46 protein-coding genes, 12 tRNA genes and 1 pseudogene (2 of these 59 cut by a window edge) are annotated in these 57671 nt (G+C 38.5%); 9 read left to right on the top strand and 50 right to left on the bottom strand.

Annotated elements, in window-relative coordinates; all coding sequences use genetic code 11:
* The 18 genes from LMF89_RS05955 to LMF89_RS05870 all read right to left on the bottom strand — a co-directional run.
* Positions 1-1207, bottom strand: the 5' portion of a protein-coding gene (locus LMF89_RS05955; protein ID WP_229534312.1) for a type I glutamate--ammonia ligase. Its footprint begins 695 nt before the window's first position; only the first 1207 of its 1902 coding nucleotides appear in the window; the start codon lies at positions 1205-1207; its stop codon lies off the left edge, out of view.
* A 248-nt stretch (positions 1208-1455) separates the two neighbouring features.
* Positions 1456-3549 (bottom strand): glutamine synthetase III family protein, encoded by a 2094-nt coding sequence (locus LMF89_RS05950; RefSeq protein WP_229534311.1) that lies wholly within the window; start codon positions 3547-3549, stop codon positions 1456-1458.
* A 231-nt stretch (positions 3550-3780) separates the two neighbouring features.
* The gene (locus tag LMF89_RS05945) at positions 3781-4440 is read right to left on the bottom strand and encodes a 3-oxoacid CoA-transferase subunit B (RefSeq protein ID WP_304622596.1); all 660 of its coding nucleotides are present in this window, start codon (positions 4438-4440) and stop codon (positions 3781-3783) included.
* 4 nt (positions 4441-4444) lie between these two features.
* Positions 4445-5095, bottom strand: coding sequence for a 3-oxoacid CoA-transferase subunit A (locus LMF89_RS05940; RefSeq protein ID WP_229534309.1), 651 nt, complete (start codon positions 5093-5095; stop codon positions 4445-4447).
* Positions 5096-5126: 31 nt separating this feature from the next.
* Positions 5127-6407 (bottom strand): lysine 2,3-aminomutase, encoded by a 1281-nt coding sequence (gene kamA, locus LMF89_RS05935; protein WP_229534308.1) that lies wholly within the window; start codon positions 6405-6407, stop codon positions 5127-5129.
* A gap of 72 nt (positions 6408-6479) precedes the next feature.
* Entirely contained in the window at positions 6480-7979 is a 1500-nt protein-coding gene (locus tag LMF89_RS05930; RefSeq protein ID WP_229534307.1) for an amino acid permease, read from the bottom strand.
* 366 nt (positions 7980-8345) lie between these two features.
* Positions 8346-9167: a 3-keto-5-aminohexanoate cleavage enzyme gene (gene kce / locus LMF89_RS05925; protein WP_229534306.1), complete on the bottom strand. Its 822-nt coding sequence runs from the start codon at positions 9165-9167 to the stop codon at positions 8346-8348.
* Position 9168: 1 nt separating this feature from the next.
* Positions 9169-9558, bottom strand: a complete 390-nt coding sequence (gene kal / locus LMF89_RS05920) for a 3-aminobutyryl-CoA ammonia lyase (RefSeq protein ID WP_229534305.1) — start codon at positions 9556-9558, stop codon at positions 9169-9171.
* Positions 9559-9593: 35 nt separating this feature from the next.
* Positions 9594-10358: a lysine 5,6-aminomutase subunit beta gene (gene kamE / locus LMF89_RS05915; protein WP_229534304.1), complete on the bottom strand. Its 765-nt coding sequence runs from the start codon at positions 10356-10358 to the stop codon at positions 9594-9596.
* The gene (kamD, locus tag LMF89_RS05910) at positions 10351-11913 is read right to left on the bottom strand and encodes a lysine 5,6-aminomutase subunit alpha (protein WP_229534303.1); all 1563 of its coding nucleotides are present in this window, start codon (positions 11911-11913) and stop codon (positions 10351-10353) included. The genes kamE and kamD overlap by 8 nt, the downstream gene beginning before the upstream one ends.
* Positions 11900-13375, bottom strand: coding sequence for a sigma-54 interaction domain-containing protein (locus tag LMF89_RS05905; RefSeq protein WP_229534302.1), 1476 nt, complete (start codon positions 13373-13375; stop codon positions 11900-11902). The genes kamD and LMF89_RS05905 overlap by 14 nt, the downstream gene beginning before the upstream one ends.
* A 23-nt stretch (positions 13376-13398) precedes the next feature.
* A complete protein-coding gene (gene kamB / locus LMF89_RS05900) occupies positions 13399-14418 on the bottom strand; it encodes a lysine 5,6-aminomutase reactivase subunit KamB (RefSeq protein ID WP_229534341.1) in 1020 nt (339 codons plus the stop codon).
* 2 nt (positions 14419-14420) lie between these two features.
* The gene (kdd, locus tag LMF89_RS05895; RefSeq protein ID WP_229534301.1) at positions 14421-15461 is read right to left on the bottom strand and encodes an L-erythro-3,5-diaminohexanoate dehydrogenase; all 1041 of its coding nucleotides are present in this window, start codon (positions 15459-15461) and stop codon (positions 14421-14423) included.
* A 346-nt stretch (positions 15462-15807) separates the two neighbouring features.
* Complete coding sequence (locus tag LMF89_RS05890) at positions 15808-17145, bottom strand: DNA recombination protein RmuC (RefSeq protein ID WP_229534340.1); 1338 nt, start codon at positions 17143-17145, stop codon at positions 15808-15810.
* Positions 17146-17480: 335 nt separating this feature from the next.
* Positions 17481-20405, bottom strand: a complete 2925-nt coding sequence (locus tag LMF89_RS05885; protein ID WP_229534300.1) for an insulinase family protein — start codon at positions 20403-20405, stop codon at positions 17481-17483.
* A 398-nt stretch (positions 20406-20803) separates the two neighbouring features.
* Entirely contained in the window at positions 20804-21142 is a 339-nt protein-coding gene (locus LMF89_RS05880) for a metal-dependent hydrolase (RefSeq protein WP_369412563.1), read from the bottom strand.
* A gap of 274 nt (positions 21143-21416) precedes the next feature.
* Positions 21417-21851, bottom strand: a complete 435-nt coding sequence (locus LMF89_RS05875; protein WP_229534298.1) for a PaaI family thioesterase — start codon at positions 21849-21851, stop codon at positions 21417-21419.
* A 127-nt stretch (positions 21852-21978) separates the two neighbouring features.
* Entirely contained in the window at positions 21979-23256 is a 1278-nt protein-coding gene (locus LMF89_RS05870) for an amino acid permease (protein WP_229534297.1), read from the bottom strand.
* A gap of 166 nt (positions 23257-23422) precedes the next feature.
* On the opposite strand from LMF89_RS05870, the gene LMF89_RS05865 reads away from it, so the two are divergent.
* Positions 23423-24328, top strand: coding sequence for a LysR family transcriptional regulator (locus tag LMF89_RS05865; protein ID WP_229534296.1), 906 nt, complete (start codon positions 23423-23425; stop codon positions 24326-24328).
* 19 nt (positions 24329-24347) lie between these two features.
* Here LMF89_RS05865 and LMF89_RS05860 read toward each other — a convergent pair whose 3' ends face one another.
* The 8 genes from LMF89_RS05860 to LMF89_RS05825 form a co-directional block, all read right to left on the bottom strand.
* Complete coding sequence (locus LMF89_RS05860; RefSeq protein ID WP_255711019.1) at positions 24348-25646, bottom strand: hemolysin family protein; 1299 nt, start codon at positions 25644-25646, stop codon at positions 24348-24350.
* 289 nt (positions 25647-25935) lie between these two features.
* Positions 25936-26024, bottom strand: a tRNA-Leu gene (locus LMF89_RS05855).
* 48 nt (positions 26025-26072) lie between these two features.
* Positions 26073-26146 (bottom strand) — tRNA-Cys (locus LMF89_RS05850).
* A 5-nt stretch (positions 26147-26151) separates the two neighbouring features.
* Positions 26152-26226, bottom strand: a tRNA-Gly gene (locus LMF89_RS05845).
* Positions 26227-26233: 7 nt separating this feature from the next.
* Positions 26234-26309: transfer RNA gene (locus tag LMF89_RS05840), tRNA-Phe, on the bottom strand.
* A gap of 13 nt (positions 26310-26322) precedes the next feature.
* A tRNA-Asp gene (locus tag LMF89_RS05835) sits at positions 26323-26398 on the bottom strand.
* 162 nt (positions 26399-26560) lie between these two features.
* On the bottom strand, positions 26561-26923 hold the full coding sequence (locus LMF89_RS05830) for a response regulator (RefSeq protein WP_007955459.1): 363 nt from the start codon (positions 26921-26923) through the stop codon (positions 26561-26563).
* Positions 26924-26987: 64 nt separating this feature from the next.
* Complete coding sequence (locus tag LMF89_RS05825; protein ID WP_229534294.1) at positions 26988-27650, bottom strand: hypothetical protein; 663 nt, start codon at positions 27648-27650, stop codon at positions 26988-26990.
* Between the two features lie 136 nt (positions 27651-27786).
* Here LMF89_RS05825 and LMF89_RS05820 point away from each other — a divergent pair, with 136 nt between their 5' ends.
* The 3 genes from LMF89_RS05820 to LMF89_RS05810 are packed head-to-tail and all read left to right on the top strand — an operon-like array spanning position 27787 to position 30472.
* Positions 27787-28857 (top strand): ABC transporter substrate-binding protein, encoded by a 1071-nt coding sequence (locus LMF89_RS05820; RefSeq protein ID WP_229534293.1) that lies wholly within the window; start codon positions 27787-27789, stop codon positions 28855-28857.
* Between the two features lie 29 nt (positions 28858-28886).
* Entirely contained in the window at positions 28887-29660 is a 774-nt protein-coding gene (locus LMF89_RS05815; protein WP_229534292.1) for an ABC transporter permease, read from the top strand.
* 17 nt (positions 29661-29677) lie between these two features.
* On the top strand, positions 29678-30472 hold the full coding sequence (locus LMF89_RS05810) for an ABC transporter ATP-binding protein (RefSeq protein ID WP_229534291.1): 795 nt from the start codon (positions 29678-29680) through the stop codon (positions 30470-30472).
* Between the two features lie 106 nt (positions 30473-30578).
* Here LMF89_RS05810 and LMF89_RS05805 read toward each other — a convergent pair.
* The 11 genes from LMF89_RS05805 to LMF89_RS05755 form a co-directional block, all read right to left on the bottom strand.
* A tRNA-Trp gene (locus LMF89_RS05805) sits at positions 30579-30654 on the bottom strand.
* A gap of 1 nt (position 30655) precedes the next feature.
* Positions 30656-30730, bottom strand: a tRNA-Gly gene (locus LMF89_RS05800).
* A 7-nt stretch (positions 30731-30737) separates the two neighbouring features.
* A tRNA-Asp gene (locus tag LMF89_RS05795) sits at positions 30738-30813 on the bottom strand.
* Between the two features lie 120 nt (positions 30814-30933).
* On the bottom strand, positions 30934-31506 hold the full coding sequence (pyrE, locus tag LMF89_RS05790) for an orotate phosphoribosyltransferase (protein ID WP_007955468.1): 573 nt from the start codon (positions 31504-31506) through the stop codon (positions 30934-30936).
* Positions 31503-32222: an orotidine-5'-phosphate decarboxylase gene (pyrF, locus tag LMF89_RS05785; protein ID WP_229534290.1), complete on the bottom strand. Its 720-nt coding sequence runs from the start codon at positions 32220-32222 to the stop codon at positions 31503-31505. Before pyrF ends, pyrE begins: the two co-directional genes overlap by 4 nt.
* A 17-nt stretch (positions 32223-32239) precedes the next feature.
* Entirely contained in the window at positions 32240-33163 is a 924-nt protein-coding gene (locus tag LMF89_RS05780) for a dihydroorotate dehydrogenase (RefSeq protein ID WP_229534289.1), read from the bottom strand.
* Positions 33160-33927 carry a dihydroorotate dehydrogenase electron transfer subunit gene (locus LMF89_RS05775; protein ID WP_229534288.1) on the bottom strand — a complete coding sequence of 256 codons (768 nt, stop codon included), beginning with the start codon at positions 33925-33927 and terminating at the stop codon, positions 33160-33162. Before LMF89_RS05775 ends, LMF89_RS05780 begins: the two co-directional genes overlap by 4 nt.
* Positions 33920-37141, bottom strand: coding sequence for a carbamoyl-phosphate synthase large subunit (carB, locus tag LMF89_RS05770; RefSeq protein WP_229534287.1), 3222 nt, complete (start codon positions 37139-37141; stop codon positions 33920-33922). Before carB ends, LMF89_RS05775 begins: the two co-directional genes overlap by 8 nt.
* Positions 37142-37143: 2 nt before the next feature.
* A complete protein-coding gene (gene carA / locus LMF89_RS05765) occupies positions 37144-38208 on the bottom strand; it encodes a glutamine-hydrolyzing carbamoyl-phosphate synthase small subunit (protein WP_229534286.1) in 1065 nt (354 codons plus the stop codon).
* On the bottom strand, positions 38205-39494 hold the full coding sequence (locus LMF89_RS05760; protein WP_229534285.1) for a dihydroorotase: 1290 nt from the start codon (positions 39492-39494) through the stop codon (positions 38205-38207). The genes carA and LMF89_RS05760 overlap by 4 nt, the downstream gene beginning before the upstream one ends.
* On the bottom strand, positions 39478-40434 hold the full coding sequence (locus tag LMF89_RS05755; RefSeq protein ID WP_229534284.1) for an aspartate carbamoyltransferase catalytic subunit: 957 nt from the start codon (positions 40432-40434) through the stop codon (positions 39478-39480). Before LMF89_RS05755 ends, LMF89_RS05760 begins: the two co-directional genes overlap by 17 nt.
* A gap of 678 nt (positions 40435-41112) precedes the next feature.
* Between LMF89_RS05755 and mmdA the strand changes: the two genes are divergently transcribed.
* Together mmdA and LMF89_RS05745 are read left to right on the top strand one after the other, a co-directional pair.
* Complete coding sequence (gene mmdA, locus LMF89_RS05750) at positions 41113-42642, top strand: methylmalonyl-CoA decarboxylase subunit alpha (RefSeq protein ID WP_229534283.1); 1530 nt, start codon at positions 41113-41115, stop codon at positions 42640-42642.
* Between the two features lie 179 nt (positions 42643-42821).
* Positions 42822-44071 (top strand): annotated as a pseudogene (locus LMF89_RS05745) (ATP-binding protein).
* A gap of 72 nt (positions 44072-44143) precedes the next feature.
* Here LMF89_RS05745 and LMF89_RS05735 read toward each other — a convergent pair.
* The 11 genes from LMF89_RS05735 to LMF89_RS05685 form a co-directional block, all read right to left on the bottom strand.
* Complete coding sequence (locus LMF89_RS05735; RefSeq protein ID WP_229534280.1) at positions 44144-44818, bottom strand: uracil-DNA glycosylase; 675 nt, start codon at positions 44816-44818, stop codon at positions 44144-44146.
* A 659-nt stretch (positions 44819-45477) separates the two neighbouring features.
* Positions 45478-45563: transfer RNA gene (locus tag LMF89_RS05730), tRNA-Leu, on the bottom strand.
* 49 nt (positions 45564-45612) lie between these two features.
* A tRNA-Leu gene (locus tag LMF89_RS05725) sits at positions 45613-45698 on the bottom strand.
* A gap of 124 nt (positions 45699-45822) precedes the next feature.
* Entirely contained in the window at positions 45823-47454 is a 1632-nt protein-coding gene (locus tag LMF89_RS05720) for a peptide ABC transporter substrate-binding protein (RefSeq protein ID WP_229534279.1), read from the bottom strand.
* Positions 47455-47536: 82 nt separating this feature from the next.
* Complete coding sequence (locus LMF89_RS05715; protein ID WP_229534278.1) at positions 47537-48076, bottom strand: lytic transglycosylase domain-containing protein; 540 nt, start codon at positions 48074-48076, stop codon at positions 47537-47539.
* Positions 48077-48189: 113 nt separating this feature from the next.
* Entirely contained in the window at positions 48190-48804 is a 615-nt protein-coding gene (coaE, locus tag LMF89_RS05710; RefSeq protein WP_229534277.1) for a dephospho-CoA kinase, read from the bottom strand.
* Between the two features lie 27 nt (positions 48805-48831).
* Entirely contained in the window at positions 48832-49656 is an 825-nt protein-coding gene (gene mutM / locus LMF89_RS05705; RefSeq protein ID WP_229534276.1) for a DNA-formamidopyrimidine glycosylase, read from the bottom strand.
* 29 nt (positions 49657-49685) lie between these two features.
* A complete protein-coding gene (polA, locus tag LMF89_RS05700) occupies positions 49686-52310 on the bottom strand; it encodes a DNA polymerase I (RefSeq protein WP_229534275.1) in 2625 nt (874 codons plus the stop codon).
* Positions 52311-52536: 226 nt separating this feature from the next.
* Complete coding sequence (locus LMF89_RS05695; protein ID WP_229534274.1) at positions 52537-53475, bottom strand: L,D-transpeptidase; 939 nt, start codon at positions 53473-53475, stop codon at positions 52537-52539.
* Between the two features lie 106 nt (positions 53476-53581).
* Positions 53582-54721: a two-component system sensor histidine kinase NtrB gene (locus tag LMF89_RS05690; RefSeq protein WP_229534273.1), complete on the bottom strand. Its 1140-nt coding sequence runs from the start codon at positions 54719-54721 to the stop codon at positions 53582-53584.
* A 408-nt stretch (positions 54722-55129) separates the two neighbouring features.
* The gene (locus tag LMF89_RS05685; RefSeq protein ID WP_007953902.1) at positions 55130-55492 is read right to left on the bottom strand and encodes a hypothetical protein; all 363 of its coding nucleotides are present in this window, start codon (positions 55490-55492) and stop codon (positions 55130-55132) included.
* Positions 55493-55783: 291 nt separating this feature from the next.
* Here LMF89_RS05685 and LMF89_RS05680 point away from each other — a divergent pair.
* The 3 genes from LMF89_RS05680 (at position 55784) to LMF89_RS05670 (ending at position 56950) form a co-directional block, all read left to right on the top strand.
* A tRNA-Leu gene (locus tag LMF89_RS05680) sits at positions 55784-55869 on the top strand.
* Between the two features lie 169 nt (positions 55870-56038).
* Positions 56039-56124: transfer RNA gene (locus LMF89_RS05675), tRNA-Leu, on the top strand.
* 88 nt (positions 56125-56212) lie between these two features.
* Entirely contained in the window at positions 56213-56950 is a 738-nt protein-coding gene (locus LMF89_RS05670) for a M48 family metallopeptidase (protein ID WP_229534272.1), read from the top strand.
* 119 nt (positions 56951-57069) lie between these two features.
* Here LMF89_RS05670 and LMF89_RS05665 read toward each other — a convergent pair whose 3' ends face one another.
* Both LMF89_RS05665 and LMF89_RS05660 read right to left on the bottom strand, forming a co-directional pair.
* On the bottom strand, positions 57070-57579 hold the full coding sequence (locus LMF89_RS05665) for a hypothetical protein (protein WP_229534271.1): 510 nt from the start codon (positions 57577-57579) through the stop codon (positions 57070-57072).
* Between the two features lie 17 nt (positions 57580-57596).
* A protein-coding gene (locus LMF89_RS05660; protein ID WP_007953899.1) for a hypothetical protein crosses the window boundary here: on the bottom strand, positions 57597-57671 show its final stretch. Its footprint extends 255 nt past the window's final position; 75 of the gene's 330 nt are visible here — the last part of the coding sequence; its start codon lies off the right edge, out of view — the gene reads right to left on this strand; its stop codon occupies positions 57597-57599.

Genomic DNA, 57671 nt, shown 5'->3' with positions numbered 1-57671 from the left:
TAACATCCCGCACAAGTCCAGCAAGAATTGTCCGATTACGGGAAGGTATCTCTGGAGTATGTCCAAGAGAAGTTACAATGCAAACCGGTGCTTCAAAACCTGGTTTCAAACGATTCAAGGCATCATTAGTAGCAGTAATAAACGGGTTAATTGCTTCATAATTTTTTAATAATCCCATAAGAGAGCCATAACCAACAGCACTCATAAAGTCTTCTTTCATATTGGTAGGAGCAAATAGATTAACGAGTTTTCCTGATTTCATTTTAGCAGCAAAACCTACATGCGTATGTTCACCATTACCAGCAACACCAATAATTGGTTTTGCTTTAAAAGTAACCTCAAGACCATTGGCTCTAAATACTTCTTTTACTACAATACGAGCTTGCAGCTCATTGTCTGCAGCTTGCAGGGCATCAGCAAAACGCCAGTCAATTTCCAACTGCTCGCAAACATGAGTCAAATTACCAGCTTCATCAATGGTGGCTTTAATACCACCAACTTCTTTATGACCCATTTCGGTTTTTAAACCATAGTTGTCTAACATTACAATGGTTTGCTCTAACGCTGTACGCACAGAACCGCGGGTACGCTGCCAGTATTGTTCTTGCATGGTTTGGGATGCGGAGAGTTCGGCAACTTCCGCTTTCTCAACAGGAGTCTTCACCCAGAACTCAAGTTCAGTACCGGAAGTAAAAATAATATCCTCAATTTCTTCACCATTGATATGCTCAAGACCAGCTACTTTAGGATATTTTTTGAATAAACTAATCAGCTCGCTTTTTATGTAACTGAGACTATCAGCCAAAATCGCACGAGAATCAACACGTAAACCATTGTGAACAAGGAACGCCGGAATACGAAGGGTACCAACTGGCTTCCCCTTTGCTTCATCAATGTAATTATAATTATAATCAACAAACCAATTTACACTGGAATCAGCAGGCATATCTACTTTAGCATTATTCAACGTAGCAATTCCTGTAAGTACTACCGATGAACCATCTGTTTGCACTGCACTGCCTTGGAAGAAATCATCCATATCTTTAAGGAATAATTCCATAGGAATCTTTTCATCAGTATCGTTACCTGCAAGATCAATACCTACTAAGGAAACAAATTTAATTTCGGAATGTTCTTTTAATAATTCAATCAACTCATTCTTACCATATTTCCCAGCTGGAATTACATAAAGCAATTCATTTACCATTTCAATCACCTCTTAAATATTATAAATATAATTTTACTTTGTTATACCCATGATAGATTCTAAAGTAATTATATCTCCTCCTTATTAAAAACTTTTCTTTATTTAATCTATTATACTATTAATAGTAAAAATTACAAAGATTATACTGATGTTTTTTTATATAACGATTTACATCAACAAGCAAACGCCCAGATCTGAACGCCACAAAAAAAGCCTGGCAGTGTAAGCCAGGCCTTTAATTTATTAGATTATATATTGAATAACAGATCACCGTAAGTTGGCATTGGCCATACATCTTTATCTACCAGAGTTTCAAGTGTATCAACAACTTCGCGTAGTACTGCCATTTTTTCAAATACATCAAATCGGAATAATGAAGCTTGATCATAAGTGTCGCCATGAGCATTAGTAGCCTTCTCTACAGTTTCTTCAAGAACAGCAATATTTTTCTTTAATGATGCTGTCAACGAAGATACTTCTGTTAGCAATTCAGTTTGAGCTGTTAAATCCGCTGCTACACCTGTAGCTTTAATTGTATTTATTGAAACCGCAAGGTTTGTGGCGAACTTGATAACAGAAGGAAGTATTTGTCTCTTAGCCATTTCTATCATTGTTAAAGCTTCAACGTTAATCGTTTTGATATAATTTTCAAGAGCGATTTCATAACGGGACTCCATTTCTACTTTACTCAATACAGCATGTTTTTCCATGACTGCTATGTTCTTTTCAGAAATAAGAGCCTTAATGGATTCTACTGTAGTTCTTAAGTTTAAAAGTCCTCTCTTTTCAGCTTCAACAACCCATTCATCTGAATATCCATTACCGTTAAATACCACTCTTTTATGATTGGTAACATATTCAGTAATAATTGTTTTCACTTCGGCTTTTGCATCTGTAGCATTTTCTAATCGATCCGCAACTTCGTTTAGCACTTCCGCCACAATCGTATTTAAGGTTATATTGGGTTCAGCGATGGAAGCTGAAGATGGACACATTCTAAATTCAAACTTATTGCCGGTAAACGCAAACGGGGAAGTTCTGTTTCTGTCTGTTGCATCTTTCGGTAACGGCGGCAGCGTAGTAACACCAATTTCCATATTACCACCATTTTTAGAGCTTGTGGCTCCACCATTTTCAATCTGTTCTAGAATATCTTGTAATTGCTCTCCTAGGAATATTGATATGATAGCTGGAGGAGCTTCATTCGCACCTAGTCTATGATCATTTCCTGGATTTGCAGCTGATACTCTTAATAAATCCGCATATACATCAACAGCCTTTATAACAGAGCATAAGAATACAAGAAATTGCTGATTATCATGAGGAGTACGACCTGGCTCCAATAAATTCACTCCATCATCGGTTCCCATAGACCAGTTATTATGTTTACCAGAACCATTAATGCCAGCAAATGGCTTTTCATGCAATAAACATACAAGATCATGTCGTAAAGCAACCTTCTTCATTATATCCATAGTAAGCTGATTGTGATCTGTTGCTATATTTGTAGTAGTAAATATTGGAGCTAGTTCATGTTGCGCAGGAGCAACTTCGTTATGTTTAGACTTGGCTGCAATTCCAAGTTTCCAAAGCTCTTCATCTAATTCCTTCATATAGGCAGATATCTTTTCTTTAATTGAACCGAAATAATGATCCTCTAATTCTTGTCCCTTTGGAGGTTTCGCACCAAAAAGTGTTCTTCCTGTAAATATTAAGTCTTTTCTTTGTTCATATGTTTTCTTATCAAGAATAAAGTATTCTTGCTCTGGTCCAACAGTTGTAATAACTCTATTCGTTGTTGTATTTCCAAGAGCTCTTAATACACGTAATGCTTGCTTACCTAACGCTTCCATTGAACGCAATAACGGAGTCTTTTTATCTAAAGCCTCTCCAGTATAAGAGCAAAAGGCTGTTGGTATACATAATGAATCGTCTTTTACAAATGCAGGTGATGTACAATCCCATGCAGTATATCCTCTGGCTTCAAAAGTAGCTCTAAGACCACCGGATGGGAATGAAGAAGCATCTGGTTCTCCCTTAATTAATTCTTTGCCCGAAAACTCCATAATCGCTTTACCATCAGAAGTTGGCGATATAAATGCATCATGTTTTTCAGCAGTAATACCTGTCATTGGTTGGAACCAATGAGTGAAATGGGTTGCACCTTTTTCAAGAGCCCAGTCTTTCATCGCATTAGCTACTACATCTGCCACTACTGGATCTAAAGGAAGTCCCTCTTCAATTGTCTTCCTTAAAGCTTTATATGTGGCTTTAGGAAGACACTCCTTCATAACTGCATCATTAAATACGTTTGAACCGAAAATTTGGCCTAAGTTGCTCATCTGCAAAAACCCCTCTCAATTTTTCATATCGCATTACTGTTTATTCTAAATAAAACTTGCTAAAAAAGATGACAGATTGGATATTTTTTTAATGCAGCAACACAATTGCTACAAAAAAAAACAGACCCCTCCACTTGTTCAGTGGTAGGAGTCATCGTTGACTCATAATTTTCATTTATATTAATATTATAGCACAAAAATGTTTTTTGTCTAGCTATAAAATCGTCATCTTTAAAAAATACGAATATTGTCTTCAGAAAAAATTAATTGGGCACCTGTTGCAGCAACTACTTCCTCTAATGTAGTATCTTCGGCAATTTCAATTAAATGTAGTCCATCTTTCTGAACGGCAATAACCGCCATATCAGTAATAATTAAATCAACTTCAGCCTGAGCTGTGAGAGGTAAAGAACACTGCTTTACAATTTTGACAGTTCCATCTTTATTATTATGTTCCATGGCAATGATGATTTTTTTGGCACCTACAACTAAGTCCATGGCTCCACCCATGCCTGAAATTCTTTTTCCCGGAACCATCCAATTGGCTAAATTACCTTGTTCATCTACTTCTAAAGCCCCTAGTACGGTGGTATCAACATGACCGCCTCGAATAATAGCAAATGACATGGCACTATCAAAACAACATCCATTCTCTTGAATCGTCACAGGTTTTCCTCCAGCATTCACGAGATCCTTATCTGCCAATTCCGATTGTGGCTCCGGTCCAATTCCCAAGAATCCGTTTTCAGAGTGTAAAACAATAGAAACTCCGTGAGATAGATAATTTGCTACTAGAGTCGGCATGCCAATACCCAAATTAACGACATCGCCATCATGCAGTTCTTTAGCCACCCGTTTAGCGATACGAACGCGTTTATCCATTTGAGCCATAAAGCTACCTCCCTTTGACCAAAAGATCGACAAAAATTCCTGGAGTTATCACGTTATCAGGTTCAATTGCTCCTGCCGCTACGACTTCTTCCACTTCAACAATGACATTCTTAGCAGCCATAGCCATTAAGGGATTGAAATTTCTAGCCGAAAAACGGTAAATCAAATTTCCATGACAATCAGCTTTATATGCTTTTAATAGGGCAAAATCTGCTTTTAAAGGCTCTTCCAGCAAATAGGTTTTATCTGCTACCACGATTTTGGATTTTCCTTCTTCTACTACTGTCCCAACCCCTGTAGGAGTCAATACTCCCCCTAGACCGGAACCGCCAGCACGAATTTGTTCCGCAAGAGTTCCTTGAGGAGTTAAGACAATTTTCAACTCCCCCTCTTCCATACATCTGCCACTCTCAGGATGCCCACCAATATACGATGTATATAATGTGGACATTTGCTTATTATCTTGTAGTTTACCTACACCGACTCCTGGAAAAGCACTATCATTTGTTATGACCGTTAAATTTTTCGTGCCTTTCTCTACCAACGCCTGCACTAACCCATCAGGCGTTCCAACACCTAAAAACCCACCAATCATAATACACATTCCTTCGGAAATATCCTTCACAGCTTCGTTTGCAGTACAAATCTTTACCATAGATCACCTTCCACCTCCAATAAGCCATCCATCATTTCATAATCAATAATGCAGAATTCGCCTCTTTTGCATCGGTCTTTCTTCCTACTGATGAAATCGATGATAATGATTTATCACCGCTTAACATTCCTGCTAAGCCTACTGTTGTATCATGATGATAACCGCCGCATACTTCACAAGGTGCTTCCGGATCTACATAATGCTTTGGCTCTGTATAGGTTGTAAACACGCCTTCATAATTTCGCAGTACGGTTTTACTAGCATTTTGAGAAACTAAATATTGAGGCATAACCGGGATCTTGCCACCACCTCCTGGCGCATCAACAACGTAAGTAGGAACGGCTAATCCTGAAGTATGCCCTCTTAAATATTCAATCGCCTGAATTCCCGAACTAATGGGTGTTCTAAAATGCTGTATGCCTTGTGACATATCACATTGATAAATATAATAAGGTTTTACTCTTATCTTTAATAATTGCTGCATCAGTTTTTTTATTAATTCTGGGCAATCGTTAACCCCTTTTAAGAGAACCGCTTGATTGCCAAGAGGTATTCCAGCATCAGCTAAAGAAGCACAAGCCATACTGGCAGCCTCTGTTATTTCTTTAGGATGATTAAAATGGACATTCACATAAATTGGATGATATTTTTTTAAAATTGTGCATAAGGCAGGAGTAATTCTTTGCGGCAAAACTACAGGTGTACGAGTGCCAAAACGGATAATTTCTACGTGCTTTATTTGCCGTAATTCTTTCAGAATGTATTCAATTAGTTCATCGCTAATTAGAAAAGCATCACCGCCAGATAAAATAACATCTCTGACTACTGGCGTTTCTCTTATATATTGAATACAGTTGTCAATTTGTTGTTTCGTACGTGCTTGATCACAAACTCCGGCAATCCGCCTTCTGGTACAATGACGGCAATACATAGAACATTGATCCGTGACTAAAAACAGTACTCGGTCAGGATATCGATGAGTAAGTCCCGTAACAGGTGAATCCTGATCTTCGTGCAAAGGGTCAGCCATATCAAATTGCCCAAACTGTAGTTCCGTTGCTGTTGGAATTGCTTGTTTACGCACAGGACAATTCACATTTTCAACATCAATTAGCGTTGCATAATAGGGGGTGATTGCCATTCTTAGACTTTGCAGGCAACTTAAAATTCCTTCTTCTTCTTTTTGAACTAATGGAATAACCTGCTTTAGCATGGAGAGTGAAGTGATGCGATTCGCTACTTGCCATCGCCAATCTTGCCATTCTTCTTCTGTTACATTGGTCCACAAAGGAATATCATGATAATCACGCATTTTATAAACTCCCTTCGCCAATTGACTCCATTCTTTTTCTATAAACTCACTCTTAATGGAATCAGATCTGTATCAAACTAGATTCTTGCTCAAGTCTACTTTTTCCAAAGCGATTACTTTCGTTTTTTTAGAAAACTTATACCCTAGATACGTTGCTAAGAAAATAGGAATACCCACATAGGACACGGCTAGTCCATACCAGTCTACTTCTCCGCCTAAAAAGGTATTATAATTTTGTCCAATGATTACGATACCGCAAAGTACCATTGCAAATAGAGGTCCAAAGGGGAACCATTTTGCTTTATATTTAAGTTGAGATAAATCAAGTCCTTGCCGGATAAATGCTTGACGGAAACGATAGTGGCTAATGGCAATACCTAGCCAGGCAATGAAACCAATCATTCCTGTAATGTTAAGCAGCCATGTATAAGCAGTACCTTCCCCAACTAACGAGGAAAGAAAGGCTAAAAATCCAATAGCAGAAGTAGCATAAAGAGAATTAGTTGGAACACCGCGTTTATTGACTTTGCCAAAAATCCGAGGAGCTTTGCCTTCTTTTGCCATAGCATACAGCATACGAGTTGAGGCATATAATCCTGAATTCGCACAAGATAGCACGGATGTGAGTATGATTGCATTCATTAGGGATGCTGCTGCCGCAAATCCAGCACGGCTGAATACTAGAGTAAAGGGACTGACAGCAACATTTTCCACATCACCTTTTAATAAATTTTCATCCGTATAGGGTAGGATAAAACCAATAATAATTAAAGCACCAATATAAAATAGGAGAATGCGCCAGAATACCGTATTAATTGCTTTTGGTACATCTCTTTCAGGATTTTCACTTTCGCCAGCAGCAATGCCAACCAGTTCAGTGCCTTGGAAAGAAAAACCAGCAATCATGAAGATCGCCAATATTGCGCTAAATCCACCAACAAAAGGTGCTTCTTGGATTTGCCAATTAGAGAACCCTGGCGAAGCCCCTCCACCAATCCCTAAAATCATCAATGTACCTACCACTAAAAAGATGACAACGGTTATTACCTTAGCACCTGCAAACCAATATTCACTTTCACCATATGCTCTTGTTGATAAGTAATTAAGAGCAAATAAAATGACCAAAAAGAGTCCACTCCAATAATAACCAGGAATATCAGGGAGCCAAAATTTCATTATGATGGCACCTGCTACTAATTCTACTGCAATACAGGTTGCCCAGTTTAACCAATAGTTCCAACCGATTGCAAAGCCTAAAGCCGGATCAACAAACCTTGCTGCATACGTTCCGAAAGATCCTGGAACGGGTAAGTAGGTTGCCATTTCTCCTAAACTAGTCATTAGAAAATAAACCATAATCCCAATGACGCCATAAGCTACCAGCGCGCCACCTGGACCGGCAGTACTGACTGATGCACCACTTGCCAAAAATAAACCCGTGCCGATAGCACCACCAAGTGCTATCATATTCATGTGACGGGCTTTTAAACTTCGCTTTAATTCCTCTTTGCCTCCAACACCTGTCTCCTCCCTAAGGCTTTGGATTTTCCCTGTTTCCAGGTCGGCATTCATGAGATTCACTCCTTTTGTTAATTTAATTATTTGGAATTTTTAATTAATTATTTGACCGTGGTGCCAGTCAGAACTTTAGATCTTATTCTTAAGAATTGCAATAAACATGCCAACAGCAGCAGTATCAACAACAGTCGCTTATTTATCATGAAAAAGTCCCTAGTTTTTTCCTCAGATGACTAATCTTCGGCACTACATGACGAGGATGGGCGATACTATTACACTTTGCAACTATTTTGTAATCGCTGAAAATTCAGCAATCCGCCTAAAAATGAGCAAAAGTCATAAAAATTTGGCAGCATTGTGACTACTAAAATTTTTATGACTTCTGCTATTTTATTTGATGAAAGCGTTATACGATTTTAATTACTTTATCTGATCCAAGCCTAAAATTCTTCTGGCTTGTTCGGGAGTAGCAACTGGTCGACCTATTTCTTTTGCAATCCTTGCTATACGCTCCACTAGTTGAAAGTTACCATCAGATAATACACCTTTTGTATAATACACATTATCTTCAAAGCCAACGCGCACATGTCCGCCCATAACAATCGCCATCGTCCCAAGAGGCAACTCACTACGTCCAATCCCCGCGACTGTCCAAGTAGACCCTGCAGGTATGGACTCTATTAGATACAATAAATGTCTAGCTTCCCCTGGTATACCTCCAGGAACCCCCATCACAAAATCAAAATGCAGAGGCAACTGCAAGATTTTCTTTTGCACTAAACGCAGTGCATTATAAATCATCCCCACTTCGAATACTTCAATTTCAGGTTTGACTCCCTGGGCCACCATTGCTTTTGCAAACAGTTCAACCATAGGCATCGGGTTAGAAAATATTTCTTCACCAAAATTAACTGTACCTGTGGTCAATGTTGCCATCTCAGGCTTTAATTCTATAGGCTGCAATCGTTCGTCGGCTGTCATCCAGGATGCTCCACCTGTGGAGGTTTGAATAATTACGTCACTATTTTCTTTGATCAGTGCAATGGTTTCTTGAAAGATGTCCCTCGCTTGGGTAGCCTTTCCGTCCTCATCTCTAACATGCAGATGAATGATGGAAGCTCCCTTTTCAGCACACCGTATCGCCTCATTGGCAATTTCTCCAGGGGTAAGGGGCAGATTGGGATTGTCTTGGCGAGTTGCTTCTGCACCTACGGGGGCAACGGTAATGATAAGCGGCTCCAAATTATACACCCCTTTGCCTTTCTTTAGGAACCACACAAGTTCCGCTAGCGATACAAACTACAACGGGATCCGCTAATACAGATGCTGCTGATTCATGCTGAGCAGCCTGATCTAATGAAATAACTTTTGTGGCGATAAATTCCATTCGTCGTGATGTATTACCAATCTTTATAATCTTGCCCCGCGCCTCGATAAAATCGCCTGCATAAACAGGGGCTGTAAATTCCACATTGTCATATGCAACAAATAGTCCTTCGTCACCATCGCTGCGAATTAATAATTCAGTTGCTACATCACCAAATAAATCTAACATTCGGGACCCATTTACCAATCCTCCTGCATAATGAGTGTCATGTTCGCTCATTCGCACCCGTATTAAAACGTCTTCCATGCTCTCCTCTCCTTATGACTCTTATTAGCTAAAAATCAACCCGTCTCCTTACCGCTATCCCACACATTCTTGCGTTTTACTTCCTGGACAAGAAACGACGCTACGTGCTCTGCATAGGTATTGGAACTAAAGCCAGCGTCATACCCTAACTCTTTTGCTAATTCATGGCTAATTCGCGGTCCCCCCACTACTAAAGTTACTTTATCCCGCAAACCTTCCGCTTCCAGCATATCTACGAGTCTTGTCAAATTTGTAATATGAATATTTTTTTGTGTTACTACCTGAGATATTAAAATAGCATCTGCTTGAATTTCATAGACTTTATGAATAACTTCCTCACAAGCCACTTGCGCTCCCATATTTACAGCATTAATTTCATGATAGCTTTCTAAGCCTTTATGTCCATTAAAACCTTTTATGTTCATAATGGCATCAATCCCAACTGTGTGAGCATCACTTTCAATACAAGCTCCCACTACATTAAGTTTTCGGTTTAGATGAGTACGAATAAAGTCATCAATTTCTTTTTTGGACAATACCTCTAATGCAACTTCAGGAACCGTAATCCCAGCAATATTTACTCCATGACTGCATTTCCCATAAACAATGAAAAAGCTAAATGTATCGCTAATCCCTTCAGCATGAGCAACTGCTGCCTCTTCTAGTCCCATACTAGCAGTCAACTGCCTAGCTGCTTCTTTTGCTGCATTTGATAAAGGAATCGGCAGGGTGAAGGACAGCTGCACCATGCCGTCATTTAAGGTATCACCATAAGGTTTAACATGATGTACATCAACCATTGCTGTTTCCTCCTTTTAACATGAGAGGAATAAAAGGATTGAGATAACTGCATTCCTTTACAATGACTCCCTGCAACCCTTTGCCACCTTCAGAGGTTCGCGAGATGTCAGCAAAATAGCCTAATGCCAGTGCTTGCATCAGTCCTATGTCAGCAATTTCTTCCAATAAGTTAACTGCCTTTTCCAATACTTCCTGAGCTCTTTGCTGAATAAATCCGCCTTCACGAAAATAAATTTCATCGGCGATTCCTCGCAAATTATTAAAAACGTATTTAGCAGACTCAATACTTAAAAATCGGTCGTGAATAAGAGGGGTATGAATGGCTTCTGTTAATATACCTAAAAGATGCAAACTCTGCCCTGTCATGATGGAACAAACATTGAACAGAGTATCTTGCACATGTCCTTTAAAAATATTTCCTGTCATATATTTAGTCGGTGGCATATATTTAATGGGGCTCTTTGGGAAAACCTCTCTTACTAATTGTGCTTGTGCCAATTCATACATAAAACCATTAGGGGTTTGCGGGTCGATTTCAAAAGCATGCCCAAGACCGAGCTGCTCGGAGGTCATATTACACCGAAAAGCAAACTGTTCATTTATTAATTCAGAGGCTAAAACCGTATGACCACTTTCAATGGCATCTGCTGTAGTTAAGTAATTGTCTTCCCCTGTGTTGATAATAATACCAGCATAACCATTGATTAACCTAGAAAAGTACTGATCTACAAAAGTACGCTTTATATTAATGTCCCGAAAAATAATTCCATACATGGAGTCATTGAGCATCACATCCAAACGTTCTAATGCCCCCATTACTGCAATTTCGGGCATACAAAGCCCTGAGCAATAATTAGTCAAATAAATGTAGCGATTGACTTCTTTTCCTACTTCGTCTAAAGCTTGCCGTAAAATCTGAAAATTAGCCTGGGTCGCATATGTACCACCAAAGCCTGTGGTAGTTGGTCCATAAGGAACATAGTCTAGTAAACTTTGCCCTGTAGTACGAATAACGGCAATGATGTCAGCTCCTTGCCGAGCAGCAGCCTGCGCTTGAATCGCATCCTCATACACATTACCAGTAGCCACAATAACATATAACATAGGTTCCTGTCCCTTGCCTAAACTTGCAATCCATGCTTCTCTTTCTTGACGACGCTCTTTAATTTTCGCTAAGGAACGGATAGCCAATTGCAAGGCTGCCTCTTCAATTTCACCTTCTGGAACTCTGGGTAATTCTAGTAAATGAATCGTTTTATTTACTATACACTCTGCCAACTCCTGAGATGATAATTTTGTATGAATCATCCCATTCACGAACCAATACATGACTCCTTTACCTAATACACCTGCATTATGCAATTCTTCAACGATTTCATTTACTAATGGTACTCCTGCCTGATCAACTCCATCGATCCCTAGTAATCTTAAAACAGATCGTTCTACTGCCACTGTACTGTGAGCATCAATATGCTCTTGTACCTGATCTACAATTTGTTTTGCATATTTTCGACCGCGATCAATAACCTCCTGGCTCAAATTAAGTTTTTTCAATACAATCCCCTCCTAACAAGGAGTCATCTTTTTTATTCCTTCTAAGCAGTCCATATATTTTCAGTTTATACTGTATGGTTTGACGAGGAATACCTAAAGATAATGCTGCCTTTGATATATTTCCTTCACTTCTTTCTAAAGCGTGAAGGAGAGCACTTCTTTCAACAGTCCCCAATATTTCCGGCAGGCTCTTGCCGTTCAATTGACAATATATTTCACGACTATGATCATCATCATAGTTGCGCAAATGTTCTGGAATATGTTCGATTTCAATGATATGACCGGATACGATATTCATAGCGTGCTCAATGGCATGCTGCAATTCTCTAACATTTCCTGGCCAAGAGTATTTTAAAAATGCCTGATCTACTTCTTCACTTATTTTTTGCACTGAACGACCAATTTTCGCATTATACATCATAATAAAATGTTCCACCAAGGCAGCAATGTCACTTTTGCGTTCTCGCAAAGAAGGTACTTGTAACGCTACCACATTCAATCGATAATATAAATCAATGCGCAATTCCTTTTTACGTACTGCTTCTTGAGGATCTACATTGGTACAGGCTATGACCCTAGTATCTACCTCTCTTACCTTATTATCACCTAAGCGGCGTAAGGTTCCATCTTGCAGAACTCTAAGCAGTTTGCTTTGCAATTCCATCGGCATAGAATTGATTTCATCTAAAAATAGAGTTCCTCTATCAGCGAGCTCAAACAATCCCGGACGATCTTCCGCTCCTGTAAAACTTCCTTTTACCGTTCCAAATAAAATACTTTCTAACAGCGTTGCAGGAAAAGCTGCACAGTTTTGCGCCACGAAGGGTCCGTCCTTGCGAGAAGATGCATTATGGATGGACTGTACTACCAGTTCTTTTCCTGCGCCTGTTTCACCAATTACCAACACTGGAGAAGAAGTCGATGCCACTCTTTGACTGACTACTTTAAGCTTAACCATTAGATCATGACTGCCAATAATATCGTTAAATGTGTATTTTGCAAAACTAATTTCGGTCTTCTTTGCTTTTTTTAAGTTGGTTGACTTTTTATCTAATAGCACAGCCTGCAGATCCATCACTCGATCTGACATCTCTTTAATTTTTGTTATATCTCGAGACAAATCACAAGCACCCACTAATATCCCCTCTCGGTATAGTGGAAAAGTAGAGTAATGAATCGTAATGATTCGCCCTGTCCTGCTTACGATGGTTTGCTGCTGATCCAATACTGGCTTGCCAGTAGCCAATACCTCCATCAAACTGCTTGTTTCAAGGGTCAATGAAGGATATACCTGAAGAACATGCTTTCCCATAACTTCAGTAGCCTGCAATCCTTCCACTTCAGCCGCTGTCTGGTTGTAATAAATTGTTATTCCCTCACAATTGATTACATGTACTGCCTGATCAAGACGATCTAACACTAAATCAAGACAGCTATCGCTGCCGTCTAATTCATTGAGCAATCTACTCCCCCCAATACCGAGTATTAGAATTTTCTCTCTTGTACCACATCCATTACAGGTATAGGCGCTAATGCTGCACCCATCTTCTGAAGCAAAACACCTGGGTCAATGCCTTTGCCTCCTGGATAGGTTGGATTTATCGTTACCCCTAATAAAGAAATTGGCTGTACAGCCTGAACCTGTATATTACGAGCTCTTAGCTGCCGCCATAAACCAACTGTAATGAAAATTTTACTACCATCCTGAACCACTACGATAGGAATCCGTTGTTTTTTTAGCAAAGCCTGAGCTAACCCTTCTCCCATCGCTCCTTTAATAATAAGAACAGAACAATCGTCCTCCAATATTGTTAGCCACTGCGTAATACTTAAGAGAGAGGTACTCACAAAATGTTCCTGACATTGATTATGACCAATCACCAGCACTTTAGCTTTTGAATGATGATATAGTTTAAGATAATCATCGTTGCACTTTGGTATCGTTAATTGCTCTACGCGACATGTAGTGATATGAAGTAATTCCTCTACATCACGGCTTAAGGTTGCTCCAGTAGCTAAAACAACTTGGCTGCTAACCAAAGGATCAGCAGAACTTTGCCGGTCAAAGGCCCCATCAATCAGTGTACACCTTGTTCCCCAGCGAGTTAAACATTGTAATAATTGCCTTACATCTTCATTTTTGCTTGGTCCCGCCAAAACTACCTGATTCACAGACTTTGCTTTCAAAATAACCACATTACCAAGAGGCGTGCAAATATCTGTTTGCTGGAGATAATCCCATAGGTTCGGGTCTATAATAACCTTTTCAGCAGTAGCCACTATTGTTTGAGGCTGCACAACAATCGAAGGTTTCGCTAAATGAGTCAAAGCATCAAAGCTTTCTCCATCCCTCCCAATTGATGTCAGTCCTAAGGCTATGCCTTGTGCATATAAAGCTTTTTGCATATAATTCAAAGTTACTGTCTTGCCTACATTTTTCGCCATACCAATAATCGTTAAAACCTTAGGAGTTTCTATTAAAAATTCATTCCAATTTAACATCATCTTCAAGCATAAAGCTCATGAAATACTTGCCAGAGAATGGGACTTTCTCGTACTGTTTCTAAGGCAACGATTGCATGATTTCGGCAATAACCATTACCCACTAACATAGTTACGTCTTTGCCTATGCCTTCAGCCCCGAGAGCAGCACCTGTAAAGCTGGTCGCCATGCTAAAGAAATATACAGTTCCTCTATCTTTTGTAGCCATAATAGAGGCCATTTCAGTATTAGGTATATTAACGCAATTGATTGTGACATCTACCATCTGACCGTTCGTAACCTCAGACACAGCTTTCATTACTTGCAGCGGATCTGTAGCATCTACTTGCAATACTTCATCGGCATAGCCTAGATGCCGCATTCTATCACAACTGCCTTTACTTGAACCTATGCCAATCACCCTGCCAGTTACTCCTGCTCTCTTCTTCGCCTCATACAAACAAAGCATACCCGATTTGCCACCGCCGCCAATGATGAGTACATTTTGCCCTGGTCGTACTAAATGAGCAGTTTGTGCTGGTGCACCTGCTACATCCAAGATCGCCAAGGCTAAGGATGGGGACATATCTAAAGGTAATACTGCATAGATACCGCTACTGAATAAAATGGCCTGGGCATCAACTTCAACCTGTTCTTTTTCAATATGAATTTTTCTAATTTTCCGAATTTTTAATGGAGTTAATGATAAAGAAACTAACGTAGCAATTCGATCTCCCACCTTTACGGGTACATTCCCTGTCCATGCAGGCCCAATTTTACTTACCGTTCCCATTAGCATTCCACCAGAGCCAGTAATAGGATTATGATGTTTTCCCCGCTTTTCCACAATATCAAGCATCATTCGCTCCATAACAGCTATATCGTTCTGGGCACCTTTTTTGATCTGCGTAAAACTTGCCGCATCAATATTTAAGGTATCAACTTCAATTAGCAGCTCATTATCATAGATTTCCATGGTATTATCAATTTTCCATGCAGGCTGAGGCAAAACACCTTGAGGCTCTATTACTCGATGAGTACCGTAAGGACAACCTATTTTTGTCATATTAATTATCCTCCAATATATTCTATTTTTTTGAAATATAATCCTCTTTTAATATTTTTAACTCAGCAGCCTCAAACAGGCTAAAATTTAGATAGGGATTATTGACTCACCTCCAACTATCAAATTGATAACGCAAAGCATTGCTTCACTAACAGACTACTATGCAAATTACGTTCCAACCTAAGACAGTTGCTCACCCCGCGAATTTCCTCTGTATCTATTCTTATACGAATCAATAATGCCTAAAATTCGGCATACTTTAAATGTTTTGTAAGAAATACGCATAGACCAAGTGCCCAAAAATCAGCATCGATCTGCCAAATTTTGGGCGCTTGTCATAGATATATTATTCTTTTTCTTGAGTAGCTGCTATTTCTGCAACATTTGCTGCATCTAACATATTTAATGCTTCCTCTTGAGGAAGTTCTTGTACAGATTTAAGCTTCCTTTCTATGGTGCGAGACTTTCTGGCAGCTACATCAATGGAGTTACTAGCCTCTTGCAGTTTTTTATGGGTTTTATCTAATAAATCGCCAAATTTGCCAAATTCAGTTTTTACAACACTAAGCAGTGACCAGACTTCTGAACTGCGTTTTTCAACTGCAAGCGTTCTAAAACCCATTTGCAAGCTATTAAGCAACGCAGATAGGGTCGTAGGGCCTGCAATGATTACCTTGTAATTTCGCATAATGGTATCACACAGCCCTGGGCGCCGCAACACTTCAGCATATAATCCTTCAATTGGCAAAAATAAAATTGCAAACTCTGTAGTATGGGGAACACAGACGTATTTATTAGCAATATCTTTCGCTTCGCTTTTAATTCGATTTTCTAATGCCTTGGCTGCTTCTTCTGCTAAGACAGCATTGGCTTGATCTTGAGCCTCTAATAATCGTTGATAATCTTCTTGTGGAAATTTTGCATCTATTGGCAGCCAGACAATGCTTTCCTCTGTATCACGACCAGGAAGTTTAATCGCAAATTCTACTCTATCATTGCTTCCTGGCTTCGTTGCAACGTTTTTAGCATACTGTTCAATGGTTAGAATTTGCTCTAATAAATTCTCCAATTGAATTTCGCCCCATATACCACGAGTTTTGACATTGGATAATACTCTTTTTAGATCACCAACGCCAGAGGCCAGAGTCTGCATTTCACCTAGCCCTCTATGTACCATTTCTAACCTTTCGCTAACCAACTTAAAACTCTCTCCCAAACGCTTTTCCAACGTCTGATTTAATTTCTCATCCACCGTTTTTCTCATCTCTTCAAGTTTGCTGCCATTCTCTTCACGAAGCACCCGCAATTGTTTTTCTACCGTTTCACGCATACGCTCTAACTTTTGTTCATTCATTTGAGTCAGTCCCTGTAATTGCTGAGAGAATGTCTCTAATTGCGTTAATTGCACGGTAGTATTTTCATTCATCCGTTTCAAAATTGATTCATTTAACTTACTAAGTGTATTCGCTACTTCTTCTCGCAATGCTCTGGCGACAAGATTATTTTCTCCTCGGTTCTTAGCCATTTCATCTTTTACAATTCGTTCTACTCTTTCGATTGCCTTTTCTATACCTATCAGATGAGCAGCAAGCTCCTGCTGCTGATTCTTTCCAAGTCGAAACAGTACTGTAATGAGAAGAAAAATAATAATTCCATTAAGACCAAACATTAGCATTATCATCACCGTTGACAAAATAAATCCTCCAACTATTTTATTTTACTAAGAATATCATATAAAATTTGTTTCAGGGAAAAATATTTTAGGAACCCGTTTTCTAAATGTACTTCTTGGGTAAGCTATAGGCGGGGAGGTGATATTATGGAAAAACGTCAAAACGAATCTTGCAAAGAAAATAAAAACAAATCTCAAAAGGCTTCTACAGAATTTGCCAAAGAAATTTGCCCTAAGGATAAGAAGGAAAATAAAAACAAGTAAAATAAGAGGGTGGTCAAACCACCCTCTTATTTTTTTGCCCGGCTTTCCCTACACTGTCTCTTCATGCACTTCTATCAATATCTTTACTTTAAGATATTCGTTACATGCTCAAATAGATTGCTATTATCTTTGATTTTTTGTTCATTTCCTAACACACACAAGTGATTCTGTTTCATGGCATCCTCCATCAAATCAGCCAGCTTAGAAATATCTTCTTGCCTAGTCGCTAAGATTTCATCTCTTTCCTGTTGAATCATATCCTGAGAAATATTCCGAATATAATTATTAGTTGCTCGCTCCCCTTTTTGTGATGGAGTCAAAGGTGTATCCAACTGACTCATGGTACCAATCACATACTTGGTCATCTCTCTTTGATCAACAGAAAAATTACGCAGATAATTTGCGGTCTCATCATATACAGTTAACGTCTCTTTTAAATTTGGATCCCGATACGAGCCAAGCACCATATTTCCATTACGTTCTAATCTTGCAAAACCGCCATAAGCTCCCCCTTGAACACGTACCCGCGTCCACAAGTAGTCATAACGCAAAATGGTTTCCAGCACTTTTAAGCTTCCATGATAGGAATACCCTAACTTACGGAAATTTGCTCCTTTAACCACATACTGCACTTTGCCAGACGTCATGAGTCCTTCATTGTAATGACTATTTTCAAAATGATATACAGCAGGTTTTTCTGTAGTTGATGCTAAGCAGGAGTGAAATTCGGAAAATGCTTTTTGAAATTCACTATAATTCTCTTCTTCTACAGTTACGCTTACCAACAAATTTTCTTTATTAAAAATAAAACCAGCTACTGTTTCAAGATTCTTATAAACTTCTTCTGACTTTGCCGCAAAGTCTTTTTCTAATGCAGCTACAAAATCATAAAAGGCTAACATTCCTACTTCATTATACTGCGCAATAGGAGAAAAATAGGATAATACACGATTCGTCGCCAGTTGCTGCCCGCGGCGGAACAAATTCATATCCCAATTGGATTTTATTTCTTGAATCAGTTCCTTCATTCGTTTACTGTTGTCAAAGCGGCTCTGGGCAATGATCTGCTCTGTTAGTCTTAATAATTGAGGCAACTTCTCCACCAAGGATTTGCCTTTGATTATAAACTTCGGTAAGTATTTTGAATCATTAGCATTTTCTGTGAAGACTGCTACATCAAAAACAATACCGCCTGTATTCTTGTTAATTTCATTGGATAGCGCGGAGTATTCATATTGTTTTGTTGAAACCTTTCCTAAGATCTCTGACAATAAGTACATATACGGTAAATATTGTTGAGGTACCAAGCATGTATCAAAATACATATTCACATAAGCAATGGCATTGGTGCGAAGTGGGTGAAGCAAAACAGGTACTCCTAATTCTTGTTTCTCCACTACTATCAATTCTTCTGATTTTACTTCTATATCTTGCCGAGTGAGTAGAGGAATGGTCGCTAAGGCTTCTGGCGAATCTGCTGTTTCTTGTAATGTTTTTAAACGCTGTGTTTGCTCTACTAGCTCATTAATTTCAATATCAGACAGAGATGCTTTATATTCAGCCAGGTATTTGCGTAGTTCTTCATCTTTTTCTTCTGCTAGACCATGCTTCGGTTTTAAGATAACCAAAGCTTGATGATTATTATTCAGCAAGTACTGCTCAATCAACTGCTCAAAGTAATTGGTATTTAGTGCTGCTTTTATTTTTACTAAATCATCCTCATACCCTAAATGAATGAAAGGACTTGCGTCATACAACCAGCTATCCATACATTTAATATTATAGACAAGTCCTTTAGGACGAGTACCATAATTTGCTTCCCGTAACGTAAATTCAAAAATGTTAATGCATGCTTCAATTAATTCTTTATCAATACCCTCTCTTACTAGTCTTTCCAGCTCTTCATCTACAACTTGAATAAACTTTGCTTTTTCATTTTCATTGGCACCTGTAATAACAATCCCGAAGGTAGGCTGTAGTATGCTTTTCACAAAAGTCCCTACTACATCTTTACCAATTTCCGCTTCGATTAAGGCATTTCGCAAAGGTGCAGCTGGAGTTTCTAGGAGTAGATACTCTAAGATTTGAAAAGCTAGACAAATCTCAGAATTAGTCGCTTGCCCCAATACGAAATTTCTGCTTAAAAACGTTTTATCTTCTATATTTTCACTAGGAGCGATCGAATACTCAAAAACATTTTCTACTTTTTCTTTAAATGCAGGCTGCAAAGCAATTTGAGAATTCACTTCAATTTTTTCAAAATTACTTAAATATGCTTCATCTAAAAACTTCAAATTATCAAGTATATCTAAATCTCCATATAAGAAGATATATCCATTGGAGGGATGGTAATATTTCTTATGAAAATCTATAAATTTTTCTTGCGTCAGCTCTGGAATAAACTCAGGATCACCACCTGATTCTACACCATAGGCCGTATCAGGAAACAAAGATTCAAAATTTTTCTTTTCCAATATCGCGTCAGGTGAAGAAAAAACACCCTTCATTTCATTGTAAACTACGCCTTTATAAGTGATTTCATCCAATGGATTCTCCAATTCATAATGCCAGCCTTCCTGCATTAACGTCTCTGGAGAATTATATATATTCGGATAAAAAACTGCATCCAAATATACGTCCATTAAATTACGAAAATCCTTAACATTACGACTTGCCACGGGATACATGGTCTTATCAGGAAATGTCATAGCATTTAGATAAGTATTCAAAGAACCTTTTACTAATTCAACAAAAGGTTCCTTCATGGGGAATTTACGAGAGCCGCACAATACAGAATGCTCAACAATATGAGCAACTCCTGTACTATCTTCCGGAGGTGTGCGAAAGGTAACGGAGAAAACTTTATTATCATCATCATTTTGCAAATATAACAATCGCGCGCCACTTTTTTCATGATAGAATCTCCTGGCAAGCGAACTTATTTCATCAATTTTTTCTTCCTCTTCCAAACGAAACCCATGATATAAACTGCCTTTTATTAAATCCATTCCATTACCTCTTTTCAAAAAATTTCATTCTTATACCATATTCGCTATTGTAGGAACAACGTCCTGCAATATGGGCTTTTTAGAGCACGATTCAAGATTCCACGTCAATACTATATGCTAAATGGATTAAAAGATTGACGCTAGCAGAGTAAAATGAGAAAATATACTATATGTCCATGATATTTTAGAGCTTGAAAGGATGTTCAAATTGGAAAATTTAATTTATTACTCTTCCATGTTAGGTGGCATATTGCTGTCTGTTACTCTCATTTGGGTGGCAATCTATAATTTTAGAATTTCCCAAACTAAAAAAGCAAGTTTATTTCTTCTTTCTGGATTATCTCTCGGAGTCCTACTTATTTATAATATCCTATTTCCACAATAAAAATTTATTTAAATTACCAGCCTTTAATCTTAAATATTTTTGAACCAAATATAGATTGCAGCGCATCTCCAAACAAATGAGAAATTCCTCCTAAGAATACATAAGGCGCAGCCCCTTTTATACATAAAAAAGGAATTGATAAGACCGCACATCCTAACAATGTATGACAAAACCCCCTATGACTCATAAAACCTACAAAAATATTTAATCGGCCAAGCATCGATCTGTGGTGGTCAATATCCGGCAGTATACTGCCAATCACTATAAATAAAATATCCATTGGTTGTACCGCAAATTCTAGACTAAAAAAGAGCCCTATAATAATATGTATTGCCCAATTGAAAATAATCACCTATTTCGTTGTGTACTATGACTTATGCTGTATCGTTTCGTGTAATTTTTCAAAAAAACAATTACGAACATTCGTTTGTATTTTTATAGTAAAGCAAACATTCGTTCTTGTAAAGAGAATTTCAAAACTTTTTCGACGAACCACTGGGAGGGAACACGATGGATAAGATAGAAAATTTCGATGTTCTAGGCAGCAACATCAGCATTCGCCATCTTCCAACTACATAATCGTCATTTATAAAGCGCCTGCCACAACGTGGTCAGGCGCTTATGATTTATTCTTTATTTTCTTCAAACATTCCTGTAACGAAAAATGTGCCTCGGGTTTTTGCCAGCAGTTGATTCTGGCTATCTACGATCTCACTTTCTGCTACCATTGTATTTTTCCCATTATGAATGACTTTTCCAATGGCTTTTATAGCGGCTTGAGTTGCTGCTCCTTTAATAAAATTCATATTCATTTCAAGGGTCACCACTTTTTTGCCGGTAGTCGCACATGCGATTCCCATAGCTGAATCAGCCAAGGAAGCTAAGGCACCACCATGAGCGATATTATACAGGTTTGTATGTTTACCAGTAAGTACAGGCATACAAAGTTCTACCTTACCTTCTTCCACATGTATAATTGAAATATCCAATAACTTGATATACGGGTTTTCATCATAAATGGTAACGAGGTTCTCCTTTAAACACTCTGTAGTATTTTTCATATTTATTGCTCCTAACATTACTCCAATTTCTATTGCATCTTAGCTAATTGTATCCCACTATATATAATTATCAGACAATCCTATACCTATTGTAAAAATTCTCTATAAACCTATAACTTTCCTTCTTTTATAGCTCACTTGCACGTAAGGATCTTTTGCGAAGGGATTGGACAAACCACCCAAAAGCACCTAAGGCAAAAGGATATAACCCTATCCATCCAGTAAAACAATAGATGATCATACACATAATAAGTGACAATGCTGCAAAATACCGGCCCCATCCTTGGGATGGTAATAATTTCACTGCTGCTGCCATGCCGATAATATATAAGGATATGAATATAGTACCCGGAAATTGAATTAAGATTCCAATGTTAATATTAAACCAGAAACTTATCCATAATACCACCATAAAAACTGGCAATAATACGAGTAATACACGATGCGGGGTATGAAACTCTTCATGCAAAGAGCTAAAGTATTCAGGAAAATCTCCCTGGCGGGATTGCGCGTATACAAGGCGAGAGAAACCAGCTACATAAGTATGAATCGTGCCATAACAGGTCAAAAATCCTAATATACCAGTAACAGCACCAGCCCAATGTCCCCATCCCCTACCAATCATACCCGCTAAAGCGATAGAGTTGTCTGGACCTATATATGCCCCAGTACCTATCGTAACAAAAACAACAGAGAGATACATGATATTAATAATAATAATGGAAATCATTAAGCTTAAAGGAATGTCACGGATGGGATCTTCAAACTCCTCTGCCAAATGCACAATCATCTCCCAACCAACGAAAGCCCAAAATAACATTGCCATTGATACACCTATGGGTGCTATACCATTCGGCGCAAAGGGGAAAAAAGCTTTTTCTTCAACATAAGGCAAGGCTGAAAATACCGCCGCCAACAGCACTGCGGCCACACTGCCGATGACTGCTATCTGTACCCTTCCGGATAATTGAATCCCTCGATAGTTAAATATCACCGCCATAATTAACATGGCTGCCGCGACAATCACAACTTGATAAGAATTTAGCGAAAATAGAGCACTAATATAATTAGCTCCTATCAAAGCACAGATAGGCCCTCCTATAGGTACTGTCCCCAAAAATAATGTCCCTGTTACCGCTCCGGCTTTATCTCCAAAAGCTCTCCTAGCATATGCGGCAATACCACCCGCATCAGGCTGCTCCGAGGCCAAACGGCCAAGTGTAATAGCTAAGGGTATGGATAATAGCCCCATCAAAACCCAACTAACCATTGCCGCCGGACCAGCCAGCTGAGCCGTCGCTACTGGCAAAATCAATACACCTGATCCTAATACTGCCCCAATGGTAAGTGCCGAACCCTGCATCCAAGATATAGACGCCTTAAAGCTTCCTTTTGGGTCATTCATATCTATCATGCCTCCCATCATTCAATACATTTAATCTTTACGATTAAAAAATTTCGCAATTTCGTAGACATTGCCTACAAAGTATCTTATCATGGTATATACACATTGGTACAATTGATAGTTTAGATGCAGTATATCAAAAAATCAGATAGGAGAATTTACGATTATGGAATTTCGGCAGCTACAAGCCTTCTGTACAGTTGCTAATACCTTAAGTTTTACCCGTGCTGCTAATATACTAGGCTATGCTCAGTCTAGCATTACTACTCAAATACAACAGTTAGAACAAGAACTGAATGCTAAACTATTTGAACGATTAGGAAAATCCATCGTTTTGACCAGCGAAGGAGAATGTTTTTTAATGTATGCAAAACAAATTTTGCATCTGTCTATGGCAGCTAAGGAGGCTGTTACCGGTTCAGCTACCCCAAAAGGTTCTATTACGATTGGTGCACCTGAATCTTTCTGTGTTCACCGTTTACCTTTATTATTACAAGAATATCGCAAACGCTACCCCGAGGTAAAAATAGCACTTAAAACCGGTACTTGTAGTGATTTTGCTTATTGGCTGCGGACTCATACCATTGATATTGCTTTCTTTTTGCAGCAAGAAAGTCATCATCCTGAACTAATCACCCATACTCTTTTTCGAGACCCCATGGTTATTGCCGCTGGCGCTGATCATCCTCTTATCCAAAAAGGTACAATAACCCCCTCTGACCTGCATGGTGAAACTTTAATTTTAAGTGAAAATGGCTGTAGCTATCGGGTAGTATTAGAAAGCATCTTAGCTGCCACCGGTGCATACCCAGCTTCTATACTAGAATTTAGTAGCGTAAGTGCTATGAAACAATGTGCTATCAGTGGTCTTGGAATTACATTACTGCCAATGATTGCAGTATCTACAGAAATCACATCTAGTCAATTAGTAAACTTAAATTGGGTTGGACCTGACTTCAATATTTACGCACAAGTTGGCTATCATAAAGACAAATGGCTATCACCAGCCCTTTCTGCTTTTTTCAACTTAGCAATTGAAATATTCAGCCATAAAACTAAAACCCTCGCATAATCTGCGAGGGTTTTTAGCATCATGATACTTTTTGAATCAGAACTCTATTTACGCGCATAAAATCAGCTTCCGTAATAATAAAGTCATATCCTTCATAAGAAATTTTTCGATTTACCTCAAGGGGCAACTCCGTTCTTGCACAAATCCAGCCACCAAGAGTATCTACATCTTCTGTTGGAAGCTGTAAATCAAAAAAGTCATTAAATTCCTCTATGAGAATACGTCCATCTACTAAGTGAGCATCTTTCTCATGAGTTTCAATTAGGGGACGTTCATCATCAAACTCATCATGCATTTCCCCTACGATTTCTTCCAGAATATCTTTTACGGTAACGAGTCCAGCAGTTCCACCATATTCATCTATAGCAATTGCTATCTGTGCCTTATTTTTCTGCAGAAGTTTTAAAACAGAACTAATCTGCATAGATTCAGGTACAGCAAGTACATTTCTCGTAATACTTTCCAAATCAGGCTTAGCAGTTAGTGCAAGTGGCGATAAAAGATCTTTGATATGAATAAAGCCAATAATATTATCTTTATTTGAATCACATACAGGATATCGTGTTTTCCCTTCCTGTATAGCGACTTCTAGGTTATCCTCATAAGACTTTTTGATGTCCAGGCATATCATATCTGTACGTGGAATCATTACCTCACGAGCATGTCTTTCTGCAAAGTCAAATATATTATCCATTAGGGTTAATTCCGTCTGATTTATAAAACCTTGCCTGTGACTCTCTTCCATAAGGATACGTATTTCTCCTTCTGTATGGGCAGATTCACTATCTGTTGCAGGCTCAACACCTAATAATTTCAGAAACTGATTAGCCGTTCCATTCATAAACCAAATAAAAGGATACATGATCTTATAAAAGGCAATTAAAGGTGGTGCTGCCCACATGGTAACTTGCTCCGCCTTTTGAATTGCCATTGATTTCGGTGCCAATTCTCCCAAAATAATATGCAGAGAAGTAATCACAGAAAAGGCAATCACAAAAGAAATGGTTGCAATGATTTCTTGCGATAAACCAAATGCCAAAAGCAGTGGGGCAATTATGCTGGCAACTGCCGGTTCACCTACCCAACCTAACCCAAGAGAAGCTAAAGTAATCCCTAGCTGACATGCTGACAAATAAGCATCCAAATTTTTGGTTAATCGCTGCGCAAATTTCGCTCTAACATTTCCCTCTGAGATCAACGTTTCTATCCGAGTGCTTCGAACCTTAACCATAGCAAATTCTGCTGCAACAAAGAATCCATTTAGCATAACCAAACCTAAAACTAAAATTGTATTAAACAGTATAGACGCAGGGTCCAATAAATATCCCTATTATCCCTCATCCATTGGGGAAATAGGACACCTCCTCTATTATATATATATTGTAACATTATACCACATTTTTTAAATTATTTAAAATAGATCTAGCCTCTATTCGATTAATACTACACTCCATTAGAGCAATACATCTTAATTTTCTTAGAAACCCTCTATGTATCTTCTTATATTACGTATTTTTTCCCTTTAAAACGATATTTAAATATCACGATCTTTTAACATCGTCAAAATACAAAAAAAACTTCGCATAAATACGAAGTTCTAATTTACGTGGTGCCGAGGACCGGAATCGAACCGGTACGGAGATTTCTCTCCGACGGATTTTAAGTCCGTTGCGTCTGCCAGTTCCGCCACCCCGGCATAAATCAATATGCCAAACTGTTTAAGGCAGTATATAAAACTTTGAGTTGGAGGCGGCACCCAGATTTGAACTGGGGATAAAGGTTTTGCAGACCTCTGCCTTACCACTTGGCTATGCCGCCTTTAATGGAGCGGGAAACGAGATTCGAACTCGCGACCCTCGCCTTGGCAAGGCGATGCTCTACCGCTGAGCTATTCCCGCATTTAAATGGTGCCTCAGGACAGAATCGAACTGTCGACACGAGGATTTTCAGTCCTCTGCTCTACCGACTGAGCTACCGAGGCATTTAAAATTGAATGGCGACCCAGATCGGATTTGAACCGACGACCTCCGCCGTGACAGGGCGGCATTCTAACCGCTAAACTACTGGGCCACTGTATAGTCACAATGTCTATTGTACTATGTTACATCTAGTGTGTCAACTGTTTTTTGAATGCCACATGGATTTTTTTTTTACCAGCTACATTCCTTAGCCACAGATATTATTATAGCACATAACCTTTTATTGTCAAGTACTTTCGTAAATTAGATTTTCTTATTGCCCTAAAACTTTCTTAATTGTTTCAATGACTTGAGTATTATCAAAAGGCTTTACAATGAAATCTGATGCACCGGCATTAATCGCATCCGTAATAATAGATCTTTGCCCAAGCGCAGTGACCATTACAATTCTAACCAAAGGATTTTCCTCAAAAATATGTTTGACTGCTTCTATTCCATCCATTTTAGGCATGGTAATATCCATCGTTATTAGATCAGGTTTATGATGCCGATAAAGTTGCACCGCTTCCATGCCATCCCCAGCTTCACCAACTATCTCATGACCATTGTCAATCAATACTTTTTTTAGCATCATGCGCATAAAAGCAGAATCATCACAGACTAATATTCTTGCCACTTAAATTCAAACCTCCTACAATTAACAACTATCATATCTAGTTTTTTCTTTACATAACTCCATCTTAATTTAATTGTATTCTTATCTTTTCCAATTCCGTTGTCAAATGACTTGCAACAAGTTTTTGTAAGTCAGCTAAATCTTTTGTATCAAAAATAGCTAATATGATTGGGGTTCCCTTTATACGCGTCTCTCCAAAAAATTCATCTCTAAATACGTTGTAATAAATAGTTAAATTACTTTTCAATTCAAAATCGCTATAATCGACGATGATATAGGAGCCATTGATCACTTTTACAGGCTCATCTGGTTTTATAAATAACTCAAAACCGAGCAAAGTTTGAGGCAAATCTTCTTTAAACGACCAATCCATTATTTTTTTTTCATGCACGATGCTCTCTATATTTTCTCTAGTGAAAAAACTTAATTGGGTTAAGACACCTTTGAGTCGTTGAATTAATATTTTTTCTAGTTGTTGTATATCTCCAACAATAAAATTCACATCAAAATATTCGATTAGACCAATCACTACACGAGCAAAATATTCTTTTGTCGCTTGATCATATAAAACGGAAAAACTTTTATGTTCTTCTTTATTTTGATACGTAAATATACAATACTGTGTATCACGTTTCTCCAACTCAATTAATAGTGTAAATTTGCCAAACTCCTTCGGTAATTTCTTTAATAATTCCCATTCGTCTACTTCTGCTATGATTTTTTCCATATACAACAATACCTTTCACTCTGGACTACTCTTACTTATTCTGTATTCATACTTAAAAACCTGCTGCTTTATCACCAAATATAATAAAAATGAATATCATGTCATAACTCAATCAAATCGATTAGGAGGGAAATCCATGAAACGCAGCATAAAGATCATAACAATAATATTACTGGTACTCTTCATGACTGCCTGCAGCCAAAGTCCGACTACACACGATACAGCAAGCAACGGTCCTGCTTGGGCGCCAGCAGTATCACCATTGCCTCAAGAAACAGTTGTCAAAGTGGGCATGAAACAAGTTGTATCCGATGCAGGTATACTGATTGGCACGGCAAAGAACTATTACAAAGATCTAGGCATTAAAATCGAACCGGTGCAATTCAACACTGGACAGGAAATGATCAACCAATTAGCTGCTGGGCAACTTGATGTAGGCGCTACCGTTACATCTTCAGGATTATTTAACGCCATGTCTCGTGATATTCCTATAAAAATCGTTGCTGATAAAGGTATCAACCTTCCCGGGCAAGGCTATTATCGTCTTGTAATCCGCAAGGATCTAACAGATACGATAAAAGATTATAAAGATCTGCGAAATAAAAAAATTGCCATTGTTGGTACGGCCTCTCTTGATGAAATTGCGTTATCTAGAGTGCTACAAAAAGGAGCATTAACTATGAATGACGTTGATGTTCAGGTAATCCGCTCTTTTCCCGATATGCTGGTATCCCTCGGTAATAAAAGTATTGATGCAGCTATGATCATCGAACCTTTTGTCACTCTTAGCATAAACAAAGATTTGGCTGATCCATGGAAAGACCCTGTGGATTATGATCCCGATGCCCAAACAGCCTTGTTAGTCTATGGAACAAGTATGACAAAAAACCCCACTGTAGCTAACCGTTTTATGACTGCTTACATACAGTCATTGAGAGACTACAATGATGGTTTTGTAAAAAATAAAAATAGAACTGAGATCATTGATATTCTTTGTAAGTACTCAGTAATTAAAGACCCTGCTTTATATGAAAAAATGTTTCCCACAGGCTTAAATCCTAATGGGTATGTTCGCACAAAAGGCATTCTCTTGGATTTAGATTGGTATAAGGAAAATAACTTATTACAATCAGATATAAAGTATGAAGATGCCGTAGATAATCAATATGTCGATTTTGCAGTAAAAACCTTAGGAACATATCAATAATATAAACCTTAGCGCTTGGAGATGATAGCATGATAAAGCAAGAATATTCTTCGTTACTCATTCGAATACTGTCCATATTATCCCCATTGAGCATTCTCATTCTCTGGGAGGTCATGGCTCGTATTCATATTATTGATACCCGTTTATTATCCAGCCCCAGCTTAATACTGCATGCTTTCATTCCGCTTCTGTTGTCTGGTGAGTTATTATATAACACTGCAGTTAGTGTACAACGAGTGATATGGGGTTTTCTAGCTGGTTCTGCCCCTGGCATAGTATTGGGTATTGGTATGGGGTTATCTCCTCTAATCCGTTCAGCTTTTGAACCGATGATTGCTGCCACATACCCGATTCCCAAACTAGCTCTAATGCCCCTAATTCTATTAGTGTTTGGACTGGGCGAAACTTCTAAAATTTTCACAATTGCAATTGGTGTTTTTTATTTAGTTGTAATCAACACCATGGCTGGGGTATTAAGTATTGATAAAATTTATTTAGATGTAGCACAAAATTTTGGCGCCAACCGTAAAAATTTTTATCTTACCGTTGCTCTTCCCGGTGCTCTTCCGATGATCTTTGCAGGGTTGAAACTCGGTATGGGTATGGCTTTAATTCTAATTGTAGCAGCCGAACTTTCTGCTGCAAAAGCCGGGGTCGGCTGGATGATATGGCGAGCCTATGACATGTTTGCCATCGAGCAAATGTTTATAGCACTTATCACACTATCCCTTCTTGGCTATGTATTTTCTTTACTCCTTGATATGTTGGAAAATTGGGTTCTTCCATGGAAAAAACAAGTCTAATAAAGGAGATGCATATAATGGCCTATGAGAAAGAAAGCATCTCAGTTTCAAATCTCAGTAAAATTTTTAATACGAATTCTGGTCAAATCACAGCCTTACAAGATATTTCACTATCCATCGGCGAGGGAGAATTTTTCTGCATTGTAGGACCTAGCGGTTGTGGTAAAACAACGCTACTTCGCATACTAGCAGGGTTGGATAGTTCTTCAGGCGGCACTATCACTATCAAGCCAACCAATATAGATCGTCCTATCAATTCTATGGTTTTTCAAGAACAATCGATTTTCCCCTGGATGACAGTGATCGATAATGTTTCATACGGATTACGCATGCGCAATATACCCAAAAAGGAACGGTATGAAATAGCCAGGCATTATATAGAAATGATTGGTCTCAGTAAATTTACTCACGCCTATCCCTCCCAATTATCTGGTGGTATGAAGCAGCGAGTCAGCGTAGCTCGCGCTTTTGCTAACGATCCTGAAATCCTATTAATGGATGAACCCTTCGGAGCACTGGATGAACAAAATCGCATCCTCCTACAACATGAATTATTAAGAATCTGGGAAGAAACAAGGAAAACGACGGTTTTCATCACCCATAGTATCGATGAAGCCTTATGTTTAGGAGATCGAATCATGGTAATGAGTGCCAATCCAGGCATGATTAAAACGATCGTTAATAACGATCTCCCCCGACCTCGAAGGATATCTGAAATACGCACTTCACTACAATACAACCAGTTATTCCAGTCGATTTGGCTGATTCTAAGAGATGAAGTAACAAATAGTAAAAATAATTCTTTCACATAAAGAAAAAAGCAACCACAAATTTAGTGAGTTGCTTTTCACTTGTAACGAAAAATTTGAATAAACTTAAAAAACGACACGATAAAATATCGTGTCGTTTGCAAATTTCTGGCAGGGGCAGAAGGACTTGAACCCTCAACCAACGGTTTTGGAGACCGCTACTCTACCAATTGAGCTATACCCCTATGGAGCGGGAAACGAGATTCGAACTCGCGACCCTCGCCTTGGCAAGGCGATGCTCTACCGCTGAGCTATTCCCGCATAATAATGGCGACCCAGATCGGATTTGAACCGACGACCTCCGCCGTGACAGGGCGGCATTCTAACCGCTAAACTACTGGGCCACATTGTCGTGTCATTCACCGACTTAATTATAATAACACAACTTTATCTTAAATACAAGAGTTTTTAACGAATTATGTTAATTTCTTTTTATGATTCTATGATTACACTGTACTAATTATTTATAATTTTCGGCTGCCGCGTTTTGTTATTGGCAGATTTTGAGCACATGAAGGACAGTCTTCCGATTGATAGGTTTTTACATCCAAGTGCAACAAAGCTTGATGAGGTACACCAAAATCCGCTTTACCCCCGCTGCGATCTACTAATATACCTACTCCTACAGGAATCCCGCCATGTTCTCTAACAACATCAAGAACTTCTTGTACTGAACCACCTGTTGTAATAATATCTTCTACAATTAATACTCGTTCACCAGGCTGAATAACAAATCCTCGCCGCAAAGTCATTTTTCCATTTTCCCGCTCGGTAAAAATCGCACGAGTTCCTAAGTTCTTCCCTACTTCATGAGCTAATAAAATTCCACCAGTGACAGGACCGATTACTAATTCGACCTGATCTTGAACAAATCTTTCTGCCAACGCCTTGCATAATTTAGCTGTATGCTCTGGATATTGCAGTACTTGAAATTTTTCTACATATTGTGGGCTATGTAAACCAGAAGTCAATAGGAAATGACCTTCCAGGATGGCACCCGTATCGATAAATAACTGCTTTACTTCTTCTTCCTTCATGCTCGTTCCCTCATTTCTTGTAAAATGTCTTTCACAGCCTGCCTTGGGTTTGCCGCAGCAGTAATAGGTCTGCCGATCACCAAATGATGCGCACCATTTTTCAAAGCTCTTGCTGGCGTAGCAATGCGACTTTGATCATCAATCGCTGCACCACTAGGTCTTATGCCAGGTGTAACAATGATAAACTCATTACCGCATACAGCCTGAATTTGCGCAGCTTCCTGAGGAGAAGCCACCACTCCATCCATTCCTGCTTTTTGAGCTAATTGAGATAAATGAATCACCTGCTGCGACAAATCCACATTATACCCAAGAGCTGACCATTCATCCGCATTCATACTCGTTAAAATTGTCACGGCAATCAATTTCGGACGCTGCACCTGCATCTCATCGGCTTTGTTTTTTACCGCTCTTGCTGCCGCTTGCATCATAGCAAATCCGCCTGAAGCATGAACATTAAGCATCGTTGCACCTAACTGCGTTAGAGTCGCCAATCCTTGTCCTACTGTATTAGGTATATCATGCAGCTTTAAATCTAAGAATATGTCTTTATTCTGCTGACGCAGATAGGTAATTACTTGACTTCCTACACTATAAAAAAGTTCCATACCAACTTTATAATAGCTCACGCTATCCCCTAACTGTTCCACAAGTTGCTGTACGGTCTCCATGTTATGTACATCCAAGGCTACTATTAAGCGCTGATCACAACTCATTCATTCACTTCCAATACTTATAGATTCACTTTACCTACCAGTTCATTTACATGAGATAAACTACGCTGTTTTATATAGTCCTTCATTCCATCTGCCACAGACTGGACAGCGCAAGGATTGATAAAGTTTGCTGTTCCCACGGCCACAGCACTAGCACCTGCTAGCATAAATTCAATAGCATCCTCTGCGGTTACAATACCACCCATACCAATAACCGGAACCTTTACTGCCCGAGCAACTTGCCATACCATGCGTACCGCGATCGGCTTCACTGCTGGTCCAGATAATCCTCCTACTACATTTCCTAGTACAGGACGCCATTTATGAATATCAATCGACATACCTAATAAGGTATTAATAAGGGATATTGCATCGGCTCCAGCGTCTTCTACAGACTGGGCCATAGCGACAATATCAGTTACATTCGGAGATAATTTTACGATCACCGGTAAATCCGTATTGCTTTTTACTTGTTTTACTACTGCTGAGGCACTATCACAGTTAGTACCAAAAGCTATCCCTCCCTCTTTTACGTTAGGGCAGGAGATATTGAGTTCTACACCAGCGACATCAGCTACATTGAGGCGAGCAGCCAATTCACCATATTCTTCAACTGTATTGCCTGAAATGTTTACGATAACTGGTACATCATAGTCTTTTAGGCGTGGCAATATCGTGGATAAAAATTCATCTACCCCCGGATTTTCCAAACCGATAGAATTTAGCATACCAGCAGGAGTCTCGGCTATTCGCCGTCCCTGATTGCCGGACCTGGGCAATAGAGTTGTGCCTTTCACAACGACTGCACCAATTTTATTTAAGTTTACAAAATCTTTATATTCTAACCCAAAACCAAAAGTTCCAGATGCAGTCATAACAGGTGTTTTCATTTTAATTCCTGCAATGGTTACGCCAAGCATATCACTATCTCCGATGCTCATGACATCACCTCCTGTGCCCAAAAAACCGGACCATCTGTACAAACCTTTTTTCGCGATCCATCTTTCCCAGCACAAGTGCAGGATAAACAACCACCAATACCACAAGCCATATATTCTTCTAAAGATACTTGACAAGGGATATTATAGGTCTTAGCAACTTTCACTACACCCTCCATCATAGTCCTGGGACCACAGGTGTAAATCACATCAAATGCACCACTTTTTAATACTTCTGGCAAAAGATCTAAGGTTACACCACAACTGCCTAATGTACCATCATCTGTGGTAATGTGGATCGCATCACACTTGTTATGAAACATATCCGCCCAGAACATCTCTTCTTTGGTACGGCCGCCCATTAGTATTTCTATAGGGCGTGGACATAAGGCGCCAGCTAAAAACATTAGCGGCGCCAGTCCCATTCCCCCTCCAACCAATAGCGAACGTTGACCATGTATGACAAAGCCATTACCCAAAGGTCCCATACAATCCACAGAATCTTTGCTAGACAAAGCCGCCAAGCAAGCAGTACCTTGACCAACTACACGATATATGGTACTTACCGTACCAGTTATACGATCTGCGCTTGAAATACTAAGAGGACGGCGCAATAAAGGATAATAGGAATCAGCTACCCTAACATGGAGAAATTGACCTGGTACAGCTTGCGCTGCAATTTCAGGTGCGTATAGCACTAACTCTTTGACGTTAACACCAATCTCTGTATTGCGCACAATCCGGGCCTCAACCACCATCTTAGGCAAGACTATCCCCTCCACCAACGTAATCTTGTATTGCTAAAACATAAGATAAACGACGTTCTCGCATAAAAGTCAAAACCTCTACTACCGCTTTAGCAGTATCCATGGAAGTAAAACAAGGAATGGCATGTTCTACCGTTGCTCTGCGGATCTTATATCCATCTCGTTCTGGTTCTTTACCATGAGTCAATGTATTAATAACCATGTTAATTTTTCCCGTTTTAATCATTTGTATAATATCAGGTTTATGTTCATGCACCTTATCTACAAGAGTGACAGATAAGCCTAAGGATTGCAGGTGTCTTGCTGTTCCTCCAGTAGCTACCAGATGATATCCAAGATCGGCCAGACACTTAGCAAGTTCTCCGCCTTCTTGCTTATCTTTATCTGCTACGGTAAATAATACAGTACCATATTCAGGTACATTCATGCCCGCCCCAGTGATTGCCTTGTATAACGCCCTGGCATAGTGATAGTCAATTCCCATGACTTCACCAGTAGACTTCATTTCTGGCCCTAAGGAGATATCCACTTGCTGCATCTTCGAAAAAGAGAATACAGGCGCTTTTACTGCTGTATAAGGTTTAGCTGGCAGCAAACCAGACTTATATCCAAGGGAGATAAGGCTTTCTCCCATCGCCACACGAGTGGCCACATTTACCATTGGCACATCAGTTACTTTACTTAAGAAAGGAATGGTACGACTGGAACGTGGATTTACTTCAATTACGTATACCTGCTCCTCGACTACTACATATTGGATATTAATAAGTCCCTTTACATTAAGCCCCACTGCCAGCCTAGTAGTATAATCTACAATGGTATCAATAACTTCCTGAGACAAGGTTTTCGTTGGGTATACAGCAATACTATCCCCTGAATGAACCCCGGCTCGTTCCACATGTTCCATGATACCCGGGATAAAGACATCTTTACCATCAGAGATGGCATCTACCTCCACCTCTGTGCCTTGCATATAACGGTCCACTAGCACTGGATGCTCTGGCGATGCTTTTACCGCTCTGGTCATATAGTCTTTTAACTCTTCTTCTGTATAGACAATTTCCATAGCTCGCCCACCTAATACATAAGAAGGTCTAACCACTACTGGGTAGCCAATTTTATTTGCTTCTATAACTGCATCTATCCCATTTGTCACTGTAGATCCTTTTGGCCGTGGTATATTATTTTGTTCAAGGAGCTCATCGAATCTCTCCCGATCTTCTGCACGATCGATACTGTCTACACTGGTACCCAATACCTTGACACCAGCTTTTGCTAAAGGACCGGCTAAATTAATCGCCGTCTGACCGCCAAATTGCACAATAACGCCTTCAGGCTTTTCTTTATCAATAATATTCATTACATCTTCTGGAGTAAGAGGTTCAAAGTATAGGCGATCGGATGTATCAAAGTCAGTACTTACCGTTTCTGGATTATTATTTACAATAATCGATTCTAGCCCCATTTCTCTAAGTGCCCAGACTGAATGCACAGAACAATAATCAAACTCTACCCCTTGACCAATACGAATGGGCCCTGAACCTAATACCATTACTTTGCGCTTATGAGATACTGTTACTTCATCTTCTTGCGCATAAGTTGAGTAATAATAAGGCGTAGCCGCTTCAAACTCAGCTGCGCAAGTATCTACCATTTTATAAGAAGGTACTATATTTTGCGTTTTACGGGAAGATCGGATTTCTTCGGTGGAACTACCAGACAACGCTGCAATCGTTTTGTCTGTAAAACCCATCTTTTTGGCTTGTAGCATACGTTCCGAAGTAATCTCTTTCGTTTGCAGTAGTACTTCCATAGCAACAATGCCTTTGATCTTATTTAAAAAGAAAGTATTTACATTTGTAATTTTATGAATTTCATCCACTGAAATCTCTCTGCGCAATGCTTCTGCGATCATAAATATACGTTCATCATTGGCTATATTTAATTTTTCACGTACATCTTCATTTGATAAGTTAGCCATTTCGGGAATCTGCAAATGATTGACTCCGATTTCCAAAGAACGTACTGCTTTTAACAGAGCACCTTCAAAAGAGCGATCGATAGACATCACTTCCCCGGTAGCTTTCATCTGCGTACCTAAGATTCGATCAGCAAACATAAATTTGTCAAAAGGCCAGCGGGGAAATTTAACTACTAAATAATCCAATGTTGGTTCAAAGCAGGCCATTGTTTTTTTCGTAACTGCATTTTGTATTTCATCAAGATGATAGCCAATCGCAATCTTACTAGCCACTTTCGCAATGGGATAACCAGTGGCTTTTGAAGCCAGGGCACTTGAACGGCTTACCCGAGGATTTACTTCAATAACATAGTATTGATTGCTATGAGGATCAAGAGCGTATTGTGCATTGCAGCCACCTTCGATTCCCAATTCTCGAATAATTTTCAGTGATGCAGTTCGCAGCATCTGATACTCATGGTCACTAAGGGTTTGTGATGGGGCTACTACAATACTATCTCCCGTATGAATGCCTACAGGGTCAAAGTTTTCCATATTGCATACTACAATACAATTGTCTGCCGCATCCCGCATGACTTCATATTCAATTTCTTTCCAGCCAGCGACACTGCGTTCAACGAGTACTTGACCAATCATACTATACTTTAGCCCGCGAATAACGACATCAATCAGTTCACTTTCGCTATTCACAATACCACCGCCAGCGCCTCCCATAGTGTAAGCAGGGCGCACAATGATCGGATAACCAATTTTTCGAGCAAATTGACAAGCACTTTCTACATCTTCTACGGTAATACTCTCTGGAACAGGCTGGCCGATGGATTGCATCGTTGCTTTAAACAGTTCACGATCCTCAGCTTTTTTAATAGCTTCTAATGAAGTCCCCAGTAGTTCTACATTAAAATTGGCAAGTACACCATTCTCATACAAATTAACAGCCAAATTAAGCCCTGCCTGACCACCTAAGGTTGCCAAGAGACCATCGGGACGTTCTTTCGCAATAATCGCTTCTAGAAAATCAGGAGTTAAAGGCTCTATATATACACGGTCTGCAACATTGGTATCTGTCATAATCGTAGCCGGATTACTGTTGACCAACACGACTTCCAATCCCTCTTCTTTTAGAGCACGGCAAGCTTGTGTACCTGCATAATCAAACTCCGCCGCTTGCCCAATTACAATTGGCCCAGATCCAATTACCATTACTTTCTTAAGATATTTCTTTTTCGGCATAATTATACTCCCTTCGGCAACAGCGCCGTAAATTCATCAAACAAATACGTATTATCGTCGGGTCCTGGCGATGCTTCCGGATGATACTGCACCGAAAATACTGGTAATTCTTTGTGACGCATCCCTTCTACAGTATTATCATTTACAGATCGATGAGTGATCGATACATCTATATTTTTCAAAGAAGATTCCTCTACCGCATATCCATGGTTTTGGGACGTAATATGCACTCTGCCTGTCAATAAGTTTTTTACAGGCTGATTGGAACCCCGATGACCAAACTTCATTTTATAGGTATCGGCACCTAAGGCTAAAGCTATCAGCTGATGCCCTAAGCAAATACCGAATATCGGTTTCTTACCAATTAATTCTTTTATCGTTTCAATAGCGTAAGGCACATCTTTAGGATCTCCTGGCCCATTTGATAAAAATATACCATCCGGATTCAGCTTTAAAATTTCCTCAGAAGTTGCATCTGCTGGTAAAACCGTCAATTTACAGCCAAGATTATGAAGGGAATTTAAAATATTTCTTTTTATGCCAAAATCCATTACCACAATGTGAGGCCCACTATTCTCCATCACATAAACCTCTGGAGTGGTTACTTCCTGTACTTCTTTCATCACGGGTACTAGGTCGAAATATTTTTTTACGACTTCTTCACTAGCATCCTCTGGGACAATAACACCTTTCATCGTCCCATTCGAACGAATACGCCGGGTAATGGCCCGAGTATCCACTCCATATATGCAAGGAATTTTATTCTCTGTCAGATATTGTATCAACGTATTTTCACATTGATAATTGCTGGGCTCTTCACAAAGCTCGCTAATAATAAAACCTCTTACAAAAGATTTTCTTGATTGCTGAAACAACTCTGCTACGCCATAATTTCCAATCAAGGGGTACGTCAAGGCTACGATTTGTCCACAATAAGAAGGGTCGGTTAATATTTCTTGATAACCTGTCATCCCTGTATTAAATACCACTTCACCAACAGCAGTACTGTCTCCTACTAATGTCCCGTAAAACACAGACCCATCTTCTAATATAAGTTTTCCTTTCATATACACACCTTACCCTTACGCATCACAAATTTACCACTTACTATGGTGGCAACTGCTTTGCCCTTTAGTATTTTTTTATCAAATGGAGTATGCTTGCCTTTTGTATAAAAAGCACTACTATCTACAGTCCATTCTAATTCAGTATCAATAATAGCGATATCTGCTGGCGCACCTGCTTTTAAACTGCCTGCATCGATATTCAATATTGAAGCTGGGGCAGTTGACATCTTTTCAACAATCTCAACCAATGTAAATTTTCCAGTATGGTAAAGATCGGTCAGAATGACTCCCACTGCTGTTTCAAGGCCTGCAAATCCAGGTGGAGCCTGTCTAAATTCAATATCTTTTTCTTCAAAAGCGTGAGGTGCATGGTCTGTCGCAATGGCATCCAAGGTTCCATCTTTTAACCCTTCTAACAAGGCAGCAACATGATCTGCAGAACGCAGGGGCGGATTCACTTTAGCTGCTGTATTAAATGTTTTGACCGCTTCATCCGTTAGTGTCAAATGATGAGGCGTTGCTTCAGCAGTAACTTTTACGCCACGTTTTTTTGCTTGACGAATTAATTCTACTGCCCCTTTACTACTTACATGAGCAATGTGCAGGCGGGAATCTGTGTACTGGGCGAGCATGATATCCCGAGCCACAGCAATATCTTCTGCAACTGAAGGGCGCCCCTTCATTCCTAACATAGCCGAAATGGCACCTTCATGCATAACTCCCTCATCCACTAAAGACTCATCTTCAGCATGAGAGATCACAGGACATCCAAACATGCTTGTATATTCCAGGCCTATTTTAAAAAGGCGATTGTTATCCAAGGAACTTCCATCATCAGAAATAGCCACCGCACCAGAAAGTATCATATCACCAATTTCAGCTAATTCTTTGCCTTGCTGTCCTTTACTCAAGGCACCAATCACCTTCACATTGACGACTCCTTCCAGCTGGGCTCTATGCAATATTCCTGAGACTATAATTGCCTGATCCACTACCGGTTTTGTATTGGGCATGCAAGCAATAGTAGTGAAGCCTCCCGCCGCCGCCGCTTTCGTACCTGATGCAATATCTTCTTTTGCCTCTAAGCCTGGTTCTCGCAAATGTACATGCATATCAACAAATCCAGGAGCAATCACCAATCCTTGGGCATCAAAAACTTCTACTCCTGTCGTACTTAAATTCTCCCCGATTTGCGAAACAAGACCATTTTCAATAAGTAAATCGGCTACCTGATTATAATTCTGAGTAGGATCAATAATAGTTCCACCTTTAAGCAGTAGTTTCAATGTTCTTACCTCCTGTCAGCACTAAAAACAAAGCTGCCATTCTGATTGCCAATCCATTCTTTACTTGCTCCTGAATAACAGATTGATCACCATATGCTACATCAGGAGATATTTCTAATCCTCGATTCATAGGACCAGGATGCATAATCAATGCATCTGGTTTAGCTAAATCCAAGCGTGCTTGATTAATACCAAAAATGCGAGCATATTCTCGTGCTGAAGGAAATAATCCTTTATGCTGCCGCTCTCGTTGAATGCGCAGTACATTTACAACATCAGCTCCCTCAAGAGCCTCTTCTACCTTATTATGCACATGTACTCCAACTTCCTGTATATAATAAGGCATTAATGTTTTAGGCCCTGCTAAATGTACTTCGGCTCCCATTTTTAAAAGTCCCCAAATATTGGATCTAGCAACTCGACTATGAAAGATATCACCAACGATAGCTACTTTTAATCCATCGAGTTTTCCTTTGACTTCTTTCATCGTAAACATGTCCAGCAATCCTTGAGTAGGGTGTTCGTGAGCACCATCTCCAGCATTAATGATTACAGGCGACGCTACGTTGGCTGCATATTGTGCTGCCCCTTCTGCTTCATGGCGCATAACAATTACATCAACGCCCATAGCTTCAACCGTATATAAAGTATCTCTAAGACTTTCACCTTTTGTCACGCTGCTGGCACTAGCAGTGATATTAACCACATCTGCTCCCAAGTATTTACCTGCTAATTCAAAAGAAGTGCGTGTCCGAGTACTGGCCTCAAAAAACAGGTTTACAATTGATTTCCCTCTTAATGTAGGTACTTTTTTGATATCTCGATCAATAATCCCCTTCATTTGACATGCTGTCTCTAAAATCACTTCTATTTCAGGCACTGTCATCATTTCAAGACCTAAAATATCTTTGCCGCGTAATGATATCTGGCGTTTACTCACTGTGACTCCTCCTTATATAAAAAACTCCTTACTATATACGCAAGGAGTTTCAATAACAACAAGACAAGCTTGTGCCAAACAAACATCCTTGCCAAACTCTCTGGATTAGCTTAAAGGATAGTATTTGTATTTTTTCTATAGAATACGCCCTACTAATATTAATTACAATACAGCAATTTATATTTATGCATGTTTTGCTCATATATATACTATCAAATTATTGAAATGATTGTCAATCCTTTTAACAAAACATAAAAAACCTTCTCACGTGTGGCAACGCAAGAAGGCATAAATATACACTACTCTATTAAATGTCTCCTTTGCAGCCTCACAGGACTACGTTAAAGGCAGTATTCTATTGAATATACTATATCAAACCAGTGTATATTTGTCAACAATATTAAGCATTACATTATAATATTGATTTAACCACCCATTAGCATAAAAATGTAGACTTTAGGTAGAATTTTTATTGTCCTTGTATCTTACTCTCATTTATTTAGCAACTCAACTTGATAAAGAGGTCTTTCTTTGTTATAATAAAAATCACCACAATATTAGTACCAGATTCTATTATCTAGTTATATTATTTGACATACAATTTTATTTTTTTAAATTTCATTGCAAAAGGTAGATGAAAAGACTCTATCCTTGCAAAAAATTGGAGGCAATAAAAATATGGCAACTGTTTTCGAAAAAATTAATGAGTTAAAAAGAAAACAAGAAAAGATTAAGCAAGGTGGAGGAGAAAAGCGCATTGAAAAGCAACATGCGAGCGGCAAACTTACCGCCCGTGAACGCATAGCTAAACTTCTTGATCCTAACACTTTTATTGAATTTGATCAGTTTATCAAACACCGTTGTAATAATTTTGGCATGGAAGAACAGGAAAATCCTGGCGAAGGAGTTATAACTGGTCATGGCACTGTCAATGGTCGCTTAGTATTTGTATTTGCACAAGACTTTACTGTCGTCGGTGGTTCCCTAGGCGAAATGCATGCAGCTAAAATTGTAAAGGTCCAAGAAATGGCCTTAAAAGTGGGAGCTCCTATTATTGGAATTAATGATTCGGGCGGTGCACGAATTCAAGAAGGTGTTGATGCATTAGCAGGATACGGTGATATATTTTTCAATAATACCATGGCTTCAGGAGTGATTCCTCAAATCTCAGTTATTATGGGTCCATGTGCTGGTGGAGCTGTCTATTCTCCTGCACTCACTGATTTTGTTTTTATGGTGGATAGGACGAGTCAAATGTTTATCACAGGACCACAAGTTATAAAGACTGTTACTGGTGAAGAAGTCTCTGCCGAGGTATTAGGCGGTGCAATGACTCATAATTCCACATCAGGGGTTGCCCACTTTATTGCTGCCAATGATGAAAATTGCCTAGAGCAGGTTCGTTATTTATTAAGTTTTTTACCAAGTAACAATCTTGACTCTTTACCTAAATACGAAACTACAGATGCACCAAATCGTATGGATGAAGCCTTAAATACTGCAATCGCTGATGATCCTTCAATTCCCTATGATATGAAAAATATCATCAGAATGATTGTTGATACTGGTGATTTTTATGAAGCTCAACCTTTTTTCGCACAAAATATCATCACTTGTTTTGCTCGCATGGACGGTCGAAGTGTAGGAATTATTGCAAGTCAACCTAAAGTAATGGCTGGATGTATGGATATTAATACATCGGATAAGTGCGCTCGCTTTATCCGCTTTTGCGATGCCTTTAATATTCCTTTAGTGACTTTAGTAGATGTCCCTGGTTTCCTGCCGGGCACTAGTCAAGAATATGGCGGAATCATTCGCCATGGCGCTAAGGTCTTATACGCCTATTCTGAGGCAACCGTTCCTAAGGTTACTGTTATTACCCGCAAATCCTATGGCGGAGCATATATTGGTATGTGCTCAAGACACCTCGGAGCCGATATGGTATTCGCTTGGCCAACAGCAGAAATTGCCGTAATGGGTCCTGCTGGAGCAGCCAATATTATTTTTCGAGGAGATGCAGAGGTGGCAGAAAAAACACAAAAATACGTAAATGATTTTGCAACGCCTTACAAAGCTGCTGAACGGGGCTTTGTTGATTATATTATTGAACCTAAAGAAACGAGAATCCGTATCATCGAAGCTCTTAACATGCTCAAAACAAAAACAGAAACTAGACCCGCAAAAAAGCACGGCAATATCCCTCTGTAAAAGCAAAAGCTCTACATTTTATGCAGCATACCCGAAAAAACCTTCTCCTCATTCTAAAAAAGGAGAAGGTTTTTTCATGCGAATGGCAAATAGTATGACAATGACTTGCTATGCTCAATACTATTATTAATTTCTTCGTGATAAAATAAGCTTTAAATTATAGAAAGAAGGATTCTACCATGAATAACAAACAATTTGTACTACAAAATTTATTACTGTATCGCAACATTCTCTCCGACAGCATTATAAAAAAATTACAGTTTCTCTGGGAAAGGAATTGCCCTCATTATACATACTATGAATTATATAGTGAACTTTTAATCAAGGCGGAACAATTGCGTTTAGAGGGAGATCTACTAAAAAATTACATTATTTATTTAGTTTCTAAAGATGAAAATCTATTTAGTAAAACTGCTGAAAAGAGCAATGGAACGCTAGATACAAGTTCCACTTTATATCAGGCAGCATTACATGATTGCAAAGTTTTAAAAAATTTTCTAATTCGAGATTTACCTACTATAACGGGAAAAGATAGCATCGATTTAATTCATAATTTTGTACCAACCGTGTACAGTAAAGCGACAAGTAATATATCAACCCTTTATAATCACTTTGCTACAGAATCCACCCCACTTGATGTTCTGGTTCAGGAACTAATGAATCATTATTCTTGCTATTCTTGCGGCATCATGTCCGACTATACCGCTTTGCGCTGGAACAGCAGTACAGGCCTTACAGGAATAAAGAATTATGATACCATTCAGCTGCAAGATATAACAGGATATGAGCACCAAAAAGAAACATTGCTACAAAATACTCTTGCCTTTCTTAATCATAAACCAGCAAATAATATTTTACTGATTGGTTCCCCAGGAACAGGAAAATCATCTTCTGTTAAGGCACTCTTAAATGAACCTATTATCAAAAATCTTCGTCTCATAGAAGTTTCTAAATTAGAGCTAAAATCTTTAAATCAATTACTGGGGATTCTCAGGGAATATTCTCAGAAGTTCATTATTTTTCTTGATGATTTATCTTTTGAAGAATTTGAAATTGAATATAAATATTTAAAATCCATTATTGATGGCGGCGTGGAAAGAACCCCCTCCAACGTTCTGATTTATGCCACTTCTAACAGAATGCATTTAATCAAAGAAATGATCGAAAAGGAAATTCAGATGATGTACATCGCTTTGATACAGTAAATGAAAAGTTGTCCTTGTCAGACCGTTTCGGCATCACTCTCACCTATTTGTCCCCAAGTCAAGTAGAATACCTTATTATTGTAGAGCAACTGGCAATAAAAAATAAAATTAACCTGCCATTAGAACAATTGCAGGCTGCAGCACTAAGATGGGAACGGCAGCATAACAGACGTTCAGGACGAACAGGACAACAATTTATTAATCATCTTTTAAGCCAGAGATAACGCAAAAGACCTTAGCTCTAAAGCTAAGGTCTTTTGCGTTGTATATATATTTTTAAAAAAATCTGCAAATCATTATAGATTATCAATCTGCCAATGGATGGGACTTTTTCCCCTTGATGCTAAAATTGTATTTGTTTTCGAAAAAGGCTTGCTTTTAAAGAAACCTCTGCATGCAGATAATGGACTAGGATGAACCGATTTAATAATATGGTGATTCTTATTCGTAATTAAGTTTGTCTTAGACTGAGCATTACTTCCCCATAAAATAAATACAATGGGTTCTTCTCTTTGGTTTAACAAGCTGATAATCTTATCTGTCACCTGTTCCCACCCCATATTTCTATGAGAATTCGCTTGCCCTGCTAAAACAGTAAGAACGGTATTAAGAAGCAACACACCCTGATCTGCCCACCGCTTAAGATAGCCATGATTCGGTATATAACAATCTACATCATCTTTTAGCTCTTTATAAATATTCATTAAAGATGGCGGAGCCTGGATTCCCGGTTTCACCGAGAAGCTTAATCCATGAGCCTGATTCGGCCCATGATATGGATCTTGCCCCAATATGACCACTTTTACATTCTGATAAGCTGTATAATGGAGAGCATTAAAAATATCATATTTATTTGGATAAACAGTCTTGGTTCGGTATTCTTGTATTAGAAATTGCCGCAGGTTTAAGTAATAGTCTTTTTTAAATTCGTCTTCAAGCAATTCTTGCCAATCATTTTTAAATATTATCATATTTCATCACCGTTTTTTATTATAGCATACATAAAAAGTTAATTAAATAGCTATAAAACACGATTTTCGTCCTTTTTACCAGCCACACAGCCAGCTGGTTCTTTACGAAAAAAGCCTTTAGAAAAATTCTAAAGACTTTTCAAGAGCGATTCGGCAAAATAACGAATGCGAACTATTCCTTCTGCATAGACCGAATCTTTAATTTTATATTTTTTATTTTTTTAGATTTTCTTCACTTTCTAAACCATCAAAAGAAATATCAGGTGCTCCACAAGTGAAAGGAGTGTTACAGAACGGACAGTTTGTTGGTAATTATCCCTTTTCTGTTGAAATGATAAAGGGATAATGGCAATTGTCACATAGATATTTCTTAATCGTTATAACATTTGTATACATTTAAATCCCCTCCTACTATTTACAACATTATTGTCGGATAATTCTTACATCTTCCTTGTTATTATTTTAACATACTTATTTTGTTAAAACAATAACTTTCTTTTTACGAATACAGTAGTATACTCTTTTAAAATATGATTTGGGAAAATGGCAACAGCTGACCTTATATCCTTCTAGGAAATTCATAATCACGCTCGGCAAAAGATGTATACATAAAATTAAAAAGCTTATAAGCAAAAGCCTATAAGCCATTAGTTAAGGTTTGGTGCGGTAGAATGGATTTGAACCATCACGAGGTTGCCCCCGCCAGCCCCTCAAGCTGGTGCGTCTGCCGTTCCGCCACTACCGCGCATGAAATATGCAAGCATATTTGTTTAACAAAATAAACATTGTAAAGTTGGTGCGGTCGAGAGGACTTGAACCTCCACGAAGTTTCCCTCACTAGAACCTGAATCTAGCGCGTCTGCCGTTCCGCCACGACCGCATAGTAAACTACTTCAGCACAACTTTATAGAGTTTTGTTTTACCGACATATACTATTATACCTTTTCATAACAAAATGTCAACAAGATTTTCAATTATCTTTGTAAATTGGTTTTCTCTTCCTGTTACTTTGCTGCAAAACCCCATTGCCAAGCATTCCACAAATTACCGGAGGGGGTTGGATTGGCCTGATAATTCATAACCTTCTTTTTTACCACATCGATATTGTTTCTAAAATAAAGGGGTATGATTGGACATTCTTGTATAATCAAATCCTGAATACGAAAGGATATTTGTTTACGTTTTTCAATATCGACAGTACGGATACCTTGATCTGTCAAAGCATCAATTTCTGCATTTCTCCAACCAGAGTAATTCTGACCATCATATTGATTGTTTCTATTTGGTATTTTTTTAGAGTTCCACAAATTAAAATTATTCGGATCAACCCCAGCAACCCAGGCATACATAACTGTTTCAAACCGACGATTCTTTAAAAGATCATCAAAGAAAATCTTTCCCTCTACCATCTTAACTTCTGCTTGGATGCCAACTTCTTTTAATTGATAGGATATAGCTTGCGCTACGAGCTCTCGTGTTTTATGTCCCGTTGGCACACTGAGGGAGAATGATAACTTACGTCCATCTTTTGCAAAAATTCCATCCGTTCCTTGCTGCCAGCCAGCTTGAGATAAAAGTTCGCGAGCTGCTGCGACATCATGTGTAACTGGCGTTATTGCAAGGTTATATCCCCAAGATAAAGGGGATTGATCACTTACAGCTGTACTTGCTGAATTTTTCAACACATTGGCAATAAGAGCTTGCTTGTCGATACCTAAAGCAATCGCTTGCCGTACCTTCACATCCTGAAATAAGGTATTGTCTAAATTAAAGTCAACATGCTCCCAAATCATGTTAGGAGTACTGACCACCTGAATACCTTCGATACCTTTTATTTGATCGATTTGAGATGAAGGTACATTAGTCACAATATCCAATGCGCCAACTTTTAGTTGACTGAGCATAACATTCGTATCAGGTATGACTTTATAAAGGATGGAATCAAGGTTAGGCTTACCGCGATAATACGCTGTATTAGCTTCTAATAAAAGAGCTTCGGACATATGCCATTCCTTAAGTCTAAAAGGGCCTGTACCAATAGGAGCTCGATTGAAAGAAGACTTATTAATGTCTTCTTTTTCTAATATATGCTTTGGCAAAATACTCTTAAACAGGGTTAAATAAGGTGGATAATATTCTCTATAGTGTATAATCACCGTATAGCTGTCAGGAGTATCAATAGCCTGAATTTTATCATATCCTTCTCTAGATATTACATTAACTCCTGAATTCATAATCATCTGCCAAGTAAATTTAACATCTTCTGCAGTAAAGGATTTACCATCATGCCAAGTTACACCATGACGAAGTTTATATTTTATCGTTAAGCCATCGGGGCTTACTCCGCCATTTTGCAAAGTGGGAACTTCAAGAGCAAGATCCGGCAGCCATTCTCCCCTTGCATCATTTACTATCAAGCTGCTAAAAATCAAACTACTGACCTCTGCAGTTGCTAAAAGATCGGATAATAATGGGTTTAATGTGTTTGGTTCTTGCAAACTACCATAAACTAATTGCCCGCCTGGTTTGATCTCATTCTTTGGAGAATCTGGCAGGGTTTTAGAACTGCAACCACTTGCCAGCATAACAAGCATTAGCAGACACAGCATTATACTACATCTGCGACTAAGCATCATTACAATTCTCCTCAGAAGAGCCAGATTAATCATCTCGTATCTTACTGACACTATTCTTCCATATCGCAAAGCTACCGCTCTCCTATCTACCATATAACTCCTGATAGCGCTTTTTACTATATAAAACTCGATCTACATATTTTTTAGTTTCTCCAAAGGGGATTTTTTTAGAGTCATGAAATGACATATCCCATGCATATTGCCCCATCCACTGCTTTACATTGCCCCTGCCACCATTATAAGCAGCTAACATTAATACTTCATTACCTTTAAATTCTTTTTTTAAAGATGCTAAATACCACGTTCCCATACTAATACTTATTTCAGGATTTTCTAGCTGCGTAGTAGTAAAGTCATTATTTTCCATCTGTTCGGCTACCCATTTTGCCGTTTCAGGCATCATCTGCATCAATCCTAAAGCTCCCTTAGGAGACACGGCTTTTGTATCGAATTTACTTTCTGTTCGTATCACACCAGCAACAAGAAAGGGATCCAACTCTCTTTCCAGAGCATACTGGTACACAATATCCTGGTAAGGGAAAGGGTAAATATATTTTTTTTGAAACCAGTCAGTATTATATACTCCATATCCAATAATGGCCAATATTACTATATTCCTCACCAGGACTTTCATCCAGGTTAAAATCCCCAAAAAAATCACTCCGTTACTATGTTAGTAGGTATCATCCTACAAAATTCTACTCAAAACACGCAGAAAGTAGAACAACTAATCATTCACGCCATAACATTATTCATTTTCTCACGTACATTCAGCCATGCTGTTATGACCTGCTGTTTCGTATTCTCAACATCTAACGTATTGTCAATTACCAAATGTGACCGCTTAGCTTTTTCAGTTATATTGAGTTGAGCATTAATTCGATCCATGGCCTCCTTGTTGGTTAACTGATTGCGAGAGATTAACCGCGAAAGCTGTACTGATGGATCAACGTAAACCACCCAAATTTCATCAACCTTACTTTGCCAACCTGCTTCAAATAATAATGGTATATCGATAACAACAGTCCTATGCCCCAGCTGTTCCGCCTTCTTAATGCAATTATCAACTTGTGCTTCAATATAGGGATGAATCATTTTCTCCAAGCAGGAGCGTTCCTTCGGATTTTGAAATATGATATTTCCTAACATTTTTCGATTCACATTTCCATCCGGCAGCATAATTTCATCACCAAAGTGAGCCATAATCGCAAGCAAGGCAGGCTGCTTAGGCATAACCACTTCGCGAGCTATTTTATCTGTATCAATAATGTAAGCTCCCAGTTTCGCCAACATGGAACTTACCGTACTTTTACCACTTGCAATCCCACCAGTTAGACCAATCACATACATGAAGCGTTCCTCCCACAATTACGGTGCTTATTTTTGACACTTTGGACAAAAATGAGTTCCACGGCCCGCTACCTCTTTACGATGGATCGGTGTGCCGCAAGAAAGGCACGGCTCATCTTTACGTCCATATACGTTAAGGTGATACTGATGACTGCCACTTTTCCCATCGCCATCACGGTAATCACGGAAGGTCGTTCCTCCATGCTCTATACCATCTGCGATTACTTTATTAATCGCATGATACAATTTTTCATTTTCATTTTCACTTAAACTGCTAGCGATGCGTTCTGGATGGATACCAGCAATAGCCATGCATTCGTCCACATAGATATTACCCAATCCGCCTATATATTTTTGATTCAATAGGATCGCTTTAATTTTTCCATGGTGTTTTTTCAGCATTTCCGTTAAGTAAACTAGCGAAAATTCAGGGGTTAGGGGTTCTGGTCCCATAGTAAAAAGACCAGCAATTCTCCACAATTCATCAAAGGGCATTAAGTATAAGGTTCCCAATGTACGAGTATCCGCATATACCAATAAATCACCATTATCTAATTTAAATATAATGCGAGTAAACTTGTCTTTTTCTCCATCCCGTGTGATATATTGCAACCGCCCTGTCATGCGAAGATGTATAACTAAGACTTGCTTATCGTCTAAATGGAATAATAAATATTTACCTCTTCTCGCTACAGTCACAATTTTTCTGTTTGTTAATACAGCTTGAAACTCTGCAGATGAAGGCCATTTCACCAATCGCGCCAATAAAAACTCAACTTCTACAATTGTACGCCCTGAAATTTTATCTATGAGGCTGCGTCGAATGATTTCCACCTCTGGCATTTCTGGCATGTTTGACCTCCTAGTTCATGTCATTGATGTTATTTCGCATCTGCCCAATTTTTCCCGATCTTTACATCCACCACTAATGGAACTTTTAACGTAACACTTTGTTCCATTGCTTCTTTAACTATTTTAGAGACTTGCTCTACTTCACCAATAGGCACTTCTAATACCAATTCATCATGTACTTGCAATAGAATACGACTTTGTAATTTTTCTTTTTGCAATGCTCGATATACATCAACCATCGCTTTTTTTATAATATCAGCAGCCGTCCCCTGAATGGGAGTATTCATCGCCGTACGCTCTGCAAAGGAGCGCTGATTAAAATTCTTGCTATTAATATCAGGCAAATAGCGACGACGTCCCAGCAAAGTAGTAACATATCCCTGTTGATGAGCCGCACCAACGGCTTTGTCCATAAAGGCTTTCACACCATTATATTTAGTAAAATAATTTTCAATATATTGGCTCGCCTCTTTACGACTGACACCTGTATCACGTGATAAACCATAATCACTGATACCATAGACAATACCAAAGTTTACAGCCTTTGCTCTTGAACGCAATTCTGAAGTAACTTCTTCCATCGGAACTTCAAACACTTCTGCTGCAGTACGAGTATGCACATCTTGTTCTTTGGCAAAAGATTCAATGAGATTAGCATCACCTGACATATCAGCTAAAACTCTCAGCTCAATTTGAGAATAATCAGCAGACATCAGATAATCATACCCTGCACCAGGTATAAACAACTCTCGAATTTTCTTACCAATTTCAGTACGTATAGGGATATTCTGCAAATTTGGTTCCGAACTGCTAAGTCTACCTGTAGCCGTCACCATTTGATTGAAGGTAGTATGTATACGACCTGTTGCAGGAGAAATCAGATCAACCATTCCATCCAAATAGGTCGATTTAAGTTTGGCTAACATTCGATATTCTAAAATCGTATCCACAATAGCATGTTGGCCTGCTAATTTTTCCAATACCTCTGCGTCAGTAGAGTATCCAGTTTTTGTTTTTTTCATAACAGGCAGATTTAGTTTTTCAAACAGAATGACTCCTAACTGCTTTGGCGAGTTCACATTGAATGTTTCACCCGCACATTGATAAATCTTAGTTAATAATAACTCAATCTTTGCCCCAATTTCCACTGACATAATTTGCAAATATTCACGATCTACTTTAATTCCGTGATTCTCTACTACGGATAATACTTCAACTAAAGGAAGTTCTATTTCGTTAAACAAATGAATCAGCTCATTGTCGATTAGGTCTTGTTTTAATATAGGGTATATTTCATGTATGACTTCAATAGCCCATACAGCAAAAACAGGTTTATAATACATTTTCTGCCATTGAATCGTACTGAATTTTCCAAGATATTTTTCTTTCAGTATCGCAAGAGAATAGTCATTTGCAGTGGGTTCCAAAAGATATGCTGCTAATATCGTGTCAAATACAAGCCCTCCTAAGAAAGTGCCCATACTAGCGCATGCGTGATACATTTTCTTAGCATCATGAGTAACTTTCATGATCGTTGCATCTGGAAACAAAGTCAGAAATTCCTGCCACCCTGCCGTTTCACTGGAAATATATTTAATTTCCCCTTCCAGGATAATTGATATACCACCTACATGAACAGTAGGTAAAGCCCCTGTAATGATTGGATAAAATTCTAAGATTCCAGCTTTTCTTATCTGTGTAATTAAACCCGCCACCTCAGCAGCATCGGTTATTTCATCAATCTGAGGCAGCGCTTCTGCCTCTATTTCTTGCTCTTGCTCATGTCCAGGGAATATACTGTGCACTCGCGCTAGAAGACTTTTAAATTCAAATTTAGCAAAAAGTTCTTTCATTTTTTCAAGATTAGGATGGATTCTAAAATCATACTTTTCAAAGTCGATGGACATATCACATTTAATGGTCGCTAATTGTTTTGACAACAAGGCGATTTCTTTATTATTACGTAAGTTTTCCTGGAGTTTTTTCCCTGAAATATTTTCAATATTCTCCAAGACATTTTCGATAGAACCATATTCGACAATTAGCTTTATAGCCGTTTTCTCTCCGACCCCTGGAACGCCAGGAATGTTATCCGAAGCATCCCCCATTAAGCCCTTGAGATCAATTTGTTGCTGTGGGGTCACGTTATATTTAGCAAAAAAAGCATCTTTATCAAAAATGTCCATATCGGATATACCTTTTTTCGTTAGCATTACTTTGGTATGAGAATTAATCAATTGCAAGGCGTCACGATCGCCGGTAACAATGATCACATCGTGCCCTGCTTGTCCTGCTTTAGCCGCTAAAGTACCAATAATATCGTCGCCCTCATACCCTGCTTCTTCTAGCTCTCTAATTCCTAATGCTGCCAGCACCTCTTTCGTCAATGGAAATTGTTCCGATAACTCTCTTGGCGTAGGCTTACGCTGTGCCTTATATTCAGCATATACGTCATTACGAAAAGTAATTTTCCCTTTATCAAAAGCTACAACCATATAATCTGGTTTTAACTCACCGAGTAATTTTACCAACATAGTTGTAAAGCCATACACTGCATTTGTATATTGTCCGTTACCTGTAGTTAATGGGGGCAAAGCGTAAAACGCCCTATGTACCAAGCTACTTCCATCGATGATTATAAACTTTTCAGGCATATGCTTACCACCTTAATTAATAAATTTCAACTTTATATACTTAGCTAAACAGTTACAAAATCCCTTTATATTTCCTATTTTTTTTATTTAAAAAAGGATGCTGGAATAGAAGGAAATCTATCCCGGCATCCTTTTTCTATTTTATGCTAAATAAGTTACTTTTATCAGTACTCTAATAAATAACACTTTTTTATATTGATACTAATAACGCTACGTAATGCTGCCTTTAATCACTATTGAGCTCTAACTCATCATTTTCTTGAAAATCCGTCCGTAAGCTAAATAACTTTTCAATATCTTCTATTTTACTATAAATAATATCATTTTTTATCAGACCTTTATATGCAATATTATCTTTCCAAATTAACTCTTTCTTAGCATCCCATATAAAACCACTTTTACAGGCTGCAGCAACAGCCCAAACTGGCAGATAAGCGGAATTGCCAACCAAAATTCCTTTCTGCTCCAATCGAGTATGATTTATTCTTATATTCTGCTCCTTGGCAAATTCTACTTGTTTACCACTCTCTTCTCTTAGAATCGCTGACAAAAACTCTTCATTTACAAAGCCCTTATATCCATATTCAGCTAATTTTGCATTCACATCAGCTAAAGTAATAGTATTATAGCCATAAACATCCGGATAAATCCTAATTGATGCTTTCCCACTCTTTCCAATATCAATTTTAATCCGCTCGTAAGTTATTGTTACTGGCGTACCATTCGTAACAATATCAAACAGCTCTTCCGCTTCCTCCTCTAACATTCGCACGCAGCCATTCGATACTGCCATGCCAATTGTCCAAGGAGCATTGGTTCCATGTATTCCATATAAAGGTAAGAACTCCATCCAACGATACCCCAAGGGATTATCAGGTCCTGACATTACAACATAATTACGTCCTGGGGGAATCCAAATGGGATCACGTTCCTTACTGACAATATAAAAATTACCCATGGGAGTTGGTGTAGAGGGCTTACCAATCGCTACATAATATTCTTTGCTCATTGAATTACCATAATACAATTGCAAAGTGCGGCTAGGCAAATTAATAATAATCTGAGGTGAATCATTTTGCTGCGCCGCAGCACTAATCGGTAAGAGGATTAAAAACAACAGGAAAAATATGCTGATTGCAATCCTTGAAAAACAAAACACAGACATCCCTTCTTTGTCAAAAATTAAAGAACACTAAACATATATGAAGGATGTTCTGTGCATATGACAGGATATATAATTTTCCTATATTTTAAAAATAACAAGGATCACATTATTGTAAGTTTAAGATTTGTTGATGCACTACTGCTAGGCGATTGGTACAATCATCAACAATTGGCAAATAAATATGTACCTTTGTACCGCCTTTTTCACCTACACTAATATTAACAAAACCACCATGTTCTGCAATAATACGATTGGCAATAGGCAGCCCCAACCCGACTCGATCCAATTTAGTTGTATAAAAAGGTTCAAATATACGTGACAATATTTCCGGTGTTATTCCTGCCCCAGTATCATTTATTGCAAGCACCAACATACTAAGCTCTGCATTCATCCACGATTTTATGCTTAATACTCCTTCCCCATCCATGGATTCTATAGCATTTTGCATAATATTCATTATCGCTTGCTTAATAAGATTTTTATCTGCAGTAATAATAGGAAGATTCTTAGCTAATTCCTTATTTATATTGATCTTTTCTCCACCTAACTCTTTAAAACTTAGCAATAATGCCTCTTCCAGCAAACGATTCAAATCAACACCCGGCTCTTTTTGCACTGGTGGTTTTGCAAAAAGAATTAATTCTTTTACTACATCATTGATATAAGACACTTCACCCAGTAAAGTTTCTAATACATCGCGGCGTACAGTATACTTATCATCATCAATACGCCCTAACATAACTTGCAGATACCCACTAATCGTAGTTAAGGGGGTTCGTACATGATGCGCCACACCAGCTGCTAATTCCCCCAATGATACTAGCATTTGTGTAGTCTGTATTTGCTTTATGGCAGCTCTGACAGCAGATACATCCTGTAATATAACGATCATACCATTGAAATCACCCAAAGAATCGACCAACCTCAATGCATCGATATGAAGATAAATAATTTGATCATTAATTTTCAAGCTAATATTAGCAGTCTTAATATCCTCATATTCTGAAACATCAAAGATTTTCAGGAACTGTTCACCATATTTTCGAAAAATAATCTCCGCCCGTTTTCCGATTACAGCAGAATGATCCACTCCTCCGATTCGTTCCGCCTCCCGATTCAAACTTTTTATGCGCATTTCTCGATCAAGATGTATAATCCCATTTGTCGTCGATTCAAAATATTCTTTATACTCATCTTCTTTTACTAAATGTACTAATCTATTTTGCGTAGTTGCCGCTAAGTACATATTTTGCCCTCTCCTTACCTTCCTATTTATTAAAGTGATACTTAATATTCTTGTAAATAATTGTAAGTCCTGCTAAATTAGACTAAGTTCTTTTCGTAAAATTGCGACATAATTCTAAGTAAACCAGCCTGCTTTGTCGAATATTCTTATGCAAAGCCCCAGTACCCTAGTGTTAACAAGCTTGTCCCCATTCGCCTTCCTACTTTATTTCGACACAATAACTTTTATTTGCTATGGACATTTTAACATTGAATTATATTTTTTTACCATATTATTACATTTTTAATGTATTTTACCATATTTTTACATATAGTTATATGAGGCTTTATCAAAAAAAAAAAAAAAAAAATAGGGATAGCAAAGACGCCATCCCTTATAGATATAAAATTGATTCAAAGATTATTCTACTTACTCCCCAAGGTATTTTTGATGAAAATATCCAGGATCAACTGTTTTAGGCACTACCGCATGAAACCGCAGCCATTCATTTCCTTGTTCTTGCTTCGCTAATAGATAACTTTTCACAGGAAAATCATTATCATCAACACTTAAGAAAAGACTTTGCTCAGCAGCAGAATTTAAATCGCCTTGAGGATTACGATCCGTATAAAAATACTGATCAACAAATTGTAAATTACCTTCATTATCATACCCTACATCAAAATAAATCGAATCACAGTCAATAATAAATTCATATTCACCTTCATCGCTAACTGTCTTGCTGTTCAATAAAACTTTTTTTACAGGTAAACGCCCCATTTTTGTTGCCATAATACCATCCTCCTCATCTCCATAGATGTACTCTCAGAAAACAGCCATGTAGTAACGGTCAACGGATGAGTTTAACGATAAGCGTAGGAATACAAGTTGAGGGGTCAATTATGCTCATTCTTTGCCTTCATAAAGGATTTTCCGAGAGACTACCCATATATGATACAATTGTTTCCAAAAAACAAATAATTATACAAACTACAGAAATTATTCTTGACAAGCTTATTCTTATCATGGTATTATATCAATTGTCTGGTGAGCAAAAGCCTAACACCAAACAATTTAGCACGTGCCGAAGTGGCGGAATTGGCAGACGCACCTGACTCAAAATCAGACGTGTACTCCACGTGCCGGTTCGAGTCCGGCCTTCGGCACCAGTATTTTATAAGACTTTGCATTTATGCTAAGTCTTTTTTTCATGGGAAAGTAAAACATTATTGGTTCTATTTATAACTTTTTTACCCAACTTTCCATTACGCAACTTGACAATAACGGTCTGTTATGTTATCATGATATTCGTTGAGCTAAGCGTTCAATATAATTTATGCCGAAGTGGCGGAATTGGCAGACGCACCTGACTCAAAATCAGACGTGTACTCCACGTGCCGGTTCGAGTCCGGCCTTCGGCACCAGTATTTTACAGCCTCTAATTTTCGATAATTAGAGGCTTTTTTTCATTTCTGCAGGATTTTTACACCATACTGTCTAATGAAGGATATTATGCATACACTTAAAATTGATAATCATCAACTAACATATACTATCATATATCAGAAAAATCGAAAGTCGGTTCAATTAAAATTAAATTCATCCAGTCATTTGACTATTACTGCCCCTACCCGCTTTCCCAAGGAAGGCATTGAAAAAATAGTACTTGAAAAAAGAAAGTGGATTGTAAAACAAATAACAAAATTGGCAGCTGCAGCAGCCAACCCCATTAATAAATCAGTTTGTGATAATGCCGCAATACTGTTTTTAGGACAGCCCCATATCCTTAAATTTATGAGCAAAGATACTCATAAACCTCCAGTTCACTTAGAAGAAAATCAAATTATGCTGAATATTCTTCCTTTAACTGCGAAGGATATAAATGCAACAGCAGAAAAAATCCTTAAGCAATGGTACATCCACTATGCTACTAATACCTTAGTAACAAGAACAACTTTTTGGGCATCGGTCATAAAAGTAAATCCAAAACGAATTACCATCAAAGAACAAAAAACCCGCTGGGGGAGTTGCTCTTCTAAAGGCAATATCAATTATAATTGGCGAATCATCATGGCACCGATGGAAGTCATTGATTATTTGGTAATTCATGAGCTTTGCCATTTGCGCATACCGAATCATTCTCAAGCTTTTTGGCAAGAAGTAGGAAACTATTCGCCTCATTTCAAACAATGCCGGGAATGGCTTCGCACGAATGGAGCACTAATCATGGCCATCTTCAGCTGTACATAGCTCTTTTTTAAATTTTAAGGAGGCTTACCCCTGGTACGATCAAGGCAAGCGGCGCTGGGGGAATATTGTATTTGAAATGTAATAAATACTTCAACAAAAAAGACGTTTAACATTGTTAGTTACAACAATGTTAAACGTCTTTTTATCATACCAGCAAGAATGCCACCCATTATTCCAGTTATAAATTGTGGCCAACTCATAATAAAGAGTAGACCTGCGGCAATTTTTGCGGGAATCGCAATGAAAGTTAACAACCAACTAAACGCAACATACATAAAAATACTTTTGCCTGCAGCAGCAGCAAGAATTTTCATCCAGTACTTCTGATTTTTTCCTATTAAAAATATTCCTATAAATATAGCATTTCCCAATGCAACTGGTATGATAAAAATAGGAAGAGGCAACACTTGCTGAAAATATGCCACTATAGGCACTAAGGATACAAGCACAATAGCAGGTCCCGCTCCTACCATGTCAGCAGCAATCAAAAAACAACTATTCATCAGGCTGCCAATTAAAAAGGTAGACAGAAAAGGCGGTATAGGAATTAACAAGCGTATTGACTGAAATAGCAATGCAAGAGCCAACAATAACGCTGTACGAGTTAGAATCGCAACCTTTGGTCTCATCGTGATAAAGCCCCTCTTTACTTATGCCATTTATGACGATTCACTGGTCGATTATTAGAGCCACGAGAGCGACCAAATATCATCCATGCCAA

Source organism: Pelosinus baikalensis (assembly GCF_020819555.1).
In the GTDB taxonomy this organism is placed as follows: Bacteria; Bacillota; Negativicutes; order DSM-13327; family DSM-13327; genus Pelosinus; species Pelosinus baikalensis.
Note: the sequence above shows the minus strand (reverse complement) of the source record. Positions and strands in the feature narration are given on the sequence as shown.

Coding starts and splice junctions, on each gene's coding strand:
- LMF89_RS05950 (WP_229534311.1), bottom strand. CDS start 3,549: ATGAGCAACTTAGGCCAAATTTTCGGTTCAAACGTATTTAATGATGCA.
- LMF89_RS05945 (WP_304622596.1), bottom strand. CDS start 4,440: ATGGCTCAAATGGATAAACGCGTTCGTATCGCTAAACGGGTGGCTAAA.
- LMF89_RS05940 (WP_229534309.1), bottom strand. CDS start 5,095: ATGGTAAAGATTTGTACTGCAAACGAAGCTGTGAAGGATATTTCCGAA.
- kamA (WP_229534308.1), bottom strand. CDS start 6,407: ATGCGTGATTATCATGATATTCCTTTGTGGACCAATGTAACAGAAGAA.
- LMF89_RS05930 (WP_229534307.1), bottom strand. CDS start 7,979: ATGAATGCCGACCTGGAAACAGGGAAAATCCAAAGCCTTAGGGAGGAG.
- kal (WP_229534305.1), bottom strand. CDS start 9,558: ATGGAAGACGTTTTAATACGGGTGCGAATGAGCGAACATGACACTCAT.
- kamE (WP_229534304.1), bottom strand. CDS start 10,358: ATGGTTGATGTACATCATGTTAAACCTTATGGTGATACCTTAAATGAC.
- kamB (WP_229534341.1), bottom strand. CDS start 14,418: ATGATGTTAAATTGGAATGAATTTTTAATAGAAACTCCTAAGGTTTTA.
- kdd (WP_229534301.1), bottom strand. CDS start 15,461: ATGACAAAAATAGGTTGTCCTTACGGTACTCATCGAGTAATAGAGCCT.
- LMF89_RS05885 (WP_229534300.1), bottom strand. CDS start 20,405: ATGGATTTAATAAAAGGCAGTTTATATCATGGGTTTCGTTTGGAAGAG.
- LMF89_RS05875 (WP_229534298.1), bottom strand. CDS start 21,851: ATGAAAAATACTACAGAGTGTTTAAAGGAGAACCTCGTTACCATTTAT.
- LMF89_RS05870 (WP_229534297.1), bottom strand. CDS start 23,256: ATGAATGACCCAAAAGGAAGCTTTAAGGCGTCTATATCTTGGATGCAG.
- LMF89_RS05865 (WP_229534296.1), top strand. CDS start 23,423: ATGGAATTTCGGCAGCTACAAGCCTTCTGTACAGTTGCTAATACCTTA.
- LMF89_RS05825 (WP_229534294.1), bottom strand. CDS start 27,650: ATGGAAAAAATCATAGCAGAAGTAGACGAATGGGAATTATTAAAGAAA.
- LMF89_RS05820 (WP_229534293.1), top strand. CDS start 27,787: ATGAAACGCAGCATAAAGATCATAACAATAATATTACTGGTACTCTTC.
- LMF89_RS05815 (WP_229534292.1), top strand. CDS start 28,887: ATGATAAAGCAAGAATATTCTTCGTTACTCATTCGAATACTGTCCATA.
- LMF89_RS05810 (WP_229534291.1), top strand. CDS start 29,678: ATGGCCTATGAGAAAGAAAGCATCTCAGTTTCAAATCTCAGTAAAATT.
- pyrE (WP_007955468.1), bottom strand. CDS start 31,506: ATGAAGGAAGAAGAAGTAAAGCAGTTATTTATCGATACGGGTGCCATC.
- pyrF (WP_229534290.1), bottom strand. CDS start 32,222: ATGAGTTGTGATCAGCGCTTAATAGTAGCCTTGGATGTACATAACATG.
- LMF89_RS05780 (WP_229534289.1), bottom strand. CDS start 33,163: ATGAGCATCGGAGATAGTGATATGCTTGGCGTAACCATTGCAGGAATT.
- carB (WP_229534287.1), bottom strand. CDS start 37,141: ATGCCGAAAAAGAAATATCTTAAGAAAGTAATGGTAATTGGATCTGGG.
- carA (WP_229534286.1), bottom strand. CDS start 38,208: ATGAAAGGAAAACTTATATTAGAAGATGGGTCTGTGTTTTACGGGACA.
- mmdA (WP_229534283.1), top strand. CDS start 41,113: ATGGCAACTGTTTTCGAAAAAATTAATGAGTTAAAAAGAAAACAAGAA.
- LMF89_RS05735 (WP_229534280.1), bottom strand. CDS start 44,818: ATGATAATATTTAAAAATGATTGGCAAGAATTGCTTGAAGACGAATTT.
- LMF89_RS05720 (WP_229534279.1), bottom strand. CDS start 47,454: ATGATGCTTAGTCGCAGATGTAGTATAATGCTGTGTCTGCTAATGCTT.
- coaE (WP_229534277.1), bottom strand. CDS start 48,804: ATGTATGTGATTGGTCTAACTGGTGGGATTGCAAGTGGTAAAAGTACG.
- mutM (WP_229534276.1), bottom strand. CDS start 49,656: ATGCCAGAAATGCCAGAGGTGGAAATCATTCGACGCAGCCTCATAGAT.
- polA (WP_229534275.1), bottom strand. CDS start 52,310: ATGCCTGAAAAGTTTATAATCATCGATGGAAGTAGCTTGGTACATAGG.
- LMF89_RS05695 (WP_229534274.1), bottom strand. CDS start 53,475: ATGTCTGTGTTTTGTTTTTCAAGGATTGCAATCAGCATATTTTTCCTG.
- LMF89_RS05690 (WP_229534273.1), bottom strand. CDS start 54,721: ATGTACTTAGCGGCAACTACGCAAAATAGATTAGTACATTTAGTAAAA.
- LMF89_RS05685 (WP_007953902.1), bottom strand. CDS start 55,492: ATGGCAACAAAAATGGGGCGTTTACCTGTAAAAAAAGTTTTATTGAAC.
- LMF89_RS05670 (WP_229534272.1), top strand. CDS start 56,213: ATGCATACACTTAAAATTGATAATCATCAACTAACATATACTATCATA.
- LMF89_RS05665 (WP_229534271.1), bottom strand. CDS start 57,579: ATGAGACCAAAGGTTGCGATTCTAACTCGTACAGCGTTATTGTTGGCT.